The organism is Stenotrophomonas sp. ATs4, from assembly GCF_051861585.1.
Lineage (GTDB): Bacteria > Pseudomonadota > Gammaproteobacteria > Xanthomonadales > Xanthomonadaceae > Stenotrophomonas > Stenotrophomonas maltophilia_AS.
The window spans coordinates 215446-272244 of sequence record NZ_JBLYPK010000003.1 but is presented as its reverse complement, the minus strand read 5'-3'; the positions used below and the strand labels follow the sequence as shown (position 1 = coordinate 272244).

Below are 56799 nucleotides of genomic sequence, written 5' to 3'. Positions count from 1 at the left end.
TGGCGGCCGTGAAGCCTGCCGGTGCACAGCCGGGGCCTCGGTCGGGGCGGGCGCCGATCAGGCGCCAGGCGATGCGTCCGCTGCGGTCGCCGACCACCAGGTTCTGTGCAGGAATGCCGGCGCGGTCGGCGAAGTGCAGGGCAGCGTCCAGATCACCGGCACGGGCCAGGTCACCGAAGTCCAGGCGCACCGCGCCGGGCAGGTGGGCGACCCAGCGCAGCGCATCGCCGCTGCCATCGGCATGGCTGTGCAGGATCGGGCCCCAGGCGGTTTCGCGCACCGGGAACAGCACGTCGGCCTGGCCAGCCACGGCGATGCGTTCTTCATGCACGGTCACTGCGGCGTTGGCCGGTTCAGTACGGTAATCGGCGGTGTCGATGTAGCTGTTGGTGAAGCCCCAGGCCACGTGCCCGTTGCTGCCGACGATCACCGCCGGCAGGCCGGGCAGCGAGAAGCCGGTGACGTCGACCTGGCCGCCCGCAGCCTGCGGGTCGGGATAACGCAGGCGCACACGGAACCACAGGCCGGGTGCGCGCAGGCCCAGGTGCATGTCGTCGGCGACGATCGCGCGGCCGTCGGCAGTGAGCGCGCCGGCCACCGCGAAATTGTTGCTGCCGATGACGTCCGCCTCTTCCTGCTCGGTGCCCGGTTTTCCCTTCAACGTGCGCAGATCCAGCTGGCTGGCATCGGGCAGGGTGGCGTTGCCGGTGGGCTCGCCGAACAGCGGCGCATCCCATTCGGTGCCGTCGTGGGCAATCAGCGCGTACAACGCCGGCGGCACCACCGCGCGGATACGGCTCAGTGCAAGCTCGGTCTGGTTGTTCGGGTCCTGCAGGTCGGCATACATGGCCAAGCCGGCCAGCACGCTGTCACTGGCCTGCCACGGCTGTGGCGATTGCCGCAGCAGTAGGTAGGCCCACGGCCGCACGGAGAGATCGGTCAGACCCCCGTTGACGCCGTCCACATAGGCGCGCACGACCGCGCCGTTGTCGCCCAGTGCGGCATCCAGATGCGCTTCGGTGCGTGCGCGCAGGCGATGCACGCGCATGCGCTTGTCGGCGTCGACGGCCTTGGGTCCGAACAGCGCCGACAGCTCACCAGCGGCACTGCGGCGCATCAGGTCCATTTCGAAATAGCGTTCCTGCGCATGCACGCGGCCGAGTGCGCGCATCGCGTCGGCCTGGCTGCCGGCGGTGATGGTCACCACGCCCAGTGCATCGCGCTCGACGGTGACCGGTTTGCCCAGCCCCGGCAGCGCATGTTCGCCGTCCAGGTCGGCCAGGCTGCCACGCAGCAGCAGCCACAGGACCAGTGCGGTAACCAGCACGATGGCGATCAACACGCCCAGCACCCAACGCCATGTACGTCGCATCGCACGTCCTTTCCGAACTCGTGGGCTGATTGTAGCCGCAGGCGCAACTGCGACTGATTCCGATTAGATCACCGTATTTTGAAATGCGGCACCCTATGCCACATCGATTCACAGGAGCCCCCCCATGAAAGGCAACCCGGACGTCATCGCCTGCCTGAAGGAACTGCTGCGCGGCGAGCTTGCTGCCCGTGACCAGTACTTCATCCATTCCCGCCGCTACGAGGACCAGGGCCTGTTCGCGCTGTACGAACGCCTGAACCACGAGATGGAAGAGGAAACCCAGCACGCCGATGCGCTGCTGCGCCGGATCCTGTTCCTCGGCGGCGACCCGGACATGCGCCCGCACGCCACCGAGCCGGGCAAGACCGTGGAAGAGATGCTGCAGAAGGACCTGGATACTGAATACGCGGTCCGGAACAATCTCGCCGCCGGCATGAAGCTGTGCGAAGAGAAGGGCGACTACGTGAGCCGCGACATGCTGCTTGCGCAGCTGAAGGACACCGAGGAAGACCATGCCTGGTGGCTGGAGCAGCAGCTGGGCCTGATCAAGCGCATCGGCCTGGAGCTGTACCAGCTGAGCAAGATCGACGGCAGCGGCGCCCCGGCGCACTGACCGCAGGTGGCGCCGGGCCATGCCCGGCGACTACCCGGTAGAGCCGACCGCTGGTCGGCTGCGGTACCTGATGTAAAGCCAAGCCATGCTTGGCTGCATTTCGCAGAACAGCCGACCAGCGGTCGGCTCTACCAGCAGCACAGCGTTCTGTCGCCCGCCAGCACCGGAGCACCGCCAGCCAGCTTTCGCCCGCCAGCCGCTCCACCGCCCGCCAGCCGACAACGAAAAAGCCGGGGAATGCCCCGGCTTTTTCGTGTCCGGGTTCGGATCCGTTTTCAACGAAAACGGCTCTGACCCCATTGGGATCGAAAACGCCAACCGAGGTTGGCGTCTACCGGGGCAAGGCGTGTCAACCAAGGTTGACACCCACCAGGGGCAGGGCCCCAGCCCTCATTCCACCGACAGCCCTTCCACCTTCTGCCAGCCGCGCGGGAGCAGGTGGCCGCGGGTGGCACGGGCGCCGAGGTAGGCATCCAGCTCGTTGAACTTCAGGCCCATGGTGCGCTGGCCGCTGCGCACCTGCAGGGTCTGCCCCGGGCTGATTGCCACGATGGCGACCACGCGTTCGGTGGCGAGCTTGGCCTTGGGGATCTCGATGATCTTGTTGCCCTTGCCCTTGTCCAGTTCCGGCAGGTCGTTGGCGGCGATTGCCAGCAGGTTGCCGGAACTGGTTACGGCCACGATGCGGTCGGTGGCGACGTTGGCCACCACCGACGGGGTCAGCACCGTGGAGCCGGCCGACAGGTTCAGCATCGCCTTGCCGGCCTTGTTGCGGCCGATCAGGTTCTCGAAGCGGGTGACGAAGCCGTAGCCGTGGGTGGAGGCCAGCACGAAGCGGGTGTCCGGCTCGGCGCTGGCCAAGGTCACGAAGCTGGTGCCAGCGGCTGGCGAGAAGCGGCCGGTCAGCGGTTCACCGTTGCCGCGCGCGGAGGGCAGGGTGTGCACCGGTGTGGAGTAGGCACGGCCCTCGCTGTCGAGGAACGCGACCTGCTGCGTGCTGCGCGCACGCACCGCACCCTGCAGCGCGTCGCCATCGCGGTAGGACAGGGTGGAGGCATCGATGTCGTGGCCCTTGGCCGCGCGGATCCAGCCCTTTTCGGACATCACCACCGTCATCGGCTCGCTCGGCACCAGCTCGGTCTCGTCGATGGCCTGCGCGGCCTGGCGCTGCACCAGCGGCGAGCGGCGTGCGTCGCCGAACTTCTTGGCGTCGGCGGTCAGCTCATCGCGGATCAGCTTCTTCAGCTTGGCCTTGCTGTCGAGGATGCCGAGGATCTTCTCGCGCTCCTTGGCCAGCTCGTCCTGCTCGCCACGGATCTTCATCTCTTCCAGGCGGGCCAGCTGCTTCAGCTTGGTTTCCAGGATGTAATCGGCCTGGTCGTCGGACAGGCCGAAGCGCGCGATCAGCGCAGCCTTCGGTTCGTCCTCGGTACGGATGATGTGGATCACCTCGTCCAGGTTGAGGAAGGCCACCAGCAGGCCTTCCAACAGGTGCATGCGGCGCTCGACCTTCTGCAGGCGGTGCTGCAGGCGGCGGGTGACGGTGTTGCTGCGGAAAGTCAGCCATTCGCTGAGCAGCATCTTCAGGTTCTTCACCTGCGGACGGCCGTCCAGCCCGATCACGTTGAGGTTGACGCGGTAGCTGCGCTCCATGTCCGTGGTCGCGAACAGGTGGCCCATCAGCTGGTCGGCGTCGACGCGGTTGGAACGCGGCACCAGCACCACGCGCACCGGGTTGGCGTGGTCGGACTCATCGCGGATGTCCTCCAGCCACGGCAGCTTCTTGGCGCGCATCTGTGCGGCGATCTGCTCGATCACCTTCGACGGCGACACCTGGAACGGCAGCGCGGTAACCACCACGTTGTGCGCTTCCTTGATGAAGGTGGCACGCGCACGCACGCTGCCGTTGCCGGTCTCGTACATGTTCCGCAGGTCGTTGGCCGGGGTGATGATCTCGGCACTGGACGGGTAGTCCGGGCCCTGCACGTGCTCGCACAGGTCGCGCACGCTGGCGTCGGGGTTGTCCAGCAGATGCAGCAGCGCGCTGACGATCTCGTTGAGATTGTGTGGCGGTACGTCGGTGGCCATGCCCACGGCGATGCCGGTGGTGCCGTTGAGCAGCAGGTGTGGCAGCCGCGCCGGCATCCAGGTCGGTTCCTGCAGGGTGCCGTCGAAGTTCGGTGCCCAGTCGGTGGTGCCCTGGCCCAGTTCGCCCAGCAGCACTTCGGCGATCGGGGTCAGCTTGGATTCGGTGTAGCGCATCGCCGCGAACGACTTCGGGTCGTCGCTGGAGCCGAAGTTGCCCTGGCCTTCGATCAGCGGATAACGGTACGAGAACGGCTGTGCCATCAGCACCAGCGCCTCGTAGCACGCGCTGTCGCCGTGGGGATGGTATTTACCGATGACGTCACCGACGGTGCGCGCGGACTTCTTCGGCTTGGACGCGGCATTCAGGCCCAGCTCGCTCATCGAATAGATGATGCGGCGCTGCACCGGCTTCAGGCCGTCGCCGATGAACGGCAGGGCGCGGTCCAGGACCACATACATCGAGTAGTCGAGGTAGGCGCGTTCGGCGTACTCACGCAGCGGCAGTTGTTCGAATCCGTGGAACACGGGGCGGGCAAGATCGGTCATGCGGCGTTGTTACCTATTGTCGGGAGGCGGCGACGGCGGTCGCCGCTCGCAATCCTGTGATTATCCGGATGCGGCCGGGGATGCCAAGCCGCGCGCAGGGTCCAGACCGGTTTCCAGGCCATGCCCGGCCCGCGCCAGGTAGCGCCCGGGCGGCAAACCGAAGTGACGGCGGAACACGGTAACGAAGGCGCTGGCGCTGCTGAAGCCCAGTGCATGGGCGATATCGGCCACGCTGCGGCCCTCGCTGAGCTGGCGCAGCGCCTCGGCCAGGCGGGCCTGCTGCCGCCACTGGGCGAAGCTGAGCGTGGTCTCGTCGCGGAAGTGACGGGTCAGGCTGCGCGGCGACAGGCCGGCCCAGTGCGCCCATTCGGCCAGGCTGCGCTCGTCGGACGGGTCGGCCAGCAGCTGCGAGGCGATCTTCAGCAGGCGACGGTCGTGCGGCATCGGCAGGTGCATGCGCTGGCGCGGGGCGGTGCGGATCTCGTCCAGCAGTACATCGATGATGTGCTGGCGCTCGGCGGTAGTGTCGTAGCCCAGCGGCCATTCGCAGATGCGATCGGCCAGCGCCTGGGCCAGCTTGGACAGGCCCAGCACGCACGGGTCGGCGGGCAGGGCGGAACAGGCCTGTGCGGCCACTGCCATGCCCCAGCCACGCAAAGGGCCGTCCAGGGTGACAGTGTGCGGTTCCAGCGGCGGCATCCAGCCGGCCGAACCCGGCGCCAGCGACCAGGTGCCATGCGAGGTGCGCGTGGTCAGCAGGCCGCGTTCGACGCAGATCAACTGCGCGCGCTGATGGTGGTGCCAGTCCACTTCACGGACCAGACCTTGCGGGCTGTCAAAGCGGAAAGCGACCACCGGTGGGCCGTCGTTGCGCTCGAACCAGTCCAGCGCGTCCTCGCGGAGCAGGCGCTTGGGAGGGGGGATTTCTGCCTTGTTCATCATATCCGCTGGCTGAAATGTGTCATCCATTGGCTTAATTGTACTACCGGGCCAGCTGAGTGGGCCATTAAGGTGAGCGCCTTCACTGATCCAGCCCACTGCTGCAACACAGCATTCGATGCCAGATCGAATATTTCCATTGAGAAATATTATTTTTGGAAGAGAATGCTCCCCCATGATCTGTCCTGCAACCACTACCCCCAGCTTCGGCCTGCTGCTGCGCCAGGTGCGCGACGGCCTGGTCCGCCAGCTCGACGCGTCCATGGCCGAAGAAGACCTCGGCATCGGCTTCACCCATTACATCGGGCTGAAGGTGCTTTCGAACATGGCCCCGTGTACCGCCAACGAACTGGCCCAGGCCATCGACCAGGTTCCCAGCGCCGTCACCCGCTTGCTGGACAAGCTGGAAGCGCTGGGCTGCGTGCGCCGCGAGCAGCATGCCCAGGACCGGCGTGCGCTGCAGATCGTGCTGACCGATGAAGGCCGCGCGCTGTGGGCGCGGCTGAAGCTGCGCGGCGACGCGGTGATGGATTACGCACTGCGTGATCTTGCCGCCGACGAGCGCACGCTGCTGCTGTCCCTTCTCACCCGAATCCGCGATTCCCTGACGACCCCATGAACCCGATCCCGCATTCCACTCTCCGCCGGTCCGGGCGCGCGCTGCTGGTATCAGCGCTGGCCTTGGCCCTGGCCGCCTGCGCCAGCAGTCGCGGCCTCAACCCGCAGGGCCACGTGCTCGATGTGGACAGCCTGCACAGCGAACGTACCCTGGCCGACACCGACCTGAGCGCCACCGGTTTCCCGGCACAGGACTGGTGGAAGGCACTGGGCGATGCACAGCTGGACGCGCTGGTCGCCGAAGGCCTGGCCGGTCACCCGAGCCTGGACGCTGCCGATGCGCGACTGCGCCAGGCCCAGTCCCAGGTCGGTACCGCGCGTGCTGACCGCCTGCCCAGCCTGTCCGTGTCCGGTGGCTACACCGGCCTGCGCCTGCCCGAATCGATGGCGGGCAGTGAGATGGGTGGGCATTACGCTGGCAGCAGCCGGGTCGCCTTCGACTTCAGCTATGGCGTGGACCTGTGGGGCGGCAAGCGCGCCGCCTGGGAAGCCGCCGTGGATGGCGCCCATGCCGCCACTGTTGAAGCCCAGGCCGCCCGCCTGAACCTGTCCACCGGCATCGCCCAGGCCTACGCCGACCTGGCCTATGCGTGGCAGCTCAACGATGTGGCCGAGGAAGAGCTGGGCCGCTCGCAGAAGTCGCTGCAGCTGACCCGCCAGCGCCGCAGCGCGGGCATCGACAGCGACCTGCAGGTGCGCCAGGCCGAGGCCCGCGTGCCCGCCGCACAGCAGCAGGTGCTGGCCGCGCAGCAGCGCATCGACGCCGCCCGCACCGCGCTGGCCGCGCTGGTCGGCAAGGGCCCGGACCGTGGACTGTCGATCCAGCGTCCGCAGGCATTGAACCCGATGGCACTGCAACTGCCGGGCGTGCTGCCCAGCGAACTGCTCGGCCGTCGTCCCGACATCGTGGCCGCGCGCTGGCGCGTGGAAGCGGCCGACAAGCAGATCAAGGTTGCCAGGACCAAGTTCTACCCGAGCTTCAACCTGACCGCATTGGCTGGCGTGGTCGCCCCGAACGTGGGTGACCTGCTGAAGAGCAGCTCCACCTTCGCCTATATCGGCCCGGCGCTGAGCCTGCCGATCTTCGAAGGCGGCAAGCTGCGCGCCAACCTGGCCAATACCGATGCGCAGTACGACCTGGCGGTGGCCAACTATAACCAGGCCGTGCTTGATGCACTGCGCGACGTGGCCGACCAGGTCAACGCGGTGCGCTCGCTGGCACAGCAGTCGCACGCGCAGCAGCAAGCGGTGGACACCGCACGTTCCGCGTTCGACCTGGCCCAGCAGCGCTACCGCGCCGGCATTGGCAGCTACCTGGACGTGCTGACCGCGCAGTCCACCCTGCTGCAGTCGCAGCAGCAACTGGCCGGCCTGCAGTCGCAGCAGGTACAGACCTCTGTGCGCCTGAGCAAGGCGCTGGGCGGTGGTTTCCAGCCCAGTGACGCCGATCGCGCACCGATCGCCTCCCATTCCGATTCCTCGCATTCCTGAAGACCTCCGCCATGAGCCAGACCCAAGACACCGCGGCCCCGGCCGCCTCCAACCGCCGCGGCAACCTGCTGCGCGGCCTGTTCGTGATCGTCGTGCTGCTGCTTGCCGCACTGGCGCTGTGGTACTTCATGTTCGGTCGTTGGTTCGAAGAAACCGACGATGCCTACGTGCAGGGCAACCAGGTGCAGATCACCCCGCTGGTGGCCGGAACCGTGGTCGCCATCAACGCCGATGACGGCATGCGCGTGGAGCGCGGCCAGCTGCTGGTGCAGCTGGACCCGTCCGACACCTCGGTGGCGCTGCAGCAGGCCGAAGCAAACCTGGCCAAGACCGTGCGCCAGACCCGTGGTCTGTACCGCAGCGTGGAAGGCGCGCAGGCGGATTTGAACGCCCGCCAGGTGACCCTGAAGCGCGTGCGCGACGACTTCGCCCGCCGCAAGGATCTGGCTGTCACCGGCGCCATCTCCAACGAAGAACTGGCCCATGCTCGTGACGAGTTGGCCGCTGCCGAAGCCGCCGTGGCCGGTTCGCGCGAGACCGTCGAGCGCAACCGCGCACTGGTCGACGACACCGTGATCGCCACCCAGCCGGACGTGCAGGCCGCTGCCGCGCAGCTGCGCCAGGCCTTCCTCAACAACGCCCGCGCCGGCATCGTCGCGCCGGTTACCGGCTACGTCGCCCGTCGTTCGGTGCAGGTCGGCCAGCGCGTACAGCCGGGCAATGCGCTGATGGCCGTGGTGCCGACCGAACAGATGTGGGTCGAAGCCAACTTCAAGGAAACCCAGCTGCGCCACATGCGCCTGGGCCAGGAAGTGGAGCTGAAGTCGGACCTGTACGCCGGCGACGTGAAGTACAAGGGCCGCATCCAGAGCCTGGGCCTGGGCACTGGCTCGGCGTTCTCGCTGCTGCCGGCGCAGAATGCCAGCGGCAACTGGATCAAGATCGTGCAGCGCGTGCCGGTACGCATCGCCATCGATGCCAAGCAGCTGGCCGACCACCCGCTGCGCATCGGCCTGTCGATGAAGGCCGAAGTGAGCCTGCGCGACCAGAAGGGCGAAGTGCTGCCGAGCACCCCGGCCAAGGGCACGGTGTTCGACACCGACGTGTATGCCAAGCAGCTGCATGATGCCGACGAGGTGATCCACACGATCATCCAGGGCAACCTGCCGCAGCAGACGAAGGTGGGCTGAGGTCGCCATGTCCGCACAAGCTCCAGCCGCGCCCGGCGCTCCGGCGGCGCCGGGTGCGGCCTCCGGGTTCCTGCCGCCCAGCGTCGCCCTGTGCACCGTGGGCCTGGCGATGGCGTCGTTCATGCAGGTGCTCGACACCACCATCGCCAACGTCTCGCTGCCCACCATCGCCGGTAACCTCGGCGCCAGTTCGCAGCAGGCGACCTGGGTCATCACCTCGTTCGCGGTCAGCACGGCCATTGCGCTGCCGCTGACCGGCTGGCTCAGCCGCCGCTTCGGCGAGCGCAAGCTGTTCATGTGGGCGACGCTGGCCTTCGTCATCACCTCGCTGCTGTGCGGCCTGGCGCAGAGCATGGGCATGCTGGTGCTGTCGCGTGCGCTGCAGGGCTTCGTGGCCGGCCCGATGTACCCGATCACGCAGTCGCTGCTGGTGTCGATCTATCCCCGCGAGAAACGCGGGCAGGCGCTGGCGCTGCTGGCGATGATCACCGTGGTGGCGCCGATCTGCGGCCCCATCCTCGGTGGCTGGATCACCGACAACTACAGCTGGGAATGGATCTTCCTGATCAATGTTCCACTGGGTATCTTCGCCGCGCTGGTGGTGGGCAACCAGCTGAAGGGGCGCCCGGAGCACATCGAGAAGCCGAAGATGGACTACGTCGGCCTGGTCACCCTGGTGATCGGTGTCGGCGCGCTGCAGCTGGTGCTCGACCTGGGCAACGACGAAGACTGGTTCTCGTCGATGAAGATCGTGGTGCTGGCCTGCGTGGCGGTGGTAGCGCTGACGGTGTTCCTGATCTGGGAACTGACCGACAAGGATCCCATCGTGGACCTGCGGCTGTTCCGGCATCGCAACTTCCGCGCCGGCACGCTGGCGATGGTGGTGGCCTATGCGGCGTTCTTCAGCGTGGCGTTGCTGATCCCGCAGTGGCTGCAGCGTGACATGGGCTACACCGCGATCTGGGCCGGCCTGGCAACGGCGCCGATCGGCATCCTGCCGGTGATCATGACGCCGTTCGTCGGCAAGTACGCGTCGCGTTTCGACATGCGCATGCTGGCGACCATCGCCTTCGTGTTCCTGTCGATGACCAGCTTCCTGCGCTCCGGCTTCAACCTGCAGGTGGACTTCCAGCATGTGGCCGGCGTGCAGTTGATCATGGGCATCGGCGTGGCGCTGTTCTTCATGCCGGTGCTGCAGATCCTGCTGTCGGACCTGGATGGGCGCGAGATCGCGGCGGGCTCCGGCCTGGCCACGTTCCTGCGTACGCTGGGCGGCAGCTTTGCGGCCTCGCTGACGACGTGGCTGTGGGCGCGGCGTACCCAGGTGCACCATGCCGACCTGACCGAACACATCTCGGCCTATCAGCCGGGCATGCAGGACCAGGTCACGGCGATGGGGCAGGGCGACCTGCAGCATGGTGCAGCGGTACTGAACAACATGATCAACCACCAGGCATCGCAGATGGGTTTCAACGACATCTTCTTCCTGCTGGGCTGGATCTTCCTGGCGATCATCACCTTCCTGTGGCTGGCCAAGCCGCCGTTTGGTGCGGGCGCGGGTGCGGCGTCTGCGGGCGGTGGGCACTGATCGATCTGCCACTCGGTAGCGCCGGGCCATGCCCGGCGGATTTCCCGCAGAATGCATCCACGCATGGCGTGGATCTACTGGATGCAGAAACCCCGCCGGAAGGCGGGGTTCTTGTTTGTGCGTTGCTGGCAACGTCGCGCCCTGCCTGTCAGGTGGCGTACCGAAGTACATCCAGGCCAAGTGCATTGGCCAACGTCTAGCGGGTGCGATACACGCGCTTGAACACCACGCGATCGCGGAACAGCTGGGCCATCGCCCACATTCCTGCCACAAGTACGACGCCGCCGCTGATCCAGCCGGCAGTGGCCTGCAGGTGGCTGCCGACGAATGCGCCGCAGACAAGGGCGGCAACAAAGACAACCACGTACGCTTCCCGGGATGCGCCATAGTGGACTTCGGCCTGGCATCCCACGCAGACGCTTACGCCGTGGTTGGAGGCGGTGTGGCAGTGGGGACAGATGATGCTGCGCTGCATGGAGCGTCCTTTATTGGAGGAAGGCGCGCAGGGGCAGGGCATGATGGAGTACCTGCACCCGGCATCCGAGAATCTGCCTGCCGGGGGTGAGGAATCGCGAGTGGATTCCGTCCAGGAGAAGTACGAGTTCGAACGAAACGTGGAATGGATCCCGAAAAGGTTGTCGTTCAGAGTGTGATAGCGACGCGCCGGTGGGAGATCGCACGAGCAGGTGGCTGCAAAGGAGGTGCCGGATACGACACATTGAGCGGCAATCGCAATGCAACGTGCGCCCAAATCCCGGACATGAAAAAACCCGCTTTCGCGGGTTTGATCATTTGCTGAGTCATGGTGCCCAGGAGAGGACTCGAACCTCCACGAAGTTGCCCCCGCTAGCACCTGAAGCTAGTGCGTCTACCAATTCCGCCACCTGGGCGACTCAGGAGACGAATTATGGGGAACGACAGAAGATGTGTCAACAACATTTCACACTTTTTTCTGCGGCTGCACGCCCAGGTGCTGCAGCAGGCTGCGCATCGCCGGTGACAGCTGCGTCCACTCGGCAAAACACGCACACAGGCGGCGTTGTGCCCAGGCATCGGAGAGCGCTATGCCAATCGTATGCGTGCTGCGTCGATGCTGGCGCGCGATGGTCCGCGGCACGATGCCGACGCCGATGCCGTGGCCGACCATGATGCATACCCCTTCGAAGGTCTTCATGCGGATGCGCACATCCAGGCGTTGGCCGATGTCGCGAGCCTGGTCTTCAATGTAGGTCTGCAGGGCATTGCCGTCGGCCAGCGCGACGAAGGTTTCGCCGGCGACGTCGGCGAATGCCAGTGAGCGTTGCGCGACCAGATGGTGATCGGCTGGCAGCAGCATCACCAGCGGGTCTTCGGCGACGACATGCCGCTGCAATCCATCGGCCTCGACCGCATCGCTGATGATGCCGGCTTCTGCCTGGCCGGCGCTGATCGCGCGTACGACTTCAGGGCTGGTGCGTTCCAGCAGTTCGACATGCAGTCGCGGCCGTTCGGCCAGCCAGGGGGCCAGCCGCGACGGAAGGTAGTTGGTCAGTGCGGCAGTATTGGCATACAGGTGCAGGGTGCCGCGAGCGCCGTGGGCGAACGCGTGCATTTCGCCTCGCAGCTGCGCCTGTTGCTGCAGGATCAGGCGTGCGTGGTGGGCGAGGGCGGCACCGGCTTCGGTCAGGCTGACGCCGCGCGGATGCCGGTTCAGCAGCGTGGTCCCGGCATCGGCTTCGATCGTGCGCAGGCGTTCGCTGGCCGAGCCGAGTGCCAGGTTCGCTTGCGCCGCGCCTGCAGTGATGCTGCCGGCCTCGGCAATCGCCAGGAACAGGCGCAGGTCGGCGATGTCCATCCGCATTCAAGTGCTCCAGTCGAGCCTGCCTTCGGTTGATCCGAAGGCGTCGGCGGCAAGACCGCATTGTGCGCCTGTGCCGCGCCCGCTCCAATGGCGGGATGAACGAGACGATGTACTTCTACGGGTTGCTGGTGGTGGTGTTCGTGCTGGCCGGCGTGGTCAAGGGCGTGACCGGGATGGGCCTGCCGACGGTGGCGATGGGCCTGCTGGGTGGTGCGCTGTCGCCGGTGGCGGCGGCGTCGATGCTGTTCATTCCCACCTTCGTCACCAACGCGTGGCAGTTGTTGTCGGGTCCATCGCTGGGCCATACCGTACGGCGGCTGTGGCCGATGATGCTGGCGGTGGTGGTGGTGACGCTGGGCTCGGCTGCGCTGCTGGTGCGGGTGGATCGCACCTGGTCCCGTGTTGCGCTGGGCGTGGCGCTGGTGGTGTACGCGCTGTACGCGTTGGTCGCTCCGGTGTTCCGTGTGACGCAACGACGCGAGCGCTGGCTGGGGCCGCTGGTGGGTGCGGTATCCGGTGTGGTGACCGGGGCAACTGGCGTGTTCGTGATGCCGGCGGTGCCTTATCTGCAGTCGCTGGGCATGCAGCGCGAAGAGCTGGTCCAGGCGCTGGGCCTGGCGTTTACGGTGTCGACCATTTCATTGACCACCGGGCTGGTGCTGCAGGGAGCGTTCGGCATCCAGCAACTGGGCCTGAGCGCGTTGGCGGTGGTGCCAGCGTTGCTGGGCATGTGGCTGGGGCAGGTGATCCGGCAGCGGATCAGTGCGCGCGTGTTCCGCGCCTGTTTCCTCGGGTTCCTGCTGCTGCTCGGTCTGGAGCTGGTGCTGCGGCCGTTGTTCTGATGGCTGCCGCGCGCATGGCCGGCGCTGCCGGACCCCGGATATGAAAAAACCCGCTTTCGCGGGTGTTTTTCATTCTCGACATGGTGCCCAGGAGAGGACTCGAACCTCCACGAAGTTGCCCCCGCTAGCACCTGAAGCTAGTGCGTCTACCAATTCCGCCACCTGGGCGTCGAGAAGGAGAATTATGCGGTGCCGTGACGGGGGTGTCAACACCTTTTCTGGATCCGGGGTCGGATTCCGTTTCGTGTGCGGAACGGGCTCTGACCCCATCTCACTCGCTTGGGGTCAGAGCCCTTTCCTTTGGAAAGGGATCCGACCCTGCCGCCGGATCGCAGGCAAAAAAAATCCCCGCCGATGCGAGGAGTTTTTTCGTTGGTGCCCAGGAGAGGACTCGAACCTCCACGGTTTTACCCGCTAGTACCTGAAACTAGTGCGTCTACCAATTCCGCCACCTGGGCGTTCCAGAGGCGCAATTGTGAAGATGAATTGGCAGGCTGTCAACGACTTCCATGAATTTCTTCACGCAGGATCTTCAAAAGACACGCTGACCCGTTCTGCACGCCATCAACGGCTACCATGTAGGGCGATGACTACCAAAAAACCAAGCAAGGGCGGGAGTACGTCCCGCAGCCAGGCCCCGAAGAAGGGCACCAAGCCGGGCGCAGCCCGCACCACCAAGCCGGGCAAGCCGTTGCCGGGCTGGCTTCCGGAACTGGCCGACGGTGGCGCTCCGCCGCGCGGCCGCAGAATCCACAGCGCTGACGCACCCGGCCCGGCCCCGGGCCGCAAGCTGCCGCCGACCGGCAAGGTGATCGAAGATCCCTATGCCGCCCGCGAAGCAGAGAAATACGAACAGCCCATCGCCAGCCGCGAGGCCATCCTGGCGCTGCTGGAGCGTTGCGAAGGTCCGCAGACCGCCGAGGAACTGGGTGCACGCCTGGGCCTGGGTGCCCCCGACCGTGCCGAGGCGCTGTCGCGCCGGCTCGGCGCCATGGTCCGCGACGGCCAACTGGTGCAGAACCGCCGCGGCGGCTTCGCACCGATCCAGACCCTCAACCTGGTCACTGGCGTAGTGATCGCCAACCCGGAAGGGTTCGGCTTCCTGCGCCCGGTCGAGGGCGGCGACGACCTGTTCCTGCCGCCGTATGAAATGCGCAAGGTGATGCACGGCGACAAGGTGCTGGCCCGCGTGACCGGCATCGACCATCGTGGCCGTCGCGAGGGCAGCATTGCCCGCGTGCTGGAACGTGGCATGACCCGCCTGATCGGTCGCTTCAGCGTCGAAATGGGCATCAACTACGTGGTGCCCGATGACAAGCGCATCCAGCGCAATGTGCAGGTGCCGCCTGACCAGACCGGTGGCGCACGTGACGGCCAGCTGGTGGTCTGCGAACTGACCCAGGCGCCGGATAGCCGCCGCCCGCCGATCGGCCGCATCATCGCCGTGCTTGGCGACAAGCTGACCGCGTCGCTGGTGGTGGAAACCGCCATCCATGGCCACGAGCTGCCGTTCGAGTTCCCGCAGGAGGTGCTGGACGAAGCGGCCTCGGTGCCGCTGGTGGTCGAACCGGCGATGATCGGTGACCGCGTCGATCTGCGCAGCACGCCGCTGGTCACCATCGATGGCGAGGATGCCAAGGACTTCGACGACGCGGTTTATTGCGAGCCGAATGCCGATGGTTTCCGCCTGGTGGTGGCGATTGCCGATGTCTCCAATTACGTTCGCCCCGGTACGCCGCTGGACGATGAAGCGCAGAAGCGTGCGACTTCGGTCTACTTCCCGGGCTTCGTGGTACCGATGCTGCCGGAGACGCTGTCCAACGGCATCTGCTCGCTGATGCCCAAGGTCGACCGCATGTGCTTCGTCTGCGACATGCAGATTGATCGCGATGGCGTTGTCAGTCACTCACGCTTCTACGAAGCGGTGATGAATTCGCATGCGCGACTGACCTACACCCAGGTCTGGCAGGCGGTGGGCGAGGACGATGCCGGGGCCAAGGCCTTCATCGGCGACCTGCTGCCGCAGGTGCAGCGCCTGCACCAGTTGTACAAGGTGTTGGCCAAGGCACGCGCCAAGCGCGGTGCGATTGAATTTGAAAGCAGCGAAGTGCGCTTCGTGCTGGACAACCGTGGCGAAGTCACCCAGGCCGGCATGCTGGTGCGCAACGACGCGCACAAGCTGATCGAGGAATGCATGATCGCGGCCAATGTGGAGGCGGCGAAGTATCTGCTGTCGCGCCATGTGCCGGCCCCGTACCGCGTGCATGAGAAGCCGCCGGAGACCAAGTACGCCGATCTGCTGGAATTCCTCAAGGAGTTCAAGCTGAGCCTGCCGCCCTGGTCGAAGGTGCGTCCCGGTGATTACACCAAGCTGTTGAAGAAGATCCGCGACCGCCCCGATGCCACGCTGCTGGAATCGGTGCTGCTGCGCAGCCAGAGCCTGGCGGTGTACAGCCCGGACAACAACGGCCACTTCGGCCTGGCGCTGGAGGCGTACGCGCACTTCACCTCGCCGATCCGTCGTTACCCGGATCTGCTGGTGCATCGTGCGATCAAGCATGCGCTGTCGGGCAAGCCGCTGGACAAGTTCACCTACAACGCCCGCGAGATGGCCGCGCTGGCACTGCAGTGTTCCGAGCGTGAGCGTCGTGCCGACGAGGCCGAACGCGAAGTCGACGAGCGCTACCGCGCCGCGTGGATGGAAAAGCACGTGGGTGGCCAGTTCGACGGCGTGATCAGCGGCGTGACCAGCTTCGGCCTGTTCGTGGAGCTGGCCGATTCGAAGGTGCAGGGCCTGGTGCACGTGACCCAGTTGCCGCAGGACTATTACAAGTTCGACGCGACCCGCAAGACGCTGACCGGTGAGCGACGTGGCAGTAGTTACCGCTTGGGTGACCAGGTGCGCATCCTGGTACTGAAGGCCAGCATGGAAGAACGCAAGATCGACTTCCGCCTGGTCGAGCACAAGGGTGAGGAAGAGGTGGCAAGCCCGGCCCCGCTGCCCGAGCGTGGCAAGCCGGCCAAGCGCACCAAGAAGCAGTATTGATCTGTAGAGCCGAGCCATGCTCGGCTGCGCACCCACGGTGTGCCGACCGACGGTCGGCACCTGCCTCACCCGGTAGGTGCCAACCTTGGTTGGCACGACGTTTCGGAGGAACGCACCATGCAGGGCCAACCCGAATACAGCGGCGGCTGCCAGTGCGGCGCGATCCGCTTCCAGGCGCGTGGCGAGCTGACCGACAGCTCGATCTGCCACTGCCGGATGTGCCAGAAGGCTTTCGGTGCCTACTACGCACCGCTGGTTTCGGTGCGCGGCGTACAGTTCAGTTGGACCCGTGGCCAGCCGCGCTATTTCCAGTCGTCCAACGTGGTGCGGCGTGGCTTCTGTGCCGACTGCGGCACGCCGTTGACCTATGAGGCGCCCGATGGCGTGGCCATCGCGGCCGGTGCATTCGATGAGCCCGAGCGCCTGCCGCCAACGATCCAGTACGGGGTCGAGCGCAAGCTCCCCTTCGTCGATACCCTGGCCAGCCTGCCGGCGCGGCGCACCGAGGAAGACATCGCCGCGCTCGATTTCCTGGCCACGATCGTGTCCCACCAGCACCCCGACCACGACACCCCGCACTGGCCGCCGCGCAGCCGTTCATCCGAAGGATGAACGGCGGGTAGCGCCGGGCCATGCCCGGCGAGCGCGAAGCGCGGCCGCCCGCGATGCTCTACCATAGCCACCCCCTTTCCGGTCCCGCCCGCATGAGCAAGAACAGCCAGTGGATCGTCGGCGTCAACGCCGTCGCCTCCTCCATCGAGAACGACGCCGAGAACGTCCGCGAAGTGCTGGTCGAGGCCGGTGCGAAGAATCCGCGCCTGACCGAGATCGAGGAAAACGCCCGCCGCAAGGGCATCGACGTGCGCAAGGTCAACAGCCAGGCGCTGGACGGTGTGGGTGGTTCGGTGCGCCACCAGGGCGTGGCCGCGCGCTATGCCGCCGCCCGCACCTACAGCGAGAACGAGCTGGAAGGCCTGGTGACTGCCGCCGAAGGCAAGGCCCTGCTGCTGGTACTGGACGAGGTGCAGGACCCGCACAACCTGGGTGCCTGCCTGCGTTCGGCGGCTGCCGCCGGCGCCACCGCCGTGATTATCCCCAAGGACAAGTCGGCCACGGTGAACGCGACCGTGCGCAAGACCTCGGCCGGTGCCGCCGATCTGATCCCGGTGGTGGCGGTGACCAACCTGTCGCGCTGCCTGAAGGACCTGCAGAAGCAGGGCGTATGGATTTATGGCCTGGCCGGTGAAGCCACCGCCTCGCTGTACCAGCTGGACCTGAAGGGCAACATCGCCCTGGTACTGGGCGGCGAAGCCGATGGACTGCGCCGCCTGACCCGCGAGAACTGCGATGGCCTGGTCAAGATCCCGATGCCGGGCGAGATCGAGAGCCTGAACGTTTCTGTCGCCGCCGGCGTCAGCCTGTTCGAGGCCGTGCGCCAGCGCGGTTGATCGGCAGCAGGGACCGTGTCGACCAAGGTCGACACCTGCCGGGTAGTCGCCAACCTTGGTTGGCGCTCTTGCCGCCTCAGCCCGCGCTGCCGCCCAGTGCCTTGAACAGGGTGACGTCGTTGTTCAGCTGGCCCTGGCGCACGCGCGCCAGCGACAGCTCGGCATCACGCCGTGTCTGCTGCGCTTCCAGCCAGGTGCGCAGGTCGGTGGCACCCACGCGGTAGCGCACTTCCTGCGCGCGCTCCACTTCCACCGCTTCGTCGTACGAGGCCTGCGAGGCCGCCACCTGGCGCGCCAGCTGCTCGCGTGCCGACAACGCGTTGTCCACTTCCGAGAGCGCGGTATACAGCGTCTTGCGGAAGTTGGTCGCAGCAATCTGGTACGCCGTACCGGCGATGTCGGTATCCAGCTGCGCGCGCTGCAGGTTGAGGAACGGCAATGACAGGCCGGCGCCCAGCGTGGCCACCGGGTTTCGCAGCACATCGCCCAGCGAGGTTGCACTGGAGCCGAGACTGCCGGTCAGGCTCAGCGCCGGGTAGTACTGGGTGGCGGTGACCTTGATGGTCTTCAGGCTGTTGCGCAGGCGAAGCTCGGCCGCGCGCAGGTCGGGGCGGCGGCCGAGCAGGTCGGTTGGCAGGCCTTCGTTGATGCTGGGGCTGCGAGCGTCAAGCAGGTCCTGCGGCTCGTCCTGTTGCGGCCACGGCGTGCCGTCCAGCAACACGGTCAGTGCATTGCGCACTTCCACCCGCTGCTGTTCCAGGGCGCTCTGCGAGGACCGCTGCGACTGCAGGTTCTGCAGTGCCTGGCGCACTTCCAGGCGCGAAACCGCACCGGCATCGAAGCGCGCCTGCACCAGTTCGCGGGTGCGCTCCAAGCGCTCCAGGTTGGCCTGGCCGGTGGCGATCGACTGGTTGAGGTAGGCCAGCGTCCAGTACTGGGTGATGGTGTCGCCAATCACCAGCAACGCGGTGTTCTGCCGGTCTTCCTCGCTGGCCTCGGCTTCCCAGCGGGCGATGTCGCGCTGGGTGCGCAGGCGGCCCCACAGGTCGACCTCCCAGCCCAGCGACACGCCTGTGGAATAGCTGCGACGCCAATCATCAGACTGGTCGGTGGCGCGGCTGGCGCTGCCGCTCACGCCGGAAGACGAGGGTTGCGGCCACAGCGCATTGCTGGCCAGGCCCGCCTGCAGGCGTGAGCGCTGCACGGCCAGGCCGGCGGCGGCCAGATCGCTGTTGGCGGCCAGCGCCTGCGCCACCAGGCGGTCCAGGCGCTCATCGCCGAAGCCGGTCCACCAGCTGTCCTGGCGGATGTCGCGGCCGGGTGTATCCAGGCTGCTGCGTGGGTCGTCGGCGGGCGCATTGAGGGTGGCATCGCCACGGCCATAGGTGGCCGCCACGTCGGGGTCCTGCACCGGATAGCGGCCCACTGAGGCGCAGCCGGAAAGCGCAAGCAGTACAGCGCCAGCCAACAGCAGGCGCGAGGGAGCAGGGTAGGACAGTCGGGTCATCATCTTCATTCGCGGGCCAGGGCCTCCACCGGATCAAGCTGCGCGGCGTTGCGCGCGGGCAGGAAGCCGAACGCCACGCCGATCAGGGTCGAGCAGGCGAAGGCAGCAACAATCGAGGCGGTGGAGAACAGCACCTGGAAGTCACTGGCGAAACGGCCGATCATCGAGCCCAGCAGCAGAGCCAGGCCAATGCCGAGCAGGCCGCCGAGCAGGCATACCAGCACCGCTTCGATCAGGAACTGCTGGCGGATGTCACTCTGCCGCGCACCGACGGCCATGCGCACGCCGATCTCGCGGGTACGCTCGGTGACCGACACCAGCATGATGTTCATCACGCCGATGCCGCCGACCAGCAGCGCGATGGCGGCGATGGCTCCAATCAGCAGCGTCATCGTGCGCGTGGTCTGTTCGATGGTCTGGCGGATCTCAGCGCTGTTGCTGAGGAAGAAGTCCTCGGTGCCATGGCGCATCGTCAACAGCCGGGTGATCGCTTCCTGCGCCGCATCCATCGGCGTGGCATCGTCCACGCGCACGGTGATGCTGGACACGTGGCTCTGGCCGAGCATGCGCGACATCACCGTGGTGTAGGGCAGCCACACGCTCAGGCTGGTGCTGCCACCGAAGCCGAAGCTCTGGCGCTTGGCCACGCCGACCACGCGTGCCGGCACGTTGCCGAGCAGGATCACCTGGCCGATCGGGTCGACGTCGGGGAAGAACTGGGTCTGGGTGTTCTCGTCGATCACCGCGACCTGGCCGAGGCCCTTCACCGCGTCACTGTCGAAGAAGCTGCCGCTCAGCAGGGTCACGCCCTTGACCCGGAAGAACTGTTCACCGACGCCGCTGACCTGGGCGGTGGAGGACTGGTTGCGGTAACGCGCGGTGACTGAGGTCGACACGCTGGGCGTGGCGCTGTCAACGTAACTCTGCCGGGCCAGTGCGTCGGCATCGCTGGCCTTGAGCGTCTGCACCCGCGCCGAGCGCATGTCGCCGAAACCACGGCCGGGATAGACGTCGATGGTGTTGGTGCCGAGCGCGCTGATGTTCTGCAGGATCTGCTGCTGCGAGCCATTGCCCAGCGCCACCACCGAGACCACCGAGGCGATGCCGATGATGATGCCGAGCATGGTCAGGAAAGTGCGCAGCCGATGCGCGTTCATCGCCAGCAGGGCCATGCGGAATGCTTCGGTGAAGCGGTCGCGTGCGGCCCGCCAGCTGTTGCCACGGGCAACACCGGTGCTGGCCTCACGCTGCGCACGGTAGGTGGGCGCATTCGGGTTGGCGCGGTCGGCGATGATCTCGCCGTCGCGGATCTCGATGATGCGCTGCGCGTGTTCGGCCACGCTCATGTCGTGGGTGACGATGATGATGGTGTGGCCTTCGGCGTGCAGTTCGCCGAGGATCGCCATCACTTCCTCGCCGGATTTCGTGTCGAGCGCGCCGGTGGGTTCGTCAGCCAGGATCACCTCGCCACCGTTCATCAGCGCCCGCGCGATCGACACGCGCTGCTGCTGGCCACCGGACAGCTGGCCGGGCTTGTGGTGCATGCGGTCACTCAACCCCAGCCGCTGCAGCAGCTGCTCGGCACGCGCGTTGCGCACCGGCCCGGGGCTGCCGGCATATACCGCCGGTACTTCCACGTTGCCACGCGCATCCAGGTCGCCCAGCAGGTGATAGCGCTGGAAGATGAAACCGAAATGTTCGCGGCGCAGTTCGGCCAGCTCGTCCGGTTCCATTTTCCCGGTTTCGCGACCGGCCACCTGGTAGCTGCCACGGGTGGGACGATCAAGGCAGCCGAGGATGTTCATCAGCGTCGATTTGCCCGAACCGGACTGGCCGACGATGGCCACGATCTCGCCAGCATGGATGTCGAGATTGACGTCGCGCAGCACGGCGATCACATCGTCGCCGGCGGGGAACTCACGTCGCAGGTCGCGCAGGCGCAGCAGCGGCGCCGTCGTGCTCATCGGCGCCCCATGCCCGGGCCGCCGACCCGCATCTGCATGCCGCCGCGGTTGCCACCACCACCGGCTGCCGCAGCGCCGCCTTCGCCAACCACCACACGCTCGCCTTCCTCCAGTCCGGACAGGACCTCGACGTTGGCGCCGTTGTTGATGCCGACCTTGACCTTGCGTGGCTGCGGCTGGCCGTTGTCATCGACCACCCGCACGATGCGCTCGCCATCACGCGACTTCGGCCCGAGTGCAACGGCCGGCACCATCAGCACGCCCTTGGCCTGCTTCAGCAGCACCGAAACCTGCGCGGTCATGTCGATGCGCAGCGTGCCATCCGGATTTTCCACATCAAACAGCGCGTTGTAGTAGACCGCGCTGCTGGAGCTGGAACTGGACGAGCTGCTGGAGCTGGACGAATTCTCGTTGGCGATCGAGGCCGGCGCCGGATTGATCTGGCGCAGCGTGGCGTGGTACTTGCGGTCAGGATCGCCGAGCGTGGTGAAGTACACCGGCATGCCGGCCTTGATCTTGACCACATCGGCCTCGGAGATCTCGGCATTGACGGTGACCACATCCAACCGTGCCAGCATGACGATGGTCGGTGCGGTCTGGTTGGCGTTCACGGTGCGGCCTTCCTCGGCCACCACCGCCACCACCGTGCCGTCCATCGGCGCCACGATGCGGGTGTAGGCCAGGTTGGCACGGGCGGTACCCAGTTCGGTTTCGCGGCCCTTGATCTGCGCCTCGTAGGACTGCAGCTGGGCGCGGGCGGTCTTCAGTTGTGCCTCGGCGGCATCGTATTCCTGGCGCGAGGTGGCCTCGGCGGACAGCATCTGCTGCTGGCGCGCGAATTCCAGCTCGGCCTGGCGCAGGCTGGCCTGCTGCACGGCGCGCTGGGCGGTGACCTGGTCCAGCGAGGCCTGTGCGTTGAGCACCTGGTTCTGCTGGGTGGTGGCGTCGATCTCGGCGATCAGGTCGCCTTCCTTCACCGTATCGCCCAGCTGCACCTTCAGCGACTTGATCTGGCCCGACGCCTGGGCGCCGACACTGACCAGCTTGTAGGCATCGATCACGCCGGTGGCGTCCACCGTCTGCTCGATGTCACCACGGCTGACCGGGGTGGTTGCCACTGCCGGGGCGGCGGGCTTGCGCATCAGCCACCAGACAGCGGCGGTCACGGCAAGGGCAAACAGGGCGATCAGTATGAGGCGACCCCGGCGGGTTGCAGGCAGCAGGCGGAACGTCACGTCGTGGCTTCACTCTCGGGGCCGCGGCGGCGGCGTTGGTGGGCATTGTGAAGACCGGGCGACAGGCGGCTCAATCCTCAGGGTATGTCTCTATGTAACACTGTCGGTGAATACGCGTAACCACAGGTATCCGGCCCATCGCTGGATACACTGGTACGCAATGCCCCGGATGCGGTTCAGCTGCCGACACGGGATGATCGCGACATGGAGACTGAAAACCCGATGCATCGACTGCTGATCGTCGACGACGACAACGACATCCGCACCCTGCTGGCCGAGCAGCTTGGCCGGGCCGGCTACCAGGTGAGCACGGCCGCCGACGGCACCGCCATGCGCCAGCTGCTGGACCGTGAGCACGTGGACCTGATCGTGCTCGACCTCAACCTGCCGCGCGAGGATGGCCTGACCCTGTGCCGCGACCTGCGCGCGCGCTCGAACACGCCGGTGATCATGCTGACCGCGCGTGCCGAGCCGATCGACCGCGTCCTGGGCCTGGAAATGGGCGCCGACGACTACCTGGCCAAGCCGTTCGAACCGCGCGAGCTGCTGGCGCGCATCCGCAACGTATTGCGCCGGACCGAGGCACTGCCGGCCAACCTGGAGCCGCTGGCAGTTCGCCGCGCGCGCTTCTCGCGCTGGGTATTCGACCTGGAGCATCGCCACCTGGTGGACCCGGATGACCGCGTGGTGGTGCTGTCCGGTGCCGAGTTCCGCCTGCTGCGGGTGTTTATCGCCCATGCCAACAAGGTGTTGTCACGCGAGCAGCTGGTCGCGCTCAGCAGTGGCCGCAACTACGAAGCGCAGGACCGTGCGATCGACCTGCAGGTCAGCCGCCTGCGCAACAAGCTCGGTGATGACGGCGGCCCGGACGGGCTGATCAAGACCGTGCGCAACGAAGGCTATGTACTGGCCTCGGCCGTCAACCTGGAATAAGCCGCGATGAAGCGCCTGCGCCACTTCATGTCCTCGATGGTCGGGCGCTTGTTCGTGATCCTGCTGCTGGGCATGAGCGTGGCTGCGATCGGTGCGACCATGCTGGCCACCTCCAAGCGCCAGCAGGAATTCGAGCGGCAGAACCTTAACCGCATTGCCGACCGCCTGCAGGGCTACGTGAACCTGCTCGATGGCAACCCCGAACTGCGTGAGCGCCTGCTCGAAATCGGTGGGCCGAGCGTGCGTGCGCTGCAGCCGGGCGCACGCCTGGGGCGGGCCGATACGGCGTTGATGGAAGTGCTGGATGACCGGCCAGGCCCGGTCGCACGCGCGCATGTGCACTTTGCTTCGTTCCGCTCCTGCATTCCCAAGCTGCAGGACCTGTTGCCTCCGCCGCCGCCCGGGCATCGCAAGCGCCCGCGCGAGCGTGATCCGGCGTTCATCCCGCCCAAGTGTCGCGCGGTGGATGTGACGCTCAACGATGGCACGCTGCTGAAGCTGGCGCTGGATTCGCCGGCAGTGGCGCACAACGGCATCCTCGCCGTCGATCCGTGGTTCCTGACCCTGCTGGTGCTGGCGATCGCCGTACTGGCGTACATCGTCGCGCGCATGGCCAGCGCACCGCTGCAGGAACTGGCGGCGGCGGCGGAAGATCTCGGCGACGACCTGCAGCGTGATCCGCTTCCCCTGCGCGGTCCGCGTGAAGTGCAGCGCGCCGCTGAAGCCTTCAATGCCATGCAGCACCGCCTGCAGCGACACCTGGCTGAACGCACGCAGATGCTGGCGGCGATCACCCATGACCTGCAGACTCCGCTGACCCGCCTGCGCCTGCGCCTGGAGAACGTCAGCGACGAGACGCTGCGCGAACGCCTGATTGGTGATCTGGCCGCGATGCAGGCGCTGGTGCGCGAAGGCCTGGAGCTGGCCCGCAGTGCGGAAAGCGCCGAGCAGCGCGCCGCGCTGGATCTGGATTCACTGCTGGAAAGCATCGTCGAAGACACCGCAGAGGGCGGCGGCGACGTCGTCTTCGAAGGCGGAAGCGGGGCAGTGCTGATGCTGCGTCCACTGGCCATGCACCGCCTGTTTTCCAACCTGGTGGACAACGCAGTGATGTATGCCTACCGGGTGCGGGTACGGGTCGAGCGCAGTGGCGGCGCGATCACGGTGGTGGTGGCCGATGATGGCCCCGGCCTGGCCGAAGATCAGCTCGAGGCGGTGTTCGACCCGTTCGTGCGGGTGGAGACCTCGCGTTCGCGCGAGACCGGCGGCGCCGGACTGGGCCTGACCATCGCGCGCGCCCTGGCCGAAAAAGATGGTGGGCGCCTGTGGCTGCGCAACCGTGCCGAAGGGGGGCTGGAAGCAGTGGTGCAGTGGCCGGCCAGCGCACAGGTGACACCGCCGGGGCGCGGCGGCTGAGTTTCGCCGTCCAGCAGCGGTGACGCCGGGGGCGGGGTTTCGCCTATCATCTGCGCATCTCCCCAGTGCCCCTTCGATGAGCCAGCCCGTACCCGCCGGCATGCCGTTCCGCGCTGCCCGGCAGCTCCCGCACGCTGCCCGGCCCGGCAGCCCTGCCTGGCCGCCACCGCTGCGCTGATGGGCGGACAGGGGGACAGCACGCGCTGGGTGGAGCGCTGCGGATCGGATTTCAGTCGAAGGCTGCGGCAGGGCCTGCTATGGCTGTTGCTGGCCCTTGCGCTGCCGCTGGCCGCACAGGAGGGCGCACCGCCGCTGCGCGACTACGCCATCGATGTATGGACGTCGCGCAATGGGCTGCCACACAACTCGCTGCGCGACATCGCACAGACGCCGGAAGGCCACCTGTGGTTCGCCACCTGGGAAGGCCTGGTGCGCTACAACGGTCTGGATTTCACCGTGTTCGACCGCAGTACGCGCCCCGGCCTGCGTGACAACGGCATCGGTGCGCTGCTGGTCGACCGCCAGGGTGGCCTGTGGATCAGCGATTCGCGCGGCAACGTCAGCCACCGCGGCAATGATGGCCAGTGGCGGGTCTGGGAGCATCAGGGCAATACGCCGCAGGTGCTGATCCAGTCGATGCAGATGGACAGCCAGGGCCGCCTGTGGCTGCTTTACGAGGGCAAGGGCATCGGCTATCTGACGCCGGACAAGGGCATCGTCTACCAGGCGCCGGCCGCTGACCTGCCGATGGCGATGAGCTTCACCAAGCTGGTGGTCGATGCGCAGGACCGGGTCTGGGCCGGCACCCTTGATGGACTGGTGCTGCGCGACAACGACGGCGTGCTCAAGCGCGCGCCCGCGGCCTGGGGGCTGGGCGCGGGCAGCGGCCTGTCGTGGCCCTACCGGGCGCCGGACGGTGCGCTGTGGATCGTCGCCGGCGAGCGCCTGTACCGGGTGGAGGATGACCAGCTGGTGTTGATGCACCGCCTGCCGGGCCAGCTGCACATGACCTCGATGCTGCAGGACCGCCACGGTGACCTGTGGCTGGGCACCGAGAACCAGGGCCTGCTGCGCATCTCCGCACATGGCCTTGAGCGGCTGCCGGCGGGCCTGAACCTGCCCGGTGGCCGCGTGGTCAGCCTGCGCGAGGATGCCGAGGGCAGCATCTGGGTGGGCGCCAACGGCGGCCTGTACCGCCTGCGCGAAACGCTGTTCAGCAGTTACACCGAGCGCGACGGCCTCAGCGGTGACTATGTGCGCACCGTGTTCGAGGACCGCGACCGCCAGCTGTGGGTCGGCAGCGCCAGCGGCCTGGACCTGCAGACCCCCGATGGCCGCTTCCGCGCCGTGCCGTTGCACAACCGTGGCGGCAAGGCGCCTTCGGTGCTGAGCCTGGCGCAGGGGCCGGATGGTGACCTGTGGGTCGGCACCTTTGGTGATGGCGTTTACCGCCTCGGTCGCGACGGCAGCCTGCGCCACAACTATGCGGCGGCAGACGGCATGCCCGGTGGCAACATCCGCGCAATCAGCGTGGACCCGCAGGGCGTGGTCTGGGCTGGCACGCAGAAAGGCGTGGTCCGCATCGACGGTGACCGCGTGCAGGTATCAAGCGTGCCGGGCATGCCCGGCGGGCTGATCACCGCGCTCGAGCATGACCACCAGGGCAATCTGTGGATCGGCACCATCGAGGGCATCCGCGTGCTGCGCGGCGACCGCGTGCAGTCGATCGACCTGGCACCGTTGGGGGGCGGCCGCAGCGTGTTCGGCTTCCATCAACTGGGCGATGCGATGTGGATCAGCAGTGATCGCGGCCTGTACCGCTGGCAGCACGGAACACTGGCGCGGGTAGGCCTGGAGCAGGGCATGCCGGTGGACGCGGTGTTCCAGCTGGTGCCGGACCGTCTGGGCAACGTCTGGATCAGCAGCAACCGCGGTGTGTTGCGCACCGATATGGCAACGCTCAATGCGGTTGCCGACGGGCGCGTGCCGCGGGTGGTGGTGGAGCGCTACAACGAGATTGATGGCATGGCCAACGCGCAGGCCAACGGCAGCTCCAGTCCATCGGCGATCCTGCGCCAGGACGGCACGTTCTGGGTGGTCACTGCCGGTGGCCTGAGTACGGTGGATCCGCAGCGCCTGCAGCGGTTCCGTGAACGCCCCTCGCCACCGGCGGCGATTGAAAGCGTGCAGGTGGATGGCGCACCGGTGCACTGGGAAGGACCAGAGCGCAACTACATTCCCGGCGGCCGTCGGTTGGCAGTGAGCTATGTCGGCCTGAGCTACCTGATGTCCGATCGCATCCGTTACCGCACCCGGCTGGACGGACTGGATGCCGGTTGGGTCGAGCGCGGCCCGCAGCGCAGTGTCGAGTTCGTGGGCCTGCCACCGGGTGACTACACCCTGCACGTGGCGGCGGCCCATCCGGGCGGCAGCTGGGCGCAGCAGGAAGCGGTGTGGAGCTTCACCGTGGAGCCGTTCTGGTGGCAGCGGCGCAGCGTGCAGGCGCTGGCAGGCCTGTTGCTGCTGGCCGCGCTGGTGGCGCTGTACCGGTTGCTGCTGCAGCAGCTGAAGGCCAGCAACCTGCGCCTGGCGCGGCGGGTGGATGAAGCCACCTTCGACCTGCAGGCCAAGACCGTGCACCTGCAGGCGCTGAACCAGGAAAAGACCGAACTGGCCGAGCGCCTGGCGCGGCAGGCCGAGGCCTTCGAGCGTCAGGCACGGGAAGACGCCCTGACCGGGCTGGCGAACCGCCGTGCCTTCGATGAAACCCTGGCGCGCGACTTCGCCCGCTCGCAACGCAGTGGCCATCCGCTGTGCCTGGTGGTGCTGGACATTGACCACTTCAAGGACGTCAACGATCGCCATAGCCACAGCATCGGTGATGCCGTGCTGGTGCAGGTGGCAACGGTGATTGCTGCCGCCTGCCGCGCCTCGGATCTTCCGGCGCGTACCGGCGGCGAAGAGTTCGCATTGCTGCTCAACGACACCCGCCTGGAAGAAGCCGCACAACTGTGCGCGCGCCTGCGCGGGCTGTTCCATGACCATCCCGACTGGGCCGGCGTGGCCGGCCTGCGCGTGACCTTCAGCGCAGGCCTGGTGGAACTGGATGCCGATGACCGCACCCCGGCGCTGCTGTACCAGCGCGCCGACCGCGCGCTGTACCGCGCCAAGAGCGACGGCCGGGATCGTACGAGCATTGGTTGATTGCATCCACGCATGGCGTGGATCTACCGCCCGGTGTGTGGTGGGTGCGGCTCCGCCGTTGGCCGGTTTACCGCGGCCAGGCGTTGGCGATGGTGCAGAACAACCGCGCAGTCTGCTCGGTGTCGTACACCGCGCTGTGCGCCTCGTTGGCATCCCAGCCCAGCCCCGCGGCGTTGGCCGCACGCGCCAGCACCGTCTGCCCGTAGGCAATGCCGGCCAGGGTCACCGTGTCGAATACGCTGAAGGGGTGGAACGGGTTGCGCTTGTGGCCGGTCCGCGCCACCGCTGCATTGACGAAACCGAGGTCGAAATGGGCGTTGTGGCCGACCAGGATCGCGCGCTGGCAGCCATATTTCTTCATGGCCGCCCGTACCGGGGTGAAGACGTGGTCCAGCGCGGCTTTTTCTTCCTTGGCCAGCCGGAACGGGTGGTCGAGGATGATGCCGGTCACTTCCAGCGACTTCGGGTCGATCTCCAGGCCTTCGGCGGGCACCACATGGGCACTGGCGGTCTGGCCGGGGTAGAGCAGGCCGTTCTCGTCCATCTCGATCGGCACTGCAGCGATTTCCAGCAGCGCGTTGCGCTGGCTGTCGAAGCCGCCGGTTTCCACGTCCACCACCACCGGCAGGAAGCCGCGGAAGCGTTGTGACATCGCGCGCTGCGCCTGGGGTACTGCGGATTCGGGGGCGGCGGCAGGTGCGGGGGTGGGGTCATTCATGCGTGAATTCTAGCAGAGCGACCCTGAGCGCCCGGCCAGCCTGTGGCGCACGGGTTCCCTGCGCAGGAGCGTGTCGACCAAGGTCGACACCCACCGGTGCACCGCGCGCTCAGGATTCCGGTAGGTGCCAACCTTGGTTGGCACGGTGCGCGCCGACCAAGGTCGGCATCTACCGGACTGCGGGACCTGCCGTCATGGCCAATGGCTGCCGCCGTGCCAGCCACGCATCCACGCTCAGCCTGCCGGCGCCGGTGAACAGCAGCGGCAGCAGCATGGCCATGAACAGCACCGGCAGCTTGAAGTTGCCGAAGCCCTGGTCACTGATCGCATAGCCCATCGCGAGGTCACCCAGCGAGTTCCATTCCATCGGCCAGTGCACCGCATAGGTGGCTACCACGGTCAGCACCAGCAGGCTGGCGGCGGCAAAACGGGTGCCAAACCCGAACAGCAGGCAGGCCGCGCCGATCAGTTCGAACCACGTGGCGAGCTGCCAGTTCAGGGCGGCCGGCAGCTGGTCGAACGGGAACGGGAAGGCGTCCTGCAGGTCGGCGAACCAGTTCTGGCCGCGCAGTTTCTCGCGGCCGGATTCGAAGTATTCCCAGGCCAAGAGCAGGCGCAGGCCGAGCGGGGCCAACCAGGGGGCGAGACGGTCCAGCTGGCCGCGCGCGGCGGCCAGGGTCGGGAGGTTCATCGGCGGTTCTCCGGGGGAAGGGGCGTCAGCTGGGGACTGCGAGCGGGCCGATCACACCGGCCTGCAGGAACTGCTGCAGCAATGCGGCACCGGGTCCAGCCAGCGCGTCTTCGGCCAGGCCATGCGCACGTGCCAGTTGCTGCAGATAGGTACGTCCATCGAGGCCAGGCTGTTCGCCGATGCTGGACAGCAGGTACACCGCCAGCGGGCTGAGCGTGGCAAAGCGCACCTCGCCATCGGCCTCGCGGCGCACCAGCAGGCCGGTCGGTTCGGGCGGGAGCTGCACCGGCGCATCCTCGGCACCGAGCCGATGCACCGGCCACTGGTACAGCAGCGGCCAGGCCAGCGGCGAACGCTGCAGCGGTACCCGCAGCGGGTCGATATCACCCCGCACCTGCAGTGGCTCGGCGGGAAGCTGGTACAGCGCGGTTTCCACCCACTCGTAATGGGCCAGCTCGGCCAGTGCCGGGTGCGGCAGCTGTGGCTGCGCCTGCAGCCATTGCACGAATTCGGCGGCCAGCTCGGTGAACAGCGGCGTCTGGCAGCGATGGGTGGCGAAGTACTGGCGGACCAGCGTGCTCCAGGCCGATTCGCCGAGCAGGCGCACGCAGACCGGGAAGCCGTTGCTCAACAGGCCGAGCAGGTTGTTGAACAGCAGCCGCTGGTATACCGCCACCCGGCGTGGCTCCAGGCCGGCCGGTGCCGACACCGCCTGTGGATCGCGCAGGTGAGCGGTGAACGCGTGCTGCTGCGCGCGCAGGGTGTCGGGAGCATCAGTCATGTGCAGCACCGGCGTGCGCGGCCTGCAGGCGGCGGATGGTCTGCAGTTCGCCCTGCAGTTCTGCATAGGGGGGGAAATTGAAATCGCGTTCGAGCAGGGTCGGGCGTGAGCCGATGCGCGCGTAGGTACGCGCCAGCAAGTCCCAGACCGGGTCGATCACCGCACCGCCATGGGTGTCGATCTTCAGGTCCGGTGCCTCGTCCAGGTGCCCGGCCACGTGCAGGCAGACGATGCGCTCTGCGGGCAGCCCGGCAATGAAGGTGTCGGCGTCGTAGCCATGGTTGCAGGCGTTGACGTAGACGTTGTTGACGTCCAGCAGCAGGTCGCAGTCGGCCTCGGCGAGCACGGCCTTGGTGAAGGCCAGTTCGTCCATCGCCGGTTCCGGTGCCAGGTAGTAGGACACGTTCTCCACTGCGATGCGGCGGCCGAGAATGTCCTGCACGCGGGCGATGCGCGCCGCGGTATGGCGCACCGCTTCGTCGGTGAACGGAATCGGCAGCAGGTCGTACAGGTGACCGTCGTCGCTGCAGTAGCTCAGGTGTTCGCTGTACAGCGGCACGCGGTGCTTGTCGAGGAACTGGCCGACCTGCTCCAGCAGTTGCGTATCCAGCGGCGCGCTGCCGCCCAGCGACAACGACAGGCCATGGCAGCTCAGCGGATGGCGCTGCGCCAGTTCGGCCAGCGCGTCACCGGCGGGACCGCCGACATGGATCCAGTTCTCCGGTGCGCATTCGAGGAAATCGAAGTCGCCCGCCGGTGCTTCGCGCAGATCCTGCAGCAGCGCCCTGCGCAGGCCCAACCCGGCGGCCGCCGCACGAAGCGGCGGCCGCGGGTGGACGACGCTGGCGCGGACGTCAGTGCTTGGCACCGCACTTGCCTTCGCCGCACTTGCCTTCGGCCGACTTCTTGTCGCCGGCCTTGGCCTTGGCGCCAGCGGCGGTGCCGGTGGCAGCCTTGCCCTTGTCGGCGCCGCACTTGCCTTCAGCGCTCTTGCCGTCGGCACCACATTTGCCTTCGGCGTGCTTGGTCGCGTCAGCGGCCATTTTGGTATCTGCTGCCTTGGCATCGGTGCTGGCCTTGGCGGCCTGGCCGGCCACCAGATAGCCCTGGGCCAGGTCGCTCATGCTCAGCGCCGAGGCACTGGCGGTCATGCCCAGGCCGGCGGCCAGGGCGGTAGCAGTCAGCAGGGACAGGGTCTTGTTGGAACTGCTCATCGGTGGTGCTCCTGGGTGGTGTGGGCGGGTGCCCGGGTGGCCGGCAGGGGGCCGGTGGAAACGATGGTGCAGCGATCCTACTCAACGAATCCTCGCCAAGACCTCAAATTTTCGTGAGGTTTGTTACAGAAGGGGAACACGGTTCCCAGGGAATCGCGTGGATCCATCTGCGACCGGCCAGTAGATCCACGCCATGCGTGGATGAACAGCCGGAACGCCCAGAAACAAAAAGGCCGCTGTCACCAGGACAGCGGCCACCTTGGAGTCAACTCCGGTGTTGCAGTGCAGCGTCAGAGTTGTTCGGTGCTGGAGGTCTCATCGCGCTTCTCGCGCGGCGGCAGCGGCTGCTCGCCGTGCACCAGGAACCACACGTTCTCGGCGATGTTGGTGGCGTGGTCACCCACGCGCTCCAGGTTCTTGGCCATGAACAGCAGATGCGTGCACGGGGTGATGTTGCGCGGATCTTCCATCATGTAGGTCAGCAGCTCGCGGAACAGCGCGGTGTACTGCGCGTCCAGGCGGGCGTCGTCCTCGCGCAGTGCCAGCGCGGCTTCGGCGTCGTTGTCGCGATAGGCGGCGATGGCGCGGCGCACCTGCTGTGCGGCCAGACGACCGAGGGCACGCAGGCCCTGGATCTGCGGCAGCGGCGGCACCTTGCCCAGCGCGATCGAGCGCTTGGCCACGTTGGCCGCGTAGTCGCCGATGCGTTCGATGTCGGCCGGGATGCGCAGGCCCGCCAGGATCTCGCGCAGGTCGCGCGCCATCGGGCCGCGCAGCGCCAGGCGCATCACGTCGTGGCTGATCTGCTGCTCAAGCGCATCAATTGCTTCGTCGTTGGCGATGATGCGATGGGCGGCGTTCTCGTCGCGCTTCTCGATCACGTCCATCGCCGCTTCGAGCTGGGCGACGGCCATCTCGCCCATGCGCACGATTTCGGCCACCAGGCGCTGCTGCTCTTCGTCGTAGCTCTTGACGATGTGGTCGTTGGGAAGGTTCATGGTCTGCAATCCGGGTAGAGCCAGGCCATGCCTGGCTGGAACATGTGGCGAAGGGACAGGCCGATCAGCCGAAGCGACCGGTGATGTAGTCCTCGGTCTGCCGCTGCGACGGCTGCGAGAAGATCACTTCGGTGCGGTCGTGCTCGATCAGGTCGCCCAGGTACATGAAGGCGGTGTAGTCGGACACGCGCGCAGCCTGCTGCATGTTGTGGGTGACGATCACGATCGTGTACTCGTGCTTGAGCTCTTCCACCAGCTGCTCGATGCGGCTGGTCGAGATCGGATCCAGTGCCGAGGTCGGCTCGTCCAGCAGCAGCACCGACGGGCGCAGGGCCACGGCACGGGCAATGCACAGACGCTGCTGCTGGCCACCGGACAGGCCCAGCGCGCTCTGGCCCAGCTTGTCCTTCACTTCGTCCCACAGCGCGCCCTGGCGCAGCGCCTGCTCGACGCGGTCGGCCATGTCGGCCTTGCTCAGCTTCTCGTGGTGGCGGATGCCGTAGGCCACGTTCTCGAAGATGGTCATCGGGAACGGCACCGGCTTCTGGAACACCATGCCGACCTTGCTGCGCAGGCGGTTCATCGGGTACTTCGGCGACAGGATGTTCTCACCGTCCAGCAGTACTTCGCCACGCGCTTCCAGCTTCGGGTACAGCGCGTAGATGCGGTTGAAGATGCGCAGCAGCGTGGACTTGCCGCAACCGGAGGGACCGATCAGCGCGGTCACGCGCTTTTCCGGGATCTCCAGGTTGATGCCCTTCAGGGCGTGGAACTTGTCGTAGTAGAAGTCCAGTCCACGCGCAGCCAGCTTCACCGGCGACGGCGTGTGCAGGCTCTCGTGCGAGGACGGCACGGCGATGCGCTGCATCGGCACGGCGTTGGAAAGGTCGTTCATGGCGTTATCCACGGAAAGGTCAGTCATGGGAGATACGGTTGCGCAGCAGGATGCCGCGGGCGGCAAGGCTGACCAGCAACACGAAGACAGTCAGCACCAGGGCACCGGCCCAGGCCAGCACCTGCCAGGATTCATACGGGCTGCCTGCGAACTGGTTCATCACCACCGGCACCGAGGCCATCGGCTGGAAGATGTTGTTGTTCCAGTACTGGTTGCCGAAGGCGGTGAACAGCAGCGGCGCGGTTTCGCCCGAGATGCGGGCCAGCGCCAGCAGGATGCCGGTGATGATGCCGGCCGAGGCACTGCGGTACAGCACCTGCACGATCACCTTCCACTGCGGGATACCCAGCGACAGGGCCGCTTCGCGCATCTGCGAAGGCACCAGGCGCAGCATCTCGTCGGTGGTGCGCACCACCACCGGCAGCACGATGAAGGCCAGCGACAGGGCACCGGCGAAGGCCGAGAAGTTGCCGCCGGTCTGCATCACGTACAGGGTGTAGACGAACAGGCCGAGCACGATCGACGGCGCCGACAGCAGGATGTCGTTGACGAAGCGGACCACGGTGCCGGCCTTGCGGGCGTTGCCGTACTCGGCCAGCCAGGTGCCGGCCAGCACGCCCAGCGGGGTGCCGATGCCGATCGCCAGCGCACACATCACCGCGCTGCCGAAGAAGGCGTTGGCCAGACCGCCTTCCTGCATCGGCGGCGGCGTCATCTTGGTGAACAGATCCAGGTTGATGCCGGCCAGACCCTTGGAGGCCAGGGTGAACAGGATCCAGCCCAGGAAGAACAGACCGAACAGGGCGGTGGCGCAGGACGCGGCGATGGCGATGACATTGCCGATGCGGCGGCGCAGGTACAGCGAATCAGCGGTGCTGGACATCAGTTGCCCTCCTTGCGGGACAGGCGCATCAGCATCAGGCGGGCGATGGCCAGCACCACGAAGGTGACGATGAAGAGGACGAAGCCGAGCAGCAGCAGGGCCGAGCGGTAGGTTTCAGTGGCTTCGCCGAAATCGTTGGCGATCAGCGCGGCGATGGTGGTGCCCGGCTCCAGCAGCGACGGCGACAGGCGCACGCTGTTGCCGATCACGAAGGCCACGGCCATGGTTTCGCCCAGCGCACGGCCGAGGCCGAGGAAGACGCCGCCGATGACGGCCGAGCGGGTGTAAGGCAGGACAATGTCCCAGCTCACTTCCCACTTGGTGGAGCCCAGCGCGTAGGCCGATTCCTTCAGGCGGGTCGGCACGGTCAGGAACACTTCGCGCATCACCGAGGAGATGAAGGGAATGACCATGATGGCCAGCACGAAACCGGCGGTGAGCATGCCGATACCCAGCGGCGGGCCCTGGAACAGCGGGCCGATGATCGGCATCTCGCCCAGGGTTTCGTTGAGGAACGGGGTGACGTACTCGGTCATCACCGGCACCAGCACGAACAGGCCCCACATGCCGTAGATGATCGAGGGAATGCCGGCCAGCAGTTCGATGGCGGTACCGACCGGGCCACGCAGCCAGCGCGGCGCGACTTCGGTGAGGAAGAAGGCGATGCCGAAGCTGACCGGCACCGCGATGACCATTGCGATGGCGGCAGTGACCAGGGTGCCGTAGATCGGGGCGAGGGCACCGAACTTGTTTTCGACCGGATTCCAGTCGGCGGAGAAGAAGAAGCTGAGGCCCTGCATCTGCAGGGCATGGCGGCCGCCCCACAGCATCGACAACGCGGCGCAGGCCAGCGCGATGAGGACGAAGATGACGGTGCCGACCAGCACCCATCGGAACAGTTTGTCGTTGCGGGCATCACGCGCATCGCGCGTGGACGGGGCGGCTACAGGCTGGGCGATGGCATTCATGGGGACGGCAGGGCCAGGAAGGGGCGGGGCGGCACGGCGTGGAAGAGACGGTGCCCGCGCGGGGCGGGCACCGTCATGTCCGTCACTTCAGGTCGGTCGCCCAGTAGGCTTCGATCTGCTTGACCAGCTCGGCCGGCAGCGGCACGTAGTGCAGCTCGTTGGCCTGGGTCTGGCCGTTCTCGAAGGCCCACTTGAAGAAGGCCAGGGTGTCCTGGTTGCGCTTGGCATCCTTCGGCGTCTTCTGCATCAGCATGAAGTTGGTGGCGGTGATCGGCCACGCCTGCTCGCCCGGGGCGTTGGTGATGACCAGGTTGAAGTCCTTGGCGCTGGCCCAGTCGGCGCTGGCGGCCGCGGCGGCGAAGGTTTCCGCGCTCGGCTCGACCCAGTTGCCGGCCGCGTTCTGCATGGCCGCGTACGGCATGCCGTTCTGCAGCGCGTAGGCCAGTTCGACGTAGCCGATGGAGCCCTTGATCTGCTTCACATAGGACGCAACGCCTTCGTTGCCCTTGCCACCGACGCCGTCCGGCCACTGCACCGAGGTGCCTTCGCCGACCTTGGTCTTCCACTCCGGGCTGACCTTGGACAGGTAGTTGGAGAAGTTGAAGGTGGTGCCCGAACCGTCCGAACGGTGGACCAGGGTGATCTTGCCTTCCGGCAGCTTCACGCCCGGGTTGGCGGCGACGATGGCCGGGTCGTTCCAGGTCTTGACCTTGCCCAGGAAGATGTCCGCCAGCAGGGCGCCGCTCAGGCGCAGCTTGCCGGTTTCCAGGCCTTCAATGTTGACCACCGGGACCACACCGCCGATGGCGGACGGGAACTGGGCCAGGCCGGCCTGGGCCAGCTCTTCGCTGCTCAGCGGCTTGTCGGACGAACCGAAGTCGACGGTGCCGGCCTTGATCTGGGCGATGCCGCCGCCGGAACCGATCGACTGGTAGTTGATCTTGGCGCCGGTGCTGGCGTTGTAGTCAGCCGACCACTTGGACACCAGCGGGAAGATGAAGGAAGCGCCGGCACCGGACACTTCTGCGCTCACCTTGGCACCAGCGGCCGGGGCAGCGGCACCGTCGGCAGCCGGCTGCTGCGCAGCCTGCTTGTCGCCACCGCAGGCAGACAGGCCCAGGGCGATGGCCAGGGAAAGGGCGGCAAGGCTGGCCGAGTGCAGTTTCATGGTCACTCCATAGCGGGGTAGAGCCGACGGCGTCGGCGGATGCGGCTATGAAATGATGTTTTTGTTACAGCCGTATTACGACCATGACAGAGGTGTCCTGGATCACGTTCTGACAAGGGTTTCACAGGGTTGGTCCGGATCCAGAAGGCCCCCGGAGACCCCGGATCTGCGCACCGGTAGGACGGTCGGGGCTCTACAAACGCTCTTGCCTTTGCTCCTGCCTTTCATGACCCCACCGCGCCCCCGATGAACTGTCGAGAGGCGGTGGGCCAGGGCGTGCAGGACCGTCCACGGCATGGATGCCGTGGCCGAGCCCCCAAGGACGGGTTTACGGCGTGTCCTGCACGCCCTGGCTCACCGACTCCCCCACGGATCAGCGAAGGCGCAAACGCTCTTCACGATCAACCCCCAAAAACAAGAAGAGCGCGAGATCTCGAGGATCTCGCGCCCGGGGTGGGATCGGCGGGGGAGAGAGGACCCGCCGATCCCGTTCCTGCGGGGGAACGCGCTTGCTTACTTCAGGTTCTGCGTCCAGTAGGTCTCGATCTGGCGGACCAGGCTGTCCGGCAGCGGCACGTAGTCCAGCTGGCGGGCCTGGGCATCGCCGCTCTTGTAGACCCAGCGGAAGAACTCCTGGGTGGCCTTGCCGTTGGCAGCGTTCTTCGGCTTCTTGTGCACCAGGATGAAGTTGGTGGCGGTGATCGGCCAGGACTCGGCGCCCGGGGCGTTGGTCATCACCAGGTAGAAGTCCTTGGCGCTGGCCCAGTCGGCGCTGGCGGCAGCGGCAGCGAACGAGGTGTCGCTCGGCTGCACGAAGCGGCCGGCAGCGTTCTTCATCGCGGTGTACGACAGCTTGTTCTGCAGCGCGTAGGACAGTTCGACGTAGCCGATACCGCCCTTGATCTGCTTCACGTAGGCAGCAACGCCTTCATTGCCCTTGCCGCCGATGCCGGCCGGCCACTGGACCGAGGTGCCTTCGCCGACCGAGCTCTTCCACTCCGGGCTGACCTTGGACAGGTAGTTGACGAAGTTGAAGGTGGTGCCCGAACCATCCGAACGGTGCACGACGGTGATCTTGGCGCTCGGCAGGGTCACGCCCGGGTTCAGCGCGGCGATGGCCGGGTCGTTCCAGGTCTTGATCTTGCCCAGGAAGATGTTGGCCAGCACAGCACCGTCCAGCTTCAGCGCGCCCGGGGCGATGCCGGCCACGTTGACCACCGGCACCACGCCGCCGATCACCGACGGGAACTGGGCCAGGCCCGCAGCCGCCAGTTCTTCCGGCTTCAGCGGAGCATCGGAGGAGCCGAAATCAACGGTCTTGGCCTTGATCTGCGCAATGCCGCCGCCGGAACCGATCGACTGGTAGTTGACCTTGTTGCTGGTGGCGGCGTTGTAGTCGGCCGACCACTTCGACATCACCGGGTAGATGAACGAGGCGCCCGCGCCGGTGATTTCAGCGGCGTTGGCGGCGAACACGGACGACGCTGCGAAGACGGCAACGGCAACGCGCGACTTGAAGGCGTGGATCACGGGGTGGCTCCTGGGTTGATTGGAATGCGGGGTTACCCGCCCGGCGCACATTCCATAACGGTTCGATGACAGCGCAGGGACCGTTGTATGACGCAACCGTTACAGCGCTGCCCGGCGCCCGCACAGCAGGGGTGTGAAGGTTCTGCGCGCCGCGGGCAACGTGATGGCCAATGCGCCGGAGACGGACATGAGCCGGTTGCGCTCACGTTCTATATGTCGCTGATGACCTGTCCGCTGTGGTCGTCAATGCCGTCCGGGTCTGGCATTCCGCAGTGATGCCGTGTCATCCACACGAAACCAGCGATGCCGGTGACGGCCGAGCGGCGACCGGCCCGCGCCTGGACGCTGATACGGCACGCCCTATGCCGCAAGGGATCGACAGGGATGTAGCGGCAAATGAGTCGTACGCATGACCGCACGAAGAAATCTGTGGTTGGTGCTCAAGTTGTCATTCGGCTGTCATGGTTTTAACGGAATGTTCGCAAAACGCTTGACCGGCCTGCCGGCGTGGCGTTCTGCCCAAGCCATTCCAACCCTCTGGAGAAATCCAAAATGCGTTCCCATTTGCTCGCCGCCGCGGTCGTTGCAAGCCTCGGTCTGGTTTCCGCCGACGCCTTCGCAGCCCCCGCCAGCTCGGGCGTATCCCAGGCACAGCTGCAGCAGCTGCAGGCACAGATCGCTGCGCTGCAGGCCCAGGTCCAGCAGTTGCAGAACGATTCGCAGGCGCTGCAGGCGCAGTCCGATGCGCAGTCCGAAGTGAACATCACCCAGGCCCAGGCCCTGGAAGGTGCGCAGAAGACCCAGACCAGCGTCGACAAGCTGGCCAAGCTGGTCAATGACAACAAGATCGGCGGTCGCATGTTCTTCGACCTGACCAACATCGACAAGACCAGCAACGGCAAGGACACCGCCGCCAGCGGCAACGGTCTGGACGTCAAGCGCTTCTACCTGACCGTCGACCACAAGTTCAACGACATCTGGTCGGCGAACCTGACCACCGACTTCCAGTACAGCTCGGCCATCGGCAACACCGAACTGTTCGTCAAGAAGGCCTACGTGCAGGGCAGCTTCGACCCGGCCTTCAACCTGCGCGTCGGTGCTGCCGACATGCCGTGGATCCCGTACGTCGAGAAGTTCTACGGCATGCGCTATGTCGAGAACACCCTGACCGACCGCCTGAAGTACGGCAACTCGTCCGACTGGGGCCTGCATGGCTTCGGCAACCTGGGCAACAACTTCAACTACGCGGTCTCGGTCGTGTCCGGCGCCGGTTACAAGAACCCGACCCGCAGCAAGGGCATGGACGTGGAAGGCCGCGCGGCCTATACCCCGAACGAAAACTTCGTGGTTGCCGTCGGTGGCTACAGCGGCAAGCTGGGCAAGGAAACCGACATCCAGAGCGCCGAGAACACTTACACCCGCGCCAATGCGATGGTGGCCTACGCCAGCAGCGACTTCCGCGTCGGTGGCGAGTACTTCCAGGCCAAGAACCTCAACAACGTGATGACCGTTGCCACCGACAAGACCAGTGGCTGGTCGGTGTGGGGTAGCGTGCGCGTCACCGACGGCGGCATCAACGTGTTCGGTCGTTACGATGACACCGACGTCAGCAAGACGCTGGACCCGACCCTGAGCGACAAGTACTGGAACGTCGGCGTCGAGTTCCCGGTCATGAAGAACCTCAAGCTGTCGACCGTGTACAAGTACACGCACCTGGCCAACGCCGGCGACAAGAAGAACGACAAGACCAAGGAATTCGGCGTCTGGGGCGACCTGTCGTTCTGATGACCTGAAGCACCACGTGTTTGCGAACGAAGACGGCGGGCCTTGTGCCCGCCGTCTTTGTTTTGTCACACCACCAGCGTGGTCACGCCTCGGCCGTGGTTTTTTCCTTGAACCGGCACAGGTCGGCGATCACGCAGCCCGGGCAATCCGGTTTGCGCGCCTTGCATACATAACGTCCGTGCAGGATCAGCCAGTGGTGCGCGTCGAGCAGGAACTCGGCCGGAATCACCTTCACCAGCTTGTCTTCCACTTCGCGCACGTTCTTGCCCGGGGCCAGGCCGGTGCGGTTGGATACGCGGAAGATGTGCGTGTCCACCGCCATCACCGGCTCACCGAAGGCGGTGTTGAGCACCACGTTGGCGGTCTTGCGGCCCACGCCCGGCAGCGCTTCCAGTTCATCGCGATCGCGTGGCACTTCACCGCCATGCTTCTCCAGCAGGATCGCGCAGGTGGCGATCACGTTCTTCGCTTTGGCGTTGAACAGGCCGATGGTGGCGATGTATTGCTTCAGTCCGTCTTCGCCGAGTGCAAGGATCTTCGCCGGCGTGTTGGCCACCGGGAACAGGCGGCGGGTGGCCTTGTTGACGCCGACGTCGGTGGCCTGCGCGGACAGCGCCACCGCCACCAGCAGCTCGAACGGCGAGCTGTACTCCAGTTCGGTCTTGGGGTGCGGGTTGAGTTCGCGCAGGCGGGTGAACATTTCCACCACGTCGGCGCGGGGCATCACGCCGCCACGGCGCGCCGGTGCGCGCGCGGTTTTCTTCGCAGTGGCCATTACTGTTCCTTGCCGGTTGCGCGGGCCTTGGCCCGGGCGAGAATGGCGGCCGCTGCAGCGGGCAGGGCGGGTTTCACGTCCGGCGCCGGGGCCGGCGTGCGCCGCGCGTCGCGCTCGGCCTCGCGTCGCGCCAGCCGCACGGCACGGGTGCGGTAGCGTTCGCGTGCGGCCCAGGCCGTATGCAATTGCTGCTGCGCCTGCTGCAGGCGTTGCGGAAGGTCGGGGTGGCCGGGCACCCGCTGCGCGTCCGCATCGCTGGCGATGTAGTCCATCAGGCCCGCCTGCAGGGCGCCATCGAGATCGTCTGCCTGGACCCGGGCGAACAGCTGCGCGGGGTTGGGTCGGGAAGCCATGGCGTCAGCGGTTCTGGAAAGCCGGCGGGCGGCGCTGCAGGAATGCGCTGGTCCCTTCGCGCATGTCTTCAGTGGCAAACAGCAGGCCGAACTGCGCGCTTTCGTACTCCAGCCCTGCTTCCAGGCTGCACTCGCCGCCGACGTGCACCGCGTCGAGCAGGCCGCGCAGGGCCAGCGGCGCCGAGCGTGCCAACTGGCGGGCAACGTCCTGCACGCGGTTGTCCAGTTCGGCGGCGGGCACCACCTCGTTGACGATGCCCAGTGCCAGTGCACGCGCGGCGTCGATCGGCGCCCCCAGCAGGCACAGCTCCAGAGTGGCGGCGCGGCCGCACAGGCGCAGCAGGCGCTGGCTGCCACCGAAGCCGGGAATCAGGCCGAGGTTGATTTCCGGCTGGCCGACCTTGGCGGTATCGGCGGCGATGCGCAGGTGGCAGGCCATCGCCAGCTCCAGGCCACCGCCCAGCGCAAATCCGTTCACGCGCGCGATCACCGGCTTGGGCATGCGCTCGATCTGGCGCATCAGGGCTTGGCCGAGCAGGGAGAAATCACGTCCCTGAACCGCGCTGAGTGTGTTCATTTCCGCGATGTCGGCGCCGGCCACGAAGGCCTTCGGGCCGGCGCCGGTCAGCACCACCACGCGCACCGCCGGGTCGGCTGCGGCTGCGTTGAACGCCTCGGCCAGGGCCTGCAGGGTCGCGGCATTCAAGGCGTTGAGCTTGTCCGGGCGCTGGACGGTCACGGTGCGGATGGCGCCGTCATCGGCGACAGCGATCAGGGCATCTGACACGGGGAAACTCCAGAAACGTTAAAAAATAGTGATATTGAACTCTGCAAACGCAGACGGGTCATAGCCTGCATCGTGAGTAGCGGTTACACGTTGCGCCCGTTATCCTAACCCGTCGCCTCAGGGCGGCGCAGAACGTCCCTGAGTTACCACCCCTGGAGATCTGTTTGATGAAGTTGCGTTCTATCGCGGTCGCCGTCGCGGCCCTGGCCCTGACGGGCAATGCCTTCGCCCAGGACATCGCGTCCGAGAAGGGCAAGCTGAGTTATTACTTCGGTTACGACTACGGCAACAACCTGGCGGAGCTGACCGGTCGCGGTGAGCAGCTGGACATCAACTCGGTGGTGAAGGGCCTGCAGGACGCCTACGCCAAGAAGCAGCCGGCCATTACCGCCGACCAGCTGAAGCCGGCCGTTGAAGCGTTCCAGAAGCGTGAGCAGGGCCGTGCCCAGGCTGCCAAGGCCGAGTACGAAAAGGCGGCTGCCGAAAACAAGACCAAGAGCGATCAGTTCATCGCGGCGAACAAGGCCAAGGCCGGCGTGCAGTCCCTGCCGAGCGGCGTCCAGTACCGCGTGGTCGAAGCCGGCAAGGGCGCCAAGCCGACCCAGGCCAGCACCGTGCAGCTGGAAGTGGCCGGTCCGTTCCCGTACGGCCAGCGCCCGACCGAAGCCCGCCCGGCCCAGCAGATTCCGTCGATCAAGGTCAGCGAAGTCGAAATGAAGGCCATGCGCGAGACCCTGCTGCAGATGCCGGCAGGCTCGAAGTGGGAAGTCACCCTGCCGCCGGACCAGGCCTACGGTGCCGACCCGCGTACCCCGTTCCCGCCGAACGTGGCTGTGCAGTTCGAGATCAAGCTGGTCAGCGTCAAGTAAATCGAAGCAGCAAACCAAACGCGCCGGTGACCCCACCGGCGCGTTTTTGTTTGCGCAGAACGCGACCTGTAGTGCCGGGCCATGCTCTGCGAACGCACGCAGCGCGATGCAACGTGACACGCGCCGCATCTTGACCGCGCGCAAATTAAGCCCGTTCGCGCTACTGTTGCCGAGTGCAAACAATGGAAGAAACGGCGCGTGTTGTCGCAAGTCCCTGCATCGGCGTGTGCAAGCTGGATCCAGACCGGCAGTGCACCGGCTGCGGGCGGCATCTCGATGAAATCGCACGGTGGTCGTCGATGAGCAACGACGAACGCAGTCGCATCCTGCATCGCGTGCAACCCTTGCGCGAACAACTGCAGCACTCACTGCGCGGCTCACTGGCCGACCACGAACGCCTGATGCGCGCGCTGCATCCGCTGGCCGATCCACCCGCCGGCGATGGCTGGAACCGCAGCGAGCTGATCGACCTGCTGCCGCCGGGACCGCCGGTGGAAGCCGCCGTACTGGCCGGCATCGTGCCCCGCGCCAACGGCGCACAGGTGATCCTGACCCGTCGCACCGAAACCCTGCGCACCCATGGTGGCCAGGTCGGGTTTCCCGGCGGGCGCACCGAACCCGACGACCGTGATGCACTGGCGGCGGCATTGCGCGAGAGCCAGGAAGAGATCGCGCTGGCGCCCGGCCAGGTGCAGGCGCTGGGCTATCTCGATCCGTTCGTGACCATCACCGGTTACCGGGTCACCCCGGTGGTGGCAGTGGTCGATCCGGATTTCGTGCCGGTGCCGCAACCCAGCGAAGTGGCCGAAGTGTTTGAAGTACCGCTGGACTACCTGATGGCCGCAGACAACCTGCGTCAGGTCGAAATCAATCATCGCGGCCGCGTCCGCCACGTCCTCGAGTACGGCTGGCCCGGCCAGCGTATCTGGGGCGCGACCGCCGCCATTCTCTACAACCTGCGTCGCCGCCTGGAGCAAGTGCAATGAAGCCGATCGATCCGCCGTGGACCACGCTCGTCGATGTCGCCAGCCTGGCCGCAGTTCTGGGCGAAGGTGTGCGTGTGGTCGATGCGCGTGCCACCGCCAGCACCGCCGTGCGTGTGGTTGATGCACGTTCCTCGCTGGCCGATCCGCAGGCGGGCAGCGGCCAGTATCTGGCAGGGCATGTTCCGGGCGCGGTGTATGCCGACCTCAATCGGGACCTGTCGGATCTGACCCGTAGCGGCCACGGCCGCCATCCGCTGCCGGACAGCGATGCCTTTGCAGAGACGCTCGGCCAGTGGGGCATCGGTCCCGACACCCAGGTGGTGGTGTACGACGGCAGCGACGGCAGCATGGCCGCCTCGCGGCTGTGGTGGCTGCTGCGCCTGATCGGGCACAGCAAGGTGGCCGTGCTTGATGGTGGCATCGCCGCCTGGCAGGCCGCGGGCCATCCGTTGGCGGCCGGGCAGAACATGGTTGTCCCGTTGCCGGCCTACCCGGGTCGTTTCGACACCAACCAGATTGCCAGTGCCGATGAAATCACCGCTCGCCTGAAGCACGCGCCGGGTTGGCTGGTTGACGCACGCGCCGGTGAACGCTTCCGTGGCGAAGTGGAACCGCTGGATCCGGTCGCCGGTCATGTACCCGGTGCGATCAACCGTCCATTCGCCCTGAACGTAGCCGACGGCCGCCTGCGCGATGCACAGGAACTGCGCGCCGAACTGCAGGGCGTGATCGGCAACCGTGATCCGCAGCAGGTGGTGTTGATGTGCGGCTCCGGCGTAACCGCCTGCCACCTGCTGCTGGCGATGGAAGCGGCCGGCCTGTCCGGCGCCCGCATCTATGCCGATTCGTGGAGTGGCTGGGTCAGCGACAGCAGCCGCCCGGTGGCGGTCGGCGCCTGAGAAGCGCGGGGTCGGATCCGTTTCCCGACGGGAAACGGCTCTGACCCCATCGAGCGTAAATCGGGGTCAGAGCCCGTTGCGTTGCAACGGGATCCGACCCCGTGTCGACCAACGGTCGACACCCACCAACAGCAGCAGGGACCCACCCCGCCATTCCTCGGAATGCCAGCTCTTGACGTTGACGTTGCCTCTGCAGGTGCAGGGCGCAGCCCTGCCGACCCTTACTCAACTGACTGCAGCGGCACCTTCGCCAGGATCCGCGCCCACGGGAACAACGACCCCGGATCACGCTTGCGCGCCACCAGCAGCGCCGGGTCGTCACTGGCCGCTACCTGTTCCAGGTCAAGCTGGTCATGCCCGGCAATCCGCCGCAGCGACGGGTAGTGCGCCACCAGCGCCAGCAGCAGCTGCTCCAAGGCCTGCAGCTGCGCCTCGGTGTACGGCTCGTCCATGGCCTGATGGCGGCTGTCGAGCCAGTGCGGATAGCGGCCGGTGTTGACCAGCTCGATGCCCAGCGTGTGGGCGTTCATGCCGCGCACGTGGTGGGCCACACGCTCCGGTGCCACGTACTGCACCACGCTGCCATCGCGGTCGATGTAGAAGTGGCCGCTGTTGCCGGCACCGCTGTCATACAGCACGCGTTCGCCGTACTCACGGGCCATCGCCAGATCGGGCAGCTCGGTGCAGTGGATCACCACCATCTCCAGCGTGGCCGGGTCGCGCAGCGGCAGGCGGTCTTGGTAGGGCAGGGGCTGCAGCTGCAGGCCGGGCAGGAGCGGGTTGGGCATCTGGCGATGCTAGCATTGCGGCATGAACCTGCCTCCTCTTTCGCCGCCGACCCGCTCCCACGGAGCGCGCGCATGAGCCGCGGCCACTGCATCCTGTCCCACGGTTTCGAGAGCGGCCCGGAGGCGACCAAGGTCACCGCGCTGGCCGACGTGGCGCAGCGCCTGGGCTGGACCCACGAGCGCCCGGACTACACCGACCTCGACGCGATGAGCGAGGTCAGCCGGGTGGGTGACGTGCGCACCCGGCTGCAGCGCCTGGTGGAACGCACCGCCATCGCCGCCCAACAGGGCCCGGTCGTGCTGGCCGGTTCCAGCCTGGGTGCCTACATCTCCGCCATCGCCTCGCTGCAGGTGCCGGTGGCCGGCCTGTTCCTGATGGTGCCACCGACCACCATGGGCCCGATGCCAGCACTGGATGCCGCGGCGGTGCCCACCACCGTGGTGCAGGCCTGGCATGACGACGTGGTGCCGGCCGCCGGGGTCATCGCCTGGGCACAGGCGCGCTCGGCACAGCTGCTGCTGGTGGACGATGGCCACCGCCTGGAACACCATGTGGAGGCCTCTGCGCAGGCCTTCGAGCGCCTGCTGCGCCAGCTGTGAAGCCCGGGCGTACAGCGCGCCCGCCCGCATTGACTACAATGGCAGCCCCGCCGCCCCGGCGCGGGCCTGCCGGCCGTGTCCACGGCCCTCCCTTTGAATGGCCCGGCTCCCCGCCGTGCCTGACCACCTGTGAATCGATCCCGTGAAATTTTTTGTCTCCTGCGCCAAGGGCCTGGAATACCTGCTTGCCGATGAGCTGTCGGCCCTGGGCCTGGAAAAGGCCACTGCCACCATTGCCGGCGTCAACGCCGAGGGCGAACTGGAGCAGGCGCTGCGGATCGTGATGTGGTCGCGCCTGGCCAGCCGCGTGCTGTGGCCGATCGACGAATTCGAGTGCCCGGACGAGCAGGCCCTGTATGACGGCGTGCGTGCGCTGCCGTGGCACGAGCACATCAAGCCGGAAATGACCCTGGCGGTAGATGCGCACGTGTCCGGCGACAAGATCACCCATGCGCGCTTTGCCGCGCAGCGGATCAAGGATGCCATCGTCGATCGCATGCGCGATGAAGGCCTGGAACGTCCTTCGGTGAACACCGATCTGCCCGATGTGCGCGTCAACCTGTCGCTGCGCAAGGGCCGCGCCTCGTTGTCGATCGACCTCGGCGGTGGCCCGCTGCATCGCCGTGGCTGGCGTGGCGCCGCCCACGAGGCACCGCTGAAGGAAAACCTGGCCGCCGCGCTGCTGCTGCGCGCACAGTGGCCGCGCCTGCACGCCGCCGGTGGTGGCCTGCTGGACCCGATGTGCGGCAGCGGTACGTTGTTGATCGAAGGCGCGCTGATGGCGGCCGACGTCGCCCCGGGTTTGATGCGCCATGGCAGTCTGCCGCCGAGCCGCTGGCTGGGCTTCGACAAGGCGGCCTGGAAGGCGATCCAGACCGAAGCACGTGACCGTGAGGCCGCTGGCTTGGCCGCGCTGAAGCCGGTCATCCACGGCAGCGACATCGACCCGACCGCGATCCAGGCGGCACGCGAGAATGCTGAAGTGGCCGGTGTCGCCCACGCGATCCGCTTCACCCGCGCCGATGTGGCCGACCTGACCGCGCCGGAGCAGGAGATCGGTGCAGTGGTCTGCAATCCGCCGTACGACGAGCGCCTGGCCGCCGACCCGGCGCTGTACCGCGCGCTGGGCAAGGCCCTGCAGAAGGCCGTGCCGCAGTGGCGCGCCAGCCTGCTGTGCGGCGACGACGAGCTGGCGTTCGCCACTGGCCTTCGCGCCGGCAAGAAGTACCAGATGTTCAACGGTGCGCTGGAATGCGCGCTGATCGTCTGCGACCCGATCGCCGTGCCGGGCCGCGACCCGGCACAGCCGCGCGAGCTGAGCGAGGGCGCGCAGATGGTGGCCAACCGCCTGCGCAAGAACCTGAAGAAGTTCAAGAGCTGGCGTGCCCGCGAGGACATCACCTGCTTCCGTGCCTACGACGCCGACCTGCCGGAATACGCGGCCGCCATCGACGTCTACGAGGAAGATGGTGGCAAGCGCCGTACCTTCCTGCACGTGCAGGAATATGCCGCGCCGGCCGCGATTCCCGAGAACGATGTGCGCCGCCGCCGCAACGAACTGCTGGCCGCCGCACGTGAAGTATTCGGCGTGCCGCCGGAACAGGTGTCGATGAAGTCGCGCGAGCGCGGCAAGGGCGGCAGCAAGTACGGCCGCTTCGAACAGCGTGACGAGTTCATCGTGGTGCGCGAGAACAATGCGCTGCTGCAGGTGAACCTGTTCGATTACCTCGATACCGGCCTGTTCCTGGATCACCGACCGCTGCGCCGGATGATGGCCGAGCAGGTGCGTGGCAAGCGCTTCCTCAACCTGTTCTGCTATACCGGCGTGGCCAGCGTGCAGGCTGCCGTGGCGGGTGCGGCCAGCACCACCAGCGTCGACCTGTCGGCGACTTACCTGCAGTGGTGCTACGACAACCTGGCGCTGAACGGGCAGGGTGGCAACCAGCATCTGCTGGTGCAGGCCGATGCGATGGCCTGGCTTGAAGGCGACCGTGGCCAGTACGACGTGATCTTCTGCGATCCGCCGACGTTCTCCAATTCGGCCCGCGCCGATGACTTCGACGTGCAGCGCGAGCAGCTCAAGCTGCTGCGTGCAGCGGTGGCGCGGCTGGCACCGGGCGGCGTGCTGTATTTCTCCAACAACTTCCGTCGCTTCAAGCTGGAAGAGAACGCCATAGCCGAATTCGCCCAGTGCCGCGAGATCACCGCGCGCACGATCGGCCCGGATTTCGAGCGCAACGCGCGCATCCACCGTGCGTGGGAGTTGAAGCGGTTGGGTTGATCCCAGCCAAGCGGGATGCCGGCCAGCGGCCGGCACTACCCCGTCTGACCAGTAGATCCACGCCATGCGTGGATGGTTGTCCAGTAGATCCACGCCATGCGTGGATAGTTGTTCAGTAGATCCACGCCATGCGTGGATGGCGGTTACAGCACCGCCACCAGCAGCCCCAGCACCGGCAGCGAGACCGCCAGCGGCGCGATCCACCTCGGCCGGTACGGGTACAGCCCGAACGACAGCACCACGCCGCCCACGGTCATCACGCCCAGCCACAGCACCGGGCCCAGTGCCCAGCCGTGGTCGACCACGCACAACGCGAACGCCACCGTCAGCAGGGCCCAACCCAGCACCCGCCATTGCGTGCGCCGTGCCGGCGCTGCCGCCGCCTTGCCGTGCAGGTCGTGCTGGTGCTTCTCCATCGCCAGCGACAACGCGGTGAACGCGGAGAATGACAGGGTCAATGCCAGCAGCATCATGCGCTGGCCTCCGCTTCGGTGGTTTCCGCCAGGGCCTTGGGGGCAGCTGCGGCTGCCGCACGCTTCTTCTTCTCGGCCGCAGACAGTGGTGGCGTCCAGCGCTGCATGCGCCAGCCGCACAACGCCAGCATCGCGCCGAAGGCGATCATCGACAGATCGAAGCCAGCCAGCACCCAGTCGCCGTTGCGCAGCGTGACACCCAGATGCGCATGCGTGGTCAGTGCATTGACCACTGGCACCAGCGCAAACGCGGCCGCGCCCACGTACAGCTGCCACGCCCACATCACCCGCTTCGGCCAGACGAAGGCGGCCAGCAGCGCGCCGCCCCAGGCGTAGAAGAACACGTTGGCCTCGGCGCTGGAGCGTTCGGCGATGTCCAGCGGCAGCAGGCGGTTGCCCCAGAAGTAGGCGGCAAAGGCAATCGGCAGGCCAGCCACGGTGCCGATGTTCAGCGCATCGACCAGGCGCAGGCCGAAGCCGATGCGGCCACTCTTGGCATGCTTCGGGCGTTCCTTCACTGCCCACAGCACCACGCCGCTGGCGACCATCAGGCAGCCGACCAGGCCGGACAGGAAGAACAGGGCACGCAGGCCCCAGTCGGCGAAGCGTGCCAGGTGCAGGCCATACAGCACGCCACGGGTGGCGGTCGCGCCGCCAGACGGCGGTGTTTCTTCCAGCAACGTGCCGTTGACCATGTCGTAGCGCACCGCCGGGGTGTCGGTGGACAGGCGCTTGCCGTCGCGCTGGCGGATGTCGATCACCGCATTGGCCGCGCCCGGGTTGGAGACGGTGAAGCCGGCCACTTCCACGCCGTGCCAGTGCACACGCGCGCTGTCCAGCAACTGCGCGATCGGCAGTGGCACCGCGCGACCTTCAGCGGGCGCGGTGACTTCAGGCATGCCTCCGAAGGCCTCGCTGTAGAACGCATCCTCATCCTGCGGGTAAGCCACCTTCACCCCCCACGGCAGGTACATGATCATCAACGTGACGATGCCGGTGTAGGTGATCATCGCGTGGTAGGGCAGGGCCATCACCGCGCTGACGTTGTGGAAATCGAGCCAGGAGCGCAGGCCCTTGTCCTTGCGGAAGGTGAAGAAGTCCTTGAAGATTTTCTTGTGGGTGATGACGCCGGTGATGATCGCCACCAGCATGAACATCGCGCAGAAGCCAACCAGATAGCGCGCCCACAGCACCGGAATGTAGTGCAGGTCGAAATGCAGGCGGTAGAAGAATTCACCGCCGCGGGTCTCGCGGGCCTTCAGGGCCTGGCCGGTGTTGGGGTCAAGCGTGGCATCGCCGAAGCCACCACGACGGCCACGGCTGGGGTCGGCCAGTTCCGGCGGCAGCCGCCAGAACATCTGCATGGCCGGGTTGCGCGGCTGCGGCAGGGTGACGAACCAGTTCTCGGCCTGCGCGGCATTGGCCTGCAGGTAGTCCACCGCACGCTGCGCGGCAACGTCGATGCTGACGTTGCTGGACGGCAGTTCCGGACGCATCCAGCGGCTGATTTCCTCGCGGTAGTAGCTGGCAGTGCCGGCCATGAAGATCAGCAGCAGCAGCCAACCGACCAGCAGGCCGGTCCAGGTGTGCAGCCAGGCCATTGACTGGCGGAATCCATTCTTCATGCCCAGGCCCCCAGCAGGCGCGCGATGGCTGCCATCAGCAGGGTGGGGGCGAGGATGCCGACCCAGGCGCGCAGTGCGCTGCGGGTGGCGAACGCCCACAGTGCCGCGCAGGCGGCCACCAGGATTGCCAGCAGCATGCCGGTCAGCACGGTCTGGCCACGCGCACCGGGCAGGGCTACTGCGCAGAACACGCTGGTCATCGCGGCCAGCGCGTAGCCGCCGAAGATCGCGGCCAGCGAGCGCGAAAGTACGCCCCAGCGCGGGTTGGAGAAAAAGGTGCGGGGGCTGGCGGTTGCGGGCGAGCGGTCCACGGAGGTCCTGCAGGTTGGAGAAGGGATGGAACGCGTCCGCGGCCCCTTGCGCCCTGCGCATGTTGCCCAGCGTGTCCCATCGACGAGGCACGGCCCGCGCAGACGGGCAGCCCAGAGGTCGGGGATGTACACGGGCGATCGGCACGTTCTCCGTGCCGCTTGGCTAAGCGCACAACCGATCAGTAAATGATAGGCATTCGCATTTTATGAATCAAGTCTGACAGTGCTGACGGCGTCGTCGGCCTAGAACCTGAACACCACCGTCGCCGCGTGCAGCAGCAAGCCGATCAGGCCGCCCACCAGGGTGCCGTTGAAGCGGATGAACTGCAGATCGCGACCCACGCTCAGTTCCAGCTGCTCCACCAGATGCCGCTCGTCCCAACTCTTCACGGTCTGGGCGATATGCGTGGTCACGCCTTCGCGCAGGCGGCCAGTCAGACGCTGCGCGCCCTCCAGCAGGTGCTGGTTGAGCGCATCGCGCAGGGCCGGGTCGGCCTGCAGGCTGCTACCCAGCGAGGCCAGGCTGCGCTGCAGATGGCCGACCAGCGCCGAATCCTCACGCTGCAGGTCGCTGCGCAGGCTGGCGTGGATGCGCGCCCACAGACCCTGCACGTAGTCCTGCAGGGCCGGGTGGTCGATCATTTCCTGCTTGAGCTGTTCAATGCGTTCGGCCAGCGCCGGATCCTCGCGCAGGCGCTGCACATAGTTCTGCAGCCAGCTTTCGTAGTCCTGGCGCAGCGGATGCTGCGGCTCGGCCAGCACCTGCTGCAGTTCTTCCAGCACCGCCCGCGCCAGGCGCTCGGCCAGGCTGTCGCCGATCTCGTCGATCGGTTTGACCCAGTTCACCGTGCTCGACAACGTCGGCCATTCGCGCTGGATGTAACGCACGATCAGCTGCGAGGCGCGCTCCTTCACTTCCGGCTGTTCCAGCCAGCGCCCCAGCCGCTGCAGGCCCTCGTCCAGCACGCGCTGGTGGCGCCCATCGGCGGTCAGCAGGGCCAGCAGCTCACCTGCAGTGGAGGCGGCATTCCACTGCCGCAGCTGCTGCACCACGAAGGCATGCAGCTGTCGCCGCACGGCGGTTTCGTCGAAGAAGTCCAGCGCCTGCAGGGCCCAGCCGCGCGCCATGTCGGCCAGCATCCGTGAACGTGCCGGGTCGGCCAGCCAGCTGCCGAGACGGCTGGCGGGGTCGAACACCTGCAGTTTGGCCAGCAGCACCTGCGGCTCCAAGAACTGGTCGCGCACGAACAAGGCCAGGCTGTCGCCGATGCGTTCCTTGCTGCGCGGGATGATCGCGGTGTGCGGGATCGGCAGCCCCATCGGCCGCCGGAACAGGGCAACGACTGCGAACCAGTCGGCCAGTGCGCCCACGGCTGCTGCTTCGCAGAAGGCCGAGACCCAGGCCCAGATGCCGCGCTCGCCCTGCCAGTGGCTGACCGCGAAACCGGCCAGCATCAACAGCAACAGGCCCAACGCGAGGGCTTTCAGGCGCCGCAGTTGTGCGCGGCGCGGATCGTGGGCAGGCGTCATGCCAGAAGTCTACCTGCCAGCGGATGATGCCGACGCATCGGTAGCGCCGGACCATGCCCGGCGGCTTCTCATGGCCCGCTGTGCTCGCCGGGCACGGCCCGGCGCTACCCACGCGTTACAGGGCTTCCAGCTGCTTGCGCAGTGCGGCCAGCTGCGCGCGCAGGGTGTCGTTCTCGCGGGTCAGCGCGACCACGCGGCGGCGCAGTGCCGGTGCGTCCTCGCCCAGCTGCTCCAGTGCCGACAGCACTTCGGCGTCGCGGCTGGCGATCTCGTCCTCATCCGGTTCCTCGAAGTCCATCTCGGCCGCTTCCGGCTTCGGTGCGCGCGGCTTGCGCTTGGAATCACGCACGCGCTTGGCGGCCTGCTTCAGCTCGTCCTTGCCACCGGCGGCGGCGGCGCGCTGCTCGTCTTCCGGCAGGTCGGCCACGGCGGCGGCGGCGCTGATCGAGATCACGCCGGCCTTCACCGCTTCCACCACCTCGGCCGCAGCCTGGGCGTGGATGCGCTCGATCATGCCGACCTGGCTGGTGCTCAGCTTGGCTTCGCGGGCCAGCTCGGCGCGGCTGATCTTCGGCGCCGGTTCCCACGGCGGGCTGTCCTCACCGGCGTCCTCGGCGACGTCGGCGGTGCCATCGCTCTCGCGCTGCAGCTGCGCCTGCTCCACCTGCTTGCGGGCCGCCAGGATGTCGCGCTTGCGCAGTGCCAGCACGCCGCGCTGGAAATCGGACACGCTGCGGCGGCCCAGGTGCTGCTCGATCATCCACAGGTGCACGTCTTCCATGCTCTGGAAGCGGGTGTTCTGCACCGTGTTGAACGTCAGGCCGTGCTTCTGGCAGATGCCGAAGCGGTTGTGGCCATCGACCAGCACATCGCCCCACAGCACCAGCGCATCGCGGCACCCTTCGGCCAGGATGCTGCGCTCCAGCGCGTCGTGTTCGTCCGCAGTCAGCGGGTCGATGTAGGCCTTGAGTTCTTCTTTGACGACGATATCCATGGGCACGGCAACGAGCAGGAGCGGAACCAACCATTGTACCCGCTCGACGCCGCCGGTCCGGGCTCAGGCGGTGGCCCGGATCATCTCGCCCAGGGTGCCGGTGATCTGGTCGATCTGTGCCTTGTCTACGATCAGCGGCGGCGACAGCGCGATGATATCGCCGGTACAGCGCACCAGCAGCTGGCCGTCGTGGAAGCAGCGCCGGAACACCTCGTAGCCACGGCTGCCGGGAGCATCGCGGCGCGGTGCCAGCTCGACCGCACCGACCAACCCGAAGTTGCGGATGTCGATCACGTTGGGCAGGCCCTGCAGCGCATGCAGCCGTTCCTGCCAGTAGTCGCCCAGCTCGATGGCACGCTCGAACAGGCGTTCCTCGGCGTAGACGTCCAACGTCGCCAGCGCTGCGGCGCAGGCCAGCGGATGGCCGGAATGGGTGTAGCCATGGAACAGCTCGATGGCCTGCGGCGGCGCCTGCATCAGGCCCGCGTGCACGGCATCGCCCACCAGCACGCCGCCCAGTGGCACCGCGCCGTTGCTGACCGCCTTGGCGAAGGTCAGCAGGTCCGGGGTGACCCCGAAGCGTTGCGCAGCGAACGGCATGCCGACTCGGCCGAAGCCGGTGATGACCTCGTCGAACACCAACAGGATGCCGTGCTGGTCGCACAGCTCGCGCAGGCGCTGCAGGTAGCCTGGCGCGGGCAGGATCACCCCGGCGGAACCGGCAATGGGTTCGACGAACACCGCTGCGATGGTGGAGGCGTCGTGCAGCGCGATCAGCCGTTCCAGGTCGTCGGCCAACTCCGCGCCCTGGCGTGGCAGGCCCTTGCTGAACGCATTGCGCTGCAGGTCCAGGGTGTGCCGCAGGTAGTCCACGCCGCCCAGCTGCAGGCCGAACGGCTTGCGGTTGTTGGGCAGCCCACCCAGCGCCATGCCGCCGAAGCCGACCCCGTGGTACGCCTTCTCGCGGCTGATGAAACGGGTGCGCTGGCCCTCGCCGCGCTGGCGGTGGTAGGCCAGCACGATCTTCATCGCGGTATCCACCGCCTCGGAACCGGAGCTGGTGAAGAACACATGGTTCAGTGGGCCCGGCGCCAGCGCGGCCAGTCGCTGCGCCAGTGCGAATGCCGGCGGTGAGCCCATCTGGAAGGCCGGCGAATAGTCGAGCGTGCGTGCCTGCTCGACGATGGCCTCGACGATGCGCGGGCGGGCGTGGCCGGCGTTGCAGCACCACAGGCCGGCGGTGCCGTCGAGGATCTGGCGGCCATCGACGTCCTCGTAGTGCATGCCTTCAGCGCGTACCAGCATGCGCGGCGCGGCCTTGTACTGGCGGTTGGCGGTGAACGGCATCCAATACGCGTCCAGTGACTCGGGGCGCTGGGTGGCCAGGTCGTGCAGGTCGCTTTCGGGACGCTTCATGCCAGCTCCATCGGGTCCGATGCGATGAATGTAGCGCAGCCGCGTCACGGCGGAGTCGCGGCGGTCCCGGTATAACCAAGGCTCGTTGAATGTTGGAGCCACCCATGGCCGATTTCCCCCACCGCAGCCACTGGCAGGCGCTGGCCCTCCAGCTGTCGATGCCCGGCCAGGCCTTCATCGATGGCCGCTATGTCGATGCCGCCAGCGGCGCCCGCTTCGACTGCATCAGCCCGATCGATGGTCGCGTGCTGGGGGCGGTCGCCGACTGCGACGCGCAGGACGTCGAGCGCGCGGTGCGGGCGGCGCGGCGTGCCTTCGAGGCCGGCCACTGGTCGCAGGCCAGTCCGGCCCATCGCAAGCGCGTGCTGCTGGCGCTGGCGGCATTGGTCGAAGCGAACGCCGATGAGCTGGCCCTGCTGGAAACCCTGGACATGGGCAAGCCGGTACGTGACGCGCGGCGCATCGACCTGCCCGGCGTGGTGCGCTGCCTGACCTGGACCGCGGAAGCCGTGGACAAGCTTTACGGTGAGATCGCACCCACGGGTCCGCACGAACTTGGCCTGGTCACACGCGAGGCCGCTGGCGTGGTGGCCGCCATCGTGCCGTGGAATTTCCCGCTGCTGATGGCGTGCTGGAAGATCGCACCGGCGCTGGCGATGGGCAATTCGGTGGTGCTCAAGCCTTCTGAGCGATCGCCCTTGAGCGCGCTGCGGCTGGCAGCACTCGCTGCCGAAGCGGGGTTGCCGGACGGCGTTCTGAACGTGCTGCCGGGTCACGGTGCGCGCGTTGGTGAACCGCTGGCCCTGCACATGGACGTGGACGTGCTGGCCTTCACCGGTTCCACCGCCACCGGCGCGAAGCTGCTGGAGTATTCCGGGCGATCCAACCTCAAGCGGGTCTGGCTGGAATGCGGTGGCAAGAGCCCGCATGTGGTGTTCGCCGATGCGCCCGACCTCGACGCGGCCGCCAAGGCCGTGGCACAGGGCATCTTCTTCAATCAGGGCGAAGTCTGTACCGCGGGCTCGCGACTGCTGGTACAGCGTTCGATCCGCGAGGACTTCGTGCACCAGGTAATCGCCTACGGCCAGCGCATGCAACCACGGCACCCGCTGGAGGCGGATGCGCCGATGGGCGCACTGGTGGATGCCGCGCACGTGGACAAGGTGCTGGCCGATATCGCGCGGGCCGAAGGCGAGGGCGCCCGCCTGTTGCTGGGTGGTCGTCGCGCCGAGGTGGAGGCAGGTGGTTGCTACGTGCAACCCACCGTGTTCGACCAGGTGCGGCCCGATCACGCACTGGCACGTGAGGAGGTGTTCGGGCCGGTACTGGCCGTACTTGGTTTCGACGACGAAGCCGAAGCGGTGCGCCTGGCCAATGACAGCCGCTACGGCCTGGCCGCGGGCCTGTGGACGCGCGATCTCGGCCGCGCCCACCGTGTCGCGCGCCAGCTGCGCGCTGGCAGCGTATGGGTGAACGGCTGGGATGGTGGCGACATGACCGCACCGTTTGGTGGTTACAAGCAGTCCGGCAATGGGCGGGACAAGTCATTGCATGCGTTCGACAAGTACAGCGAGATCAAGGCCACCTGGATCCAGTTGTAACTACGCGCTTTCTGGACAACTTCGCGCTGTATCGTAGAGCCGAGCCATGCTCGGCTGCTCTTCGGGAGAAGCAGCCGAGCATGGCTCGGCTCTACAGAAGAGCGAAGCGCACCCGAGCATAGGCTCGGCTCCACAAAGGCGCGGCCACTAACGGCAGCGGGCACTCACCTGCAGCACTGCTGCACGCAGCACGTCGCGATCGGCTTCTTCGACCGCGTTCTGGAAATAGTCCATGTCCTGCCGACCCAGCTCGCACGGGTCGACCATGTACCCGGGCGGCCACAAGCCCAGCAGCTGCGCCACCCCATGCACGATCTGCTCGGGGCTCATCTGCCGACGGATGCGGAAGTAATTGCGGCGCGGCGCGAATGCAGGGTGCACCTCGCGGCGACCGATCAGACGGGGCGCGACGCCCGCTGCGCTGATGCCGTCGCCGCCGTCGATGCTGCCCGCAGGCAGATCCAGCACCAGTGGCACCGTTGCAGGCGGCTCCTCCGCGGTGGGCCTGCTGGCATGGGTAGGCGAAAGCAGGGTCGGACGTGGCGCTGTTGATGCGGCTGGACGCGCCACCGATGCGGAGGGCGGCGCCGGGTGTGGTTGAACCGCCACGGGTTGCTCCGGCGGCAACCAATGCAATGAAATCCTGGCACCGTCGTCGCTACGCAGCGTGATCCTGCCACTGCCCAGCAGCCAAAGTGCCATCAACCCATGCACCAGCAGCACCACCAGCCACGCCGCCATGCGCGGCAGCTTCGACGAATTGGACCACGACAACGTGACTGCAGCCATCGGCAAAGCATCCATGCAGGGACCGGTGGCGCAGCCTAGCGGGTGGCCGGAAAAATTCCGTTGGCAACGGTGTCGGCTGAAACCATCGCCCCGTGCGGCCACCGGCCCGTGGCAGAATCGGGCGATCCGCCGTTACCCGTGTTGCCGATGTCGACGATCACCGCTGCTGCGTCGCCCGTGAATTCCCCCCGTCGTGTGCTGCTGGCCAGCC

Annotated in this window: 50 protein-coding genes and 3 tRNA genes (2 of these 53 cut by a window edge); 20 read left to right on the top strand and 33 right to left on the bottom strand. The window is 66.9% G+C overall.

Annotated elements, in window-relative coordinates; translation table 11 throughout:
- Positions 1-1372, bottom strand: partial view of a penicillin acylase family protein gene (locus ABR323_RS07345; protein WP_439448808.1) — the 5' portion only. Its footprint begins 956 nt before the window's first position; only the first 1372 of its 2328 coding nucleotides appear in the window; the start codon lies at positions 1370-1372; its stop codon lies beyond the left edge, outside the window.
- A 124-nt stretch (positions 1373-1496) separates the two neighbouring features.
- Between ABR323_RS07345 and bfr the strand changes: the two genes are divergently transcribed.
- On the top strand, positions 1497-1985 hold the full coding sequence (gene bfr, locus ABR323_RS07340; RefSeq protein WP_135272893.1) for a bacterioferritin: 489 nt from the start codon (positions 1497-1499) through the stop codon (positions 1983-1985).
- A 390-nt stretch (positions 1986-2375) separates the two neighbouring features.
- Here bfr and parC read toward each other — a convergent pair whose 3' ends face one another.
- Both parC and ABR323_RS07330 read right to left on the bottom strand, forming a co-directional pair.
- A complete protein-coding gene (gene parC, locus ABR323_RS07335; protein ID WP_439448807.1) occupies positions 2376-4619 on the bottom strand; it encodes a DNA topoisomerase IV subunit A in 2244 nt (747 codons plus the stop codon).
- 60 nt (positions 4620-4679) lie between these two features.
- A complete protein-coding gene (locus tag ABR323_RS07330; protein WP_439448806.1) occupies positions 4680-5561 on the bottom strand; it encodes a helix-turn-helix domain-containing protein in 882 nt (293 codons plus the stop codon).
- Positions 5562-5733: 172 nt separating this feature from the next.
- On the opposite strand from ABR323_RS07330, the gene emrR reads away from it, so the two are divergent.
- Genes emrR through emrB form a run of 4 tightly spaced genes read left to right on the top strand, consistent with a single transcriptional unit; the run spans position 5734 to position 10445 of the window.
- Positions 5734-6177, top strand: a complete 444-nt coding sequence (emrR, locus tag ABR323_RS07325; protein ID WP_439448805.1) for a multidrug efflux system transcriptional regulator EmrR — start codon at positions 5734-5736, stop codon at positions 6175-6177.
- A complete protein-coding gene (emrC, locus tag ABR323_RS07320; RefSeq protein ID WP_439448804.1) occupies positions 6174-7667 on the top strand; it encodes a multidrug efflux transporter outer membrane subunit EmrC in 1494 nt (497 codons plus the stop codon). Before emrR ends, emrC begins: the two co-directional genes overlap by 4 nt.
- Positions 7668-7678: 11 nt before the next feature.
- Positions 7679-8857: a multidrug efflux MFS transporter periplasmic adaptor subunit EmrA gene (gene emrA / locus ABR323_RS07315; protein WP_439448803.1), complete on the top strand. Its 1179-nt coding sequence runs from the start codon at positions 7679-7681 to the stop codon at positions 8855-8857.
- A 7-nt stretch (positions 8858-8864) separates the two neighbouring features.
- Positions 8865-10445 (top strand): multidrug efflux MFS transporter permease subunit EmrB, encoded by a 1581-nt coding sequence (gene emrB / locus ABR323_RS07310; RefSeq protein WP_439448802.1) that lies wholly within the window; start codon positions 8865-8867, stop codon positions 10443-10445.
- Between the two features lie 196 nt (positions 10446-10641).
- Here emrB and ABR323_RS07305 read toward each other — a convergent pair whose 3' ends face one another.
- From ABR323_RS07305 to ABR323_RS07295, 3 genes are all read right to left on the bottom strand, one after another.
- Positions 10642-10920, bottom strand: coding sequence for a hypothetical protein (locus ABR323_RS07305; RefSeq protein ID WP_439448801.1), 279 nt, complete (start codon positions 10918-10920; stop codon positions 10642-10644).
- A gap of 328 nt (positions 10921-11248) precedes the next feature.
- Positions 11249-11335: transfer RNA gene (locus tag ABR323_RS07300), tRNA-Leu, on the bottom strand.
- A 50-nt stretch (positions 11336-11385) separates the two neighbouring features.
- Positions 11386-12285: a LysR family transcriptional regulator gene (locus tag ABR323_RS07295; RefSeq protein ID WP_439448800.1), complete on the bottom strand. Its 900-nt coding sequence runs from the start codon at positions 12283-12285 to the stop codon at positions 11386-11388.
- 95 nt (positions 12286-12380) lie between these two features.
- On the opposite strand from ABR323_RS07295, the gene ABR323_RS07290 reads away from it, so the two are divergent.
- A complete protein-coding gene (locus ABR323_RS07290; RefSeq protein ID WP_439448799.1) occupies positions 12381-13127 on the top strand; it encodes a sulfite exporter TauE/SafE family protein in 747 nt (248 codons plus the stop codon).
- An 81-nt stretch (positions 13128-13208) separates the two neighbouring features.
- Here ABR323_RS07290 and ABR323_RS07285 read toward each other — a convergent pair.
- Together ABR323_RS07285 and ABR323_RS07280 are read right to left on the bottom strand one after the other, a co-directional pair.
- Positions 13209-13295 (bottom strand) — tRNA-Leu (locus tag ABR323_RS07285).
- A 205-nt stretch (positions 13296-13500) separates the two neighbouring features.
- A tRNA-Leu gene (locus ABR323_RS07280) sits at positions 13501-13585 on the bottom strand.
- A 128-nt stretch (positions 13586-13713) separates the two neighbouring features.
- On the opposite strand from ABR323_RS07280, the gene rnr reads away from it, so the two are divergent.
- From rnr to rlmB, 3 genes are all read left to right on the top strand, one after another.
- Positions 13714-16173 (top strand): ribonuclease R, encoded by a 2460-nt coding sequence (gene rnr / locus ABR323_RS07275; protein ID WP_135272904.1) that lies wholly within the window; start codon positions 13714-13716, stop codon positions 16171-16173.
- Between the two features lie 117 nt (positions 16174-16290).
- Complete coding sequence (locus ABR323_RS07270) at positions 16291-16785, top strand: GFA family protein (RefSeq protein ID WP_135272905.1); 495 nt, start codon at positions 16291-16293, stop codon at positions 16783-16785.
- Positions 16786-16877: 92 nt separating this feature from the next.
- On the top strand, positions 16878-17621 hold the full coding sequence (gene rlmB, locus ABR323_RS07265) for a 23S rRNA (guanosine(2251)-2'-O)-methyltransferase RlmB (RefSeq protein ID WP_005408775.1): 744 nt from the start codon (positions 16878-16880) through the stop codon (positions 17619-17621).
- Positions 17622-17697: 76 nt separating this feature from the next.
- Here rlmB and ABR323_RS07260 read toward each other — a convergent pair whose 3' ends face one another.
- The 3 genes from ABR323_RS07260 to ABR323_RS07250 are packed head-to-tail and all read right to left on the bottom strand — an operon-like array spanning position 17698 to position 22327.
- Positions 17698-19137: an efflux transporter outer membrane subunit gene (locus ABR323_RS07260; RefSeq protein ID WP_439448798.1), complete on the bottom strand. Its 1440-nt coding sequence runs from the start codon at positions 19135-19137 to the stop codon at positions 17698-17700.
- Positions 19134-21092: a MacB family efflux pump subunit gene (locus ABR323_RS07255; RefSeq protein WP_439448797.1), complete on the bottom strand. Its 1959-nt coding sequence runs from the start codon at positions 21090-21092 to the stop codon at positions 19134-19136. The genes ABR323_RS07260 and ABR323_RS07255 overlap by 4 nt, the downstream gene beginning before the upstream one ends.
- Positions 21089-22327: an efflux RND transporter periplasmic adaptor subunit gene (locus ABR323_RS07250; RefSeq protein ID WP_439448796.1), complete on the bottom strand. Its 1239-nt coding sequence runs from the start codon at positions 22325-22327 to the stop codon at positions 21089-21091. Before ABR323_RS07250 ends, ABR323_RS07255 begins: the two co-directional genes overlap by 4 nt.
- Positions 22328-22531: 204 nt before the next feature.
- On the opposite strand from ABR323_RS07250, the gene ABR323_RS07245 reads away from it, so the two are divergent.
- From ABR323_RS07245 to ABR323_RS07235, 3 genes are all read left to right on the top strand, one after another.
- Positions 22532-23260 (top strand): response regulator, encoded by a 729-nt coding sequence (locus ABR323_RS07245; protein ID WP_004151313.1) that lies wholly within the window; start codon positions 22532-22534, stop codon positions 23258-23260.
- Positions 23261-23266: 6 nt separating this feature from the next.
- Positions 23267-24676: an ATP-binding protein gene (locus tag ABR323_RS07240; protein WP_439448795.1), complete on the top strand. Its 1410-nt coding sequence runs from the start codon at positions 23267-23269 to the stop codon at positions 24674-24676.
- A 177-nt stretch (positions 24677-24853) separates the two neighbouring features.
- Positions 24854-27880, top strand: coding sequence for a two-component regulator propeller domain-containing protein (locus tag ABR323_RS07235; RefSeq protein ID WP_439448794.1), 3027 nt, complete (start codon positions 24854-24856; stop codon positions 27878-27880).
- 67 nt (positions 27881-27947) lie between these two features.
- Here the strand turns inward: ABR323_RS07235 and rnt are convergent, their stop codons facing one another.
- The 11 genes from rnt to pstS (ABR323_RS07180) form a co-directional block, all read right to left on the bottom strand.
- The gene (gene rnt, locus ABR323_RS07230) at positions 27948-28598 is read right to left on the bottom strand and encodes a ribonuclease T (RefSeq protein WP_439448793.1); all 651 of its coding nucleotides are present in this window, start codon (positions 28596-28598) and stop codon (positions 27948-27950) included.
- 169 nt (positions 28599-28767) lie between these two features.
- Positions 28768-29289 (bottom strand): HvfX family Cu-binding RiPP maturation protein, encoded by a 522-nt coding sequence (locus ABR323_RS07225; protein WP_439448792.1) that lies wholly within the window; start codon positions 29287-29289, stop codon positions 28768-28770.
- Positions 29290-29314: 25 nt separating this feature from the next.
- A complete protein-coding gene (locus ABR323_RS07220) occupies positions 29315-30070 on the bottom strand; it encodes an HvfC family RiPP maturation protein (RefSeq protein WP_439448791.1) in 756 nt (251 codons plus the stop codon).
- Positions 30063-30938, bottom strand: coding sequence for an HvfB family MNIO-type RiPP peptide maturase (locus ABR323_RS07215; RefSeq protein ID WP_439448790.1), 876 nt, complete (start codon positions 30936-30938; stop codon positions 30063-30065). Before ABR323_RS07215 ends, ABR323_RS07220 begins: the two co-directional genes overlap by 8 nt.
- Positions 30925-31284, bottom strand: coding sequence for an HvfA family oxazolone/thioamide-modified RiPP metallophore (locus tag ABR323_RS07210; protein WP_135272914.1), 360 nt, complete (start codon positions 31282-31284; stop codon positions 30925-30927). The genes ABR323_RS07215 and ABR323_RS07210 overlap by 14 nt, the downstream gene beginning before the upstream one ends.
- A 290-nt stretch (positions 31285-31574) precedes the next feature.
- Positions 31575-32282 carry a phosphate signaling complex protein PhoU gene (gene phoU / locus ABR323_RS07205; RefSeq protein ID WP_135272915.1) on the bottom strand — a complete coding sequence of 236 codons (708 nt, stop codon included), beginning with the start codon at positions 32280-32282 and terminating at the stop codon, positions 31575-31577.
- A 64-nt stretch (positions 32283-32346) separates the two neighbouring features.
- A complete protein-coding gene (gene pstB / locus ABR323_RS07200) occupies positions 32347-33177 on the bottom strand; it encodes a phosphate ABC transporter ATP-binding protein PstB (RefSeq protein ID WP_005408788.1) in 831 nt (276 codons plus the stop codon).
- A gap of 19 nt (positions 33178-33196) precedes the next feature.
- The gene (gene pstA, locus ABR323_RS07195) at positions 33197-34060 is read right to left on the bottom strand and encodes a phosphate ABC transporter permease PstA (RefSeq protein ID WP_004151398.1); all 864 of its coding nucleotides are present in this window, start codon (positions 34058-34060) and stop codon (positions 33197-33199) included.
- On the bottom strand, positions 34060-35028 hold the full coding sequence (gene pstC / locus ABR323_RS07190; protein WP_135272916.1) for a phosphate ABC transporter permease subunit PstC: 969 nt from the start codon (positions 35026-35028) through the stop codon (positions 34060-34062). Before pstC ends, pstA begins: the two co-directional genes overlap by 1 nt.
- An 82-nt stretch (positions 35029-35110) precedes the next feature.
- Complete coding sequence (pstS, locus tag ABR323_RS07185; protein WP_135272917.1) at positions 35111-36196, bottom strand: phosphate ABC transporter substrate-binding protein PstS; 1086 nt, start codon at positions 36194-36196, stop codon at positions 35111-35113.
- A 513-nt stretch (positions 36197-36709) separates the two neighbouring features.
- Positions 36710-37726: a phosphate ABC transporter substrate-binding protein PstS gene (pstS, locus tag ABR323_RS07180; protein WP_135272918.1), complete on the bottom strand. Its 1017-nt coding sequence runs from the start codon at positions 37724-37726 to the stop codon at positions 36710-36712.
- Positions 37727-38278: 552 nt separating this feature from the next.
- On the opposite strand from pstS (ABR323_RS07180), the gene ABR323_RS07175 reads away from it, so the two are divergent.
- On the top strand, positions 38279-39511 hold the full coding sequence (locus ABR323_RS07175) for a porin (protein ID WP_135272919.1): 1233 nt from the start codon (positions 38279-38281) through the stop codon (positions 39509-39511).
- 82 nt (positions 39512-39593) lie between these two features.
- Here ABR323_RS07175 and nth read toward each other — a convergent pair whose 3' ends face one another.
- From nth to ABR323_RS07160, 3 genes are read right to left on the bottom strand one after another with little or no spacing between them, the layout of a single operon-like run.
- Positions 39594-40286, bottom strand: a complete 693-nt coding sequence (gene nth / locus ABR323_RS07170; RefSeq protein ID WP_439448789.1) for an endonuclease III — start codon at positions 40284-40286, stop codon at positions 39594-39596.
- Positions 40286-40639 (bottom strand): hypothetical protein, encoded by a 354-nt coding sequence (locus tag ABR323_RS07165; protein ID WP_439448788.1) that lies wholly within the window; start codon positions 40637-40639, stop codon positions 40286-40288. The genes nth and ABR323_RS07165 overlap by 1 nt, the downstream gene beginning before the upstream one ends.
- 4 nt (positions 40640-40643) lie before the next feature.
- Positions 40644-41426 (bottom strand): enoyl-CoA hydratase/isomerase family protein, encoded by a 783-nt coding sequence (locus ABR323_RS07160; protein ID WP_439448787.1) that lies wholly within the window; start codon positions 41424-41426, stop codon positions 40644-40646.
- A 167-nt stretch (positions 41427-41593) separates the two neighbouring features.
- On the opposite strand from ABR323_RS07160, the gene ABR323_RS07155 reads away from it, so the two are divergent.
- The 3 genes from ABR323_RS07155 (at position 41594) to ABR323_RS07145 (ending at position 44180) form a co-directional block, all read left to right on the top strand.
- Entirely contained in the window at positions 41594-42295 is a 702-nt protein-coding gene (locus ABR323_RS07155) for an FKBP-type peptidyl-prolyl cis-trans isomerase N-terminal domain-containing protein (protein WP_100434351.1), read from the top strand.
- 182 nt (positions 42296-42477) lie between these two features.
- Positions 42478-43281, top strand: coding sequence for a CoA pyrophosphatase (locus tag ABR323_RS07150; RefSeq protein WP_135272923.1), 804 nt, complete (start codon positions 42478-42480; stop codon positions 43279-43281).
- Positions 43278-44180, top strand: a complete 903-nt coding sequence (locus ABR323_RS07145; RefSeq protein ID WP_439448786.1) for a sulfurtransferase — start codon at positions 43278-43280, stop codon at positions 44178-44180. Before ABR323_RS07150 ends, ABR323_RS07145 begins: the two co-directional genes overlap by 4 nt.
- A gap of 221 nt (positions 44181-44401) precedes the next feature.
- Here ABR323_RS07145 and ABR323_RS07140 read toward each other — a convergent pair whose 3' ends face one another.
- Positions 44402-44968, bottom strand: a complete 567-nt coding sequence (locus tag ABR323_RS07140) for an N-acetylmuramoyl-L-alanine amidase (RefSeq protein ID WP_439448785.1) — start codon at positions 44966-44968, stop codon at positions 44402-44404.
- A gap of 72 nt (positions 44969-45040) precedes the next feature.
- Here ABR323_RS07140 and ABR323_RS07135 point away from each other — a divergent pair, with 72 nt between their 5' ends.
- Together ABR323_RS07135 and rlmKL are read left to right on the top strand one after the other, a co-directional pair.
- Positions 45041-45568 (top strand): alpha/beta hydrolase, encoded by a 528-nt coding sequence (locus ABR323_RS07135; RefSeq protein ID WP_019336678.1) that lies wholly within the window; start codon positions 45041-45043, stop codon positions 45566-45568.
- Positions 45569-45710: 142 nt separating this feature from the next.
- The gene (gene rlmKL / locus ABR323_RS07130; RefSeq protein ID WP_439448784.1) at positions 45711-47849 is read left to right on the top strand and encodes a bifunctional 23S rRNA (guanine(2069)-N(7))-methyltransferase RlmK/23S rRNA (guanine(2445)-N(2))-methyltransferase RlmL; all 2139 of its coding nucleotides are present in this window, start codon (positions 45711-45713) and stop codon (positions 47847-47849) included.
- Between the two features lie 143 nt (positions 47850-47992).
- Here rlmKL and ABR323_RS07125 read toward each other — a convergent pair whose 3' ends face one another.
- The 6 genes from ABR323_RS07125 to ABR323_RS07100 form a co-directional block, all read right to left on the bottom strand.
- The gene (locus ABR323_RS07125) at positions 47993-48322 is read right to left on the bottom strand and encodes a DUF3325 domain-containing protein (RefSeq protein ID WP_439448783.1); all 330 of its coding nucleotides are present in this window, start codon (positions 48320-48322) and stop codon (positions 47993-47995) included.
- Positions 48319-49947 carry a PepSY-associated TM helix domain-containing protein gene (locus ABR323_RS07120; protein WP_439448782.1) on the bottom strand — a complete coding sequence of 543 codons (1629 nt, stop codon included), beginning with the start codon at positions 49945-49947 and terminating at the stop codon, positions 48319-48321. Before ABR323_RS07120 ends, ABR323_RS07125 begins: the two co-directional genes overlap by 4 nt.
- Positions 49944-50258: a DUF3649 domain-containing protein gene (locus ABR323_RS07115; RefSeq protein ID WP_439448781.1), complete on the bottom strand. Its 315-nt coding sequence runs from the start codon at positions 50256-50258 to the stop codon at positions 49944-49946. The genes ABR323_RS07120 and ABR323_RS07115 overlap by 4 nt, the downstream gene beginning before the upstream one ends.
- Positions 50259-50501: 243 nt before the next feature.
- A complete protein-coding gene (locus tag ABR323_RS07110) occupies positions 50502-51788 on the bottom strand; it encodes a DUF445 domain-containing protein (RefSeq protein WP_439448780.1) in 1287 nt (428 codons plus the stop codon).
- A gap of 115 nt (positions 51789-51903) precedes the next feature.
- Positions 51904-52782 carry a plasmid replication/partition related protein gene (locus tag ABR323_RS07105; protein ID WP_439448779.1) on the bottom strand — a complete coding sequence of 293 codons (879 nt, stop codon included), beginning with the start codon at positions 52780-52782 and terminating at the stop codon, positions 51904-51906.
- Positions 52783-52845: 63 nt separating this feature from the next.
- A complete protein-coding gene (locus ABR323_RS07100; protein WP_439448778.1) occupies positions 52846-54198 on the bottom strand; it encodes an aspartate aminotransferase family protein in 1353 nt (450 codons plus the stop codon).
- A 104-nt stretch (positions 54199-54302) separates the two neighbouring features.
- Here ABR323_RS07100 and ABR323_RS07095 point away from each other — a divergent pair, with 104 nt between their 5' ends.
- Positions 54303-55799 carry an aldehyde dehydrogenase gene (locus tag ABR323_RS07095; protein ID WP_439448777.1) on the top strand — a complete coding sequence of 499 codons (1497 nt, stop codon included), beginning with the start codon at positions 54303-54305 and terminating at the stop codon, positions 55797-55799.
- Positions 55800-55946: 147 nt separating this feature from the next.
- Here the strand turns inward: ABR323_RS07095 and ABR323_RS07090 are convergent, their stop codons facing one another.
- The gene (locus ABR323_RS07090) at positions 55947-56588 is read right to left on the bottom strand and encodes a hypothetical protein (protein WP_439448776.1); all 642 of its coding nucleotides are present in this window, start codon (positions 56586-56588) and stop codon (positions 55947-55949) included.
- Positions 56589-56735: 147 nt separating this feature from the next.
- Between ABR323_RS07090 and ABR323_RS07085 the strand changes: the two genes are divergently transcribed.
- Positions 56736-56799: the 5' portion of an MFS transporter gene (locus ABR323_RS07085; protein WP_439448775.1), read on the top strand. Its footprint extends 1238 nt past the window's final position; the window shows 64 of its 1302 coding nt (coding positions 1-64); the start codon lies at positions 56736-56738; the stop codon falls past the right edge of the window.

Coding starts and splice junctions, on each gene's coding strand:
- bfr (WP_135272893.1), top strand. CDS start 1,497: ATGAAAGGCAACCCGGACGTCATCGCCTGCCTGAAGGAACTGCTGCGC.
- parC (WP_439448807.1), bottom strand. CDS start 4,619: ATGACCGATCTTGCCCGCCCCGTGTTCCACGGATTCGAACAACTGCCG.
- ABR323_RS07330 (WP_439448806.1), bottom strand. CDS start 5,561: ATGATGAACAAGGCAGAAATCCCCCCTCCCAAGCGCCTGCTCCGCGAG.
- emrR (WP_439448805.1), top strand. CDS start 5,734: ATGATCTGTCCTGCAACCACTACCCCCAGCTTCGGCCTGCTGCTGCGC.
- emrC (WP_439448804.1), top strand. CDS start 6,174: ATGAACCCGATCCCGCATTCCACTCTCCGCCGGTCCGGGCGCGCGCTG.
- emrA (WP_439448803.1), top strand. CDS start 7,679: ATGAGCCAGACCCAAGACACCGCGGCCCCGGCCGCCTCCAACCGCCGC.
- emrB (WP_439448802.1), top strand. CDS start 8,865: ATGTCCGCACAAGCTCCAGCCGCGCCCGGCGCTCCGGCGGCGCCGGGT.
- ABR323_RS07305 (WP_439448801.1), bottom strand. CDS start 10,920: ATGCAGCGCAGCATCATCTGTCCCCACTGCCACACCGCCTCCAACCAC.
- ABR323_RS07295 (WP_439448800.1), bottom strand. CDS start 12,285: ATGCGGATGGACATCGCCGACCTGCGCCTGTTCCTGGCGATTGCCGAG.
- ABR323_RS07290 (WP_439448799.1), top strand. CDS start 12,381: ATGAACGAGACGATGTACTTCTACGGGTTGCTGGTGGTGGTGTTCGTG.
- rnr (WP_135272904.1), top strand. CDS start 13,714: ATGACTACCAAAAAACCAAGCAAGGGCGGGAGTACGTCCCGCAGCCAG.
- ABR323_RS07270 (WP_135272905.1), top strand. CDS start 16,291: ATGCAGGGCCAACCCGAATACAGCGGCGGCTGCCAGTGCGGCGCGATC.
- rlmB (WP_005408775.1), top strand. CDS start 16,878: ATGAGCAAGAACAGCCAGTGGATCGTCGGCGTCAACGCCGTCGCCTCC.
- ABR323_RS07260 (WP_439448798.1), bottom strand. CDS start 19,137: ATGAAGATGATGACCCGACTGTCCTACCCTGCTCCCTCGCGCCTGCTG.
- ABR323_RS07255 (WP_439448797.1), bottom strand. CDS start 21,092: ATGAGCACGACGGCGCCGCTGCTGCGCCTGCGCGACCTGCGACGTGAG.
- ABR323_RS07245 (WP_004151313.1), top strand. CDS start 22,532: ATGGAGACTGAAAACCCGATGCATCGACTGCTGATCGTCGACGACGAC.
- ABR323_RS07240 (WP_439448795.1), top strand. CDS start 23,267: ATGAAGCGCCTGCGCCACTTCATGTCCTCGATGGTCGGGCGCTTGTTC.
- ABR323_RS07235 (WP_439448794.1), top strand. CDS start 24,854: ATGGGCGGACAGGGGGACAGCACGCGCTGGGTGGAGCGCTGCGGATCG.
- rnt (WP_439448793.1), bottom strand. CDS start 28,598: ATGAATGACCCCACCCCCGCACCTGCCGCCGCCCCCGAATCCGCAGTA.
- ABR323_RS07225 (WP_439448792.1), bottom strand. CDS start 29,289: ATGAACCTCCCGACCCTGGCCGCCGCGCGCGGCCAGCTGGACCGTCTC.
- ABR323_RS07220 (WP_439448791.1), bottom strand. CDS start 30,070: ATGACTGATGCTCCCGACACCCTGCGCGCGCAGCAGCACGCGTTCACC.
- ABR323_RS07210 (WP_135272914.1), bottom strand. CDS start 31,284: ATGAGCAGTTCCAACAAGACCCTGTCCCTGCTGACTGCTACCGCCCTG.
- phoU (WP_135272915.1), bottom strand. CDS start 32,282: ATGAACCTTCCCAACGACCACATCGTCAAGAGCTACGACGAAGAGCAG.
- pstB (WP_005408788.1), bottom strand. CDS start 33,177: ATGAACGACCTTTCCAACGCCGTGCCGATGCAGCGCATCGCCGTGCCG.
- pstA (WP_004151398.1), bottom strand. CDS start 34,060: ATGTCCAGCACCGCTGATTCGCTGTACCTGCGCCGCCGCATCGGCAAT.
- pstC (WP_135272916.1), bottom strand. CDS start 35,028: ATGAATGCCATCGCCCAGCCTGTAGCCGCCCCGTCCACGCGCGATGCG.
- pstS (WP_135272917.1), bottom strand. CDS start 36,196: ATGAAACTGCACTCGGCCAGCCTTGCCGCCCTTTCCCTGGCCATCGCC.
- ABR323_RS07175 (WP_135272919.1), top strand. CDS start 38,279: ATGCGTTCCCATTTGCTCGCCGCCGCGGTCGTTGCAAGCCTCGGTCTG.
- nth (WP_439448789.1), bottom strand. CDS start 40,286: ATGGCCACTGCGAAGAAAACCGCGCGCGCACCGGCGCGCCGTGGCGGC.
- ABR323_RS07165 (WP_439448788.1), bottom strand. CDS start 40,639: ATGGCTTCCCGACCCAACCCCGCGCAGCTGTTCGCCCGGGTCCAGGCA.
- ABR323_RS07155 (WP_100434351.1), top strand. CDS start 41,594: ATGAAGTTGCGTTCTATCGCGGTCGCCGTCGCGGCCCTGGCCCTGACG.
- ABR323_RS07150 (WP_135272923.1), top strand. CDS start 42,478: ATGGAAGAAACGGCGCGTGTTGTCGCAAGTCCCTGCATCGGCGTGTGC.
- ABR323_RS07145 (WP_439448786.1), top strand. CDS start 43,278: ATGAAGCCGATCGATCCGCCGTGGACCACGCTCGTCGATGTCGCCAGC.
- ABR323_RS07140 (WP_439448785.1), bottom strand. CDS start 44,968: ATGCCCAACCCGCTCCTGCCCGGCCTGCAGCTGCAGCCCCTGCCCTAC.
- ABR323_RS07135 (WP_019336678.1), top strand. CDS start 45,041: ATGAGCCGCGGCCACTGCATCCTGTCCCACGGTTTCGAGAGCGGCCCG.
- ABR323_RS07125 (WP_439448783.1), bottom strand. CDS start 48,322: ATGATGCTGCTGGCATTGACCCTGTCATTCTCCGCGTTCACCGCGTTG.
- ABR323_RS07120 (WP_439448782.1), bottom strand. CDS start 49,947: ATGAAGAATGGATTCCGCCAGTCAATGGCCTGGCTGCACACCTGGACC.
- ABR323_RS07110 (WP_439448780.1), bottom strand. CDS start 51,788: ATGACGCCTGCCCACGATCCGCGCCGCGCACAACTGCGGCGCCTGAAA.
- ABR323_RS07105 (WP_439448779.1), bottom strand. CDS start 52,782: ATGGATATCGTCGTCAAAGAAGAACTCAAGGCCTACATCGACCCGCTG.
- ABR323_RS07100 (WP_439448778.1), bottom strand. CDS start 54,198: ATGAAGCGTCCCGAAAGCGACCTGCACGACCTGGCCACCCAGCGCCCC.
- ABR323_RS07095 (WP_439448777.1), top strand. CDS start 54,303: ATGGCCGATTTCCCCCACCGCAGCCACTGGCAGGCGCTGGCCCTCCAG.
- ABR323_RS07090 (WP_439448776.1), bottom strand. CDS start 56,588: ATGGCTGCAGTCACGTTGTCGTGGTCCAATTCGTCGAAGCTGCCGCGC.